Below are 43,738 nucleotides of genomic sequence, written 5' to 3'. Positions count from 1 at the left end.
CCCAGCCGCCGCCTCTCCCCTCCGCCCCCGTTCGCCGGCACCCCCCCGCGCTCGCGGGGTGGCCCAACCCCTCCCGCCCCCTCGGCGCCGCCCCGCCCGGCGCCCCCCCCACCACTGCGACCGGGACGTACGTCACCCGGTGGAGACGTTGGCCACCGTCCACTGCTGGTTGGCCTGCGGTCCGCACGGCCACAGGATCAGCCGGGCGGCGTCGGCGATCGAACCGCCCTCGACGTCCAGGCACTTGCCGCCGGCCCTGGAGACCAGGCGCCGGAAGCCGAGGACGGTGTCGGCCACCGTCCAGATCTGGGCCGTGTCGCCGCCGCACGGTGCGGACCGGACGGGGGTCCCGTCGGCGCTGGATCCGCCGGCCGGGGTCAGGCACTGGCCGGCCTCGCGGTCGACCAGCTTGACCTCACCGCCTCCGACCGGTGTCACGGTGAACTGCTGGCCGGCGGCCACCCCCAGCGTCTGCTGGACGGCGGACCGGGCGGCCCCGGCCCCCTGGAGCCCCACGACCTTGCCGCTCTTGGCACTGACCAGCACCGCGGGCTTGCCGGCCGCCGAGCCGCACCCGTCGAGGGTGCACCCGGGAACCCAGGCCGCCTGCCCCGTCTCGTACGCACCCTGGTCCGGGGCCGCCCCGGAGTGGCCGTCGGTGACACCGGCCACCGGCACACCCGCGTCGACCGCCGGCGAGGAGGGCGTGAGGGTGAAGTCACCGGAGTTGGGGCCGCGGTACTTCGGGTCGGGCAGACCGCCGTCCTTGCTCCGGGTGGTGATCAGGTTGTTGCTCTGGTTGGGAGTTCCGTCGTCGACGTGGTCGTACGGCCTCCCGTCCTTGTGCGAGCCGTCAAGGATGTTGTTCCGCAGGACGTTGTTGGCCACGCGGGACGGCTTGGCGTAGTAGTGGTAGATCGTGGAATTGTCGGCGGACACGATGGTGTTGGCGGTGAAGGCACCCGTCAGGTAGGGCAGGTCCTTGCCCGATTCTTCGAAGCCGCCGAAGGAGACGCCCGTTCCACCGCGCAGGTTCCAGATCACGTTGTGGTCGACGTTCAGGTCGTAGCTGCCGTTGTCGAAGTGGAACCCGTTGCCGATCTGGGCCGGGTCGTGGATCCAGTTGTGGTCGATCCTGGTGCCGGTGTAGGCCGTGTTGCAGCAGGTGTACACGGCACCCAGGTCGTAGTTGATCTTCGCGTAGTCGGTCATCTCGTTGTAGGCGATGCGGATGTTGCGGTAGCCGTCGTTGGGATAGGCGTTGGTGTTCATGTTGATCACGTCACGCCCCGTGCTGCGCATGGTGTTGTGCGTGATCGTCACGTCCTTGCTGCCGACCTCCAGCGCCACCGCCGCGGTGTAGGTGCCCCCGTAGGCGACGTCGCGGATCAGGTTGTTGGTCACGACGTGGCCGCTGCCCCGGATCGAGATGCCGTTGCCCATCGAGAGACGCAGCACGCTGTTGCGGATCACGTTCCCGGTGCCGTGCAGCAGGATGCCGCTGTCGGAGTGGTGGTTGGCGTCGTAGATGCCGGCGTAGGGCAGGCTGCTGTCGAACTGGGTGGTCTGCCAGGTGGAGGTGTACTGGGCGGTGATGCCGTCGAGGACGTTCTGGCTGCTCCTGTCGTCGGTCGTCACCGTGGTGGCGTGCAGCCCGATGTCGCGGACGGTGATGTGGCTTCGTCCGTTGAGGTCGAACCCGTAGTTGCGGCGCTTGGCCGTCACGCCCTCGGGTGCGGCGCCGTTGGGGGCCCAGAGGTAGAGCTGCTGCCCGGCCGGGTCGTAGTACCAGGCGTTCGGGCCCCGCAGCAGGGACTTCTTGCCGACGACGCGGAACTTCGACGTTTTCTCGGCACCCGGCTCGACGTGCTTGTCACTCGCGGGGAACCGCAGCTGGAGCACCTTGTTGCCGCTGTCCAGCGTGCCGCCGGTGACGGACGCCGAGTTCGCCACCCACCCTCCCGCCAGGTAGACCGTCGCCCCGGTCATGTCGCCCAGCGCGGGGAACTGGTCGTACGTCAGCGTGCCCGTCAGCATGGCGGTGCAGGGGGGCGTGGGACAGTGGTCGGGGGATCCGGAGCGGGTGGACTTCCAGCCCCCCGTGATGAAGGACTCCTGCCACGGGTCGCTGGTGGCCGCCGGGTACGCCGCCTCGGGCACCAGGGACCCTGCCGTGAAGACCTGGTTGGCCCAGAGGTCCGCGTTGGCCGGGTACTTGGTGGAGCCGTAGGGCGCGGCGGGGGTGCCGGCGAGCTTCACCGGCGCCCTGTAGATCTGTCCGGTGTCGCGGACCCAGCCGCCGACCGGGTCCGTCCCGTCCACGGTCACCCGGGCGCCGGGGGCCGCCGTGAAGGTGATGGGCGCACCCGCGCTGCCGGACGCCTTCGGGGTGACCGTCTCCCGGTAGGTGCCGGCTCCGATCAGGCAGGTGTCGCCGGCGACCGCGAGGTCGGCGCACCGCTGGATAGTGCGGAACGGCGCTGCCGCCGTACCGGCCGCGTTGTCGTTACCCGTCGTCGCCACGTGGCGGACGGTGGGTGTCGCCGCCGCGGCGGGCACCGGCGCGAGGCCGGCCGTCGCGATCAGCAGCGTGATCAGGGCGGAGACCGCCCGGACGGGCGGACCCGCGGGGCGCCCTCGGGTACGGCGCGGTCTGGTGGACAGGTAGTTCATCGTCGAACTCCTCACGACTCAGGAGGTGGGGGTGGGTGGGGGGGTGGAGCGTGTGGGAGGTGGAGCGTGTGGGGGGTGGGTGGGGAGGTGGAGCGTGTGGGAGGGGGTGTGGGGGCGCCTCAGCCCTTCTCGGACCCGGCGAGCTGCGCCGAGGTGAGGTGGCGCTGGGCGAGGAGGAACATCAGCAGGATCGGCAGCACGGAGAGGACGCCGGCCAGCGCCGCCTCCGGCAGTCCGATGTCGATGTTGGAGAAGTTGGGGTTGCCCGAGACGATGTTCTCCATCGGCAGGACGCTCAGCCCCAGGGGCAGGGGGTAGTCGTCGGTGTCGCCGAGCATCAGGTAGGGCAGCATGAAGTTCGTCCAGGCCGAGACGAAGCCGAAGAAGCCGATCAGCGCGACCAGCGGCCGGGCGAGCGGCAGCGCGACGGAGAAGAAGATCCTCACCTCGGAGGCGCCGTCCACCCGGGCCGCCTCCAGGAGGGAGTCCGGCAGGCTGCTGGAGAAGAAGGTGTAGGCCAGGTAGACACCCCACGGGTAGAAGGCCAGGGGCAGGATCACGGAGAGGGCCGTCCCGGTGAGGTCGACCGCGGCGAGCTCGATGTACAGCGGGAGGACGGTGGCGGAGGTCGGCACGATCATGGCGATCAGCGTCGAGATCAGCAGCGTCTTCCGGCCGACGAACAGGAACTTCGCCATCCCGTAGCCGGCCGTGATGCAGAGCACCAGGCTCAGGGCCACGCCGGTCGACGAGTAGAGCAGCGAGTTGCCGATCCAGCGCAGGACGATGCCGTCGTTGAAGGCGTACAGGTTCTCCCAGGCCCGCCCGATGTTGGCCGGCGAACCGATGGAGAAGGGGAAGCCGTCGCGGATCGACTCCTCGGTCCTGGTCGGGACCAGGACGAGCCAGACGACCGGTGCGAGGAAGACGGCGGCTGCCGCGAGCAGGAGCGCGTCGCGCGTCCAGGCACCGGCCCGTGCGCGCGCCCGGTGCCGCCGCGGGGGTATCGGGATCATGGGACTACCTCCGGGCGTCGGTCTCGTAGAACTTGGTGCGGTAGATGACGATCAGTGCCGCGCCCAGGCCGACGGCCAGGAGCAGGACGGACAGCACGGAGGCCCGGCCGAAGGAGAGTTCACCGCTGGCGTAGACGTAGGCGAGCTGGTTGGGCGACCACGTGGCGCTGATGACTCCCTTCGAGACCAGCGACAGCATCTGCGGCTCGACGAAGAGTTGCGTCCCCCCGGCGAAGCTGGTGATGAGGATGAACGCGAGGTACTTGCGGACGATCGGCAGCTTGATGTGGACGGCCTGCTGCCAGCCGTTGGCGCCGTCCATCCTGGCCGCCTCGATCACCTCGTCCGGGATGGACTGGAGAGCCCCGTAGAGGATCACGATCCAGCCGCCGGCGCCCGCCTCGACCGCGACTGCCGAGAGGACCACCGGGAGCCAGGGCCCGCCGAGGAGTTCCGCGCTGGAGTCGAATCCCAGGGCCCGGAGCAGCGGCGCCGCGGGGCTGTACTGCGGGCTGATCATGAAGATCCACATCATCGCCGCGGCCGACCCCGTCACAGCGCCGGGCAGGTAGTACGCCAGGCGCATCACCCCGGCGAACCGTCCCTTGCGCGCGTGCAGCAGGAGGCTGAGCGAGACGACCGTCAGCAGCAGCAGCGGGAGCCAGATGGCGAGGTAGAGCGCGATGTGTTCGACGGCCGGCCCGAGCCGGTAGTCGGACGCGACCCTGGTCCAGTTGTCGGTCCCGGTGCGCTCCCCGCCGTAGGGGTCGGAGACCACGAAGGTGGTCCACAGGCCGTATCCCACCGGGAGGAGGCCGAAGGCGATCAGGAACAGCAGGTACGGGCCGACGAACAGCGGGCCCGTCCAGCGGCCCCGGCGGCCGGGCCGCACGGGCCGCTTGGTCCTTGCGGTCGGCACGCTCGGCGTGGTCCGCTCGCTCGGCGTGGTCCGCACGGTCGGCTTGGTCCTTGCGGTCGGCGTGGTCCGGCTCAACGGGACACCTTGTAGCCGGCGTTCTCGGCGGCCTGCACCAGCTGCTTCTGCCACACCGGCAGCGCGCCCGCCAGGTCGCCCTTCTTGCTCGCCGTGGCGACGAAGGTCTGCGCGTAGGAGTCGGCGAACTGCCCCTCGAAGCGGATGTAGTCGTAGTTCTCGGCGATCCGTCCGGCCGCGTCGAGCATCGTCGGGCAGGGGTCCGCGGCGTAGAACCGGTCGGCGGCCCGGGCCGCACACCACTTCTGCGCCGTCGGCGTGTGGGCGGGCAGGGCGGACGCGGCCACGATGCCGTCCGCGGCGTCGCTGGTGGTCAGCCAGGTGGCGATCTCGGCGGCGCCCTTGACGTTCGGGCTGTGCCGGGACACCACCCAGAGTCCGCCGCCCATGGCGCCCGTGGTGGCCACGCTGTCACCCGCCCAGGTCGGCACGGGGTGCGCGGCCAGCTGGCCGTCGGGAATCTTGTACGAGCCCTTGAAGCCGTACTCGCCGAACCAGCCGGCCGCCGGGTACATGAGGATCGCGTTCTTCTTGCCGACCTCCTCGGTGAACGTCGGGTCCCAGGGGCTGGTGGCGGTGACGGTCCCGTTCTCGACCAGGGGCTGGAGGAGTTCCGCGACCCGGGTGCACCGCCGGTCCGTGAGGTCGATCCTGATGTCGGCGGGGCCGGTGGTCTCCCGGTCGGGACACCCCGATCCCCCGAAGAACGCGCCGTAGCCCGAGACGTCGTTGATCCCGCCGATCACGTATCCCGGGTGCTCCTTGCCGAGCTTGACCCCGAGTTCCTGGTACTCGGCCCAGGTCTTCGGCACGCTGTAGCCGAACTGCTTCATCAACGTCTCGTTGGTCCAGAGCACCACCGGCGCGGTGTCGTTGGCGAGGCAGAACACCTTCCCTTCGTAGGTGCAGCCCTCCAGCGTCCCCTTGGCGAACTGCTTACGGGTCTGCTCCGGCACCAGTTCGTCGAGCGGCTGGGCGAAGCGCAGCGGGGCGGCCGCCAGCGCCGAGACGTCCGACGGGGAGCCCAGGAACACGACGTCCGGCCACCCCTTCCCGGCCCGGTCGGCGAGGGCGATCTTCTGCGCGACCTCACCGGGCTTGTAGCTGGTGAGCACCACCTTGACCCGCGCCTGCGGGTGGGCCTTGACGTAGGCCTCCACGGCCGGCTGACGCGTGTCGTCCGTCCAGACGGTGAGGGTGGCATCGGCATTCCCGGCACCGCCGCTGCTGCCGGCACCGGTGCACGCGGCAAGGGCCGAGACCGCCGTCACGGCGCTCAGCGCCACGGCGAGCGCACGGGGACGAGGGTTCTTCGGATGCGGACGGTTGGTGAACATGGAGCTGTTCCTCTCTGGACTGCCCGGCCCACGTCACGCGGCGGCAGCCCCGGTGAACGGGGCCGCGCCACGGTCGTGCCGGGAGGATGCGCAAGGGGGGAAGACCGGGCCGCGGCGGGGGTGGAACCGGCGGCCGAATGCGGTGGTGGGCTGAGTGTTACCGGGAACATTTTCACTGTCAACGCTTTGGGCAGAACATGTGGAAGTCACACCGCGGAAACACCTCCGGAACCGAACACAGCCGTTCGGAGAGCGGTGCAGACCTGAACGGCTTCCCTCCCCGACCGATCGGGGCAGCTCCGGGCAACCGACCGACGGACCCGCCGGACGACGGCCGGCCCCGGGTCGATCCACGGTCTACCGAGGCGGGCTTGACGCGCCGAGTGGTACCGGTAACATCCTGGTTCATGTCGGCAGGGTCGCTCCGGCAGGCGTGGACGAGGAGAAAACAGCATGGGGCAGAGCGGACCGGCCGACATCGATCAGCCAGGCGGCGGCGCCGTCATGCGCGATGTCGCCCGGGTAGCGGGCGTGTCGAAACAGACGGTCTCGCGCGTGCTCAACGACAGCCCGGCGGTACGCCCGGAGACCCGGAACCGCGTGCTCGCCGCCGTGGCGGAGCTGGGCTACCTCCCGAACCAGGCCGCCCGGACGCTCACCACCGGCCAGACCCGCAACATCGGTGTGATCGCCTACGACGTGGCCGACTTCGGCCCCGCGAACGTGGTCCAGGGCATCGCCTTCGCCGCGCAGGAGGTCGGATACACGGTGAGCGTCGCACCGATGCGCTCACTGGGGCACATGCCGGTGCGGGACGCCGCGACCCGACTCCTGGAACGCTCGGTCGACGGGCTGATCACCATCGCCCCGCACCGCGACATCGCGAAGGCCCTGCTCGACCTCCCCCGCAAGGTGCCGGTCGTCGCCGTCGACGACTCGCTCGATCCGCTCGTCCCCGTCATCGCGGCGGACCAGGTCGAGGGGTCACGGCGCGCGACCGAGCAGCTCCTGCACCTCGGGCACCGGACCGTCCACCACCTCGCCGGTCCGAGCGGCTGGATCGCCGCCGAACAGCGCCGCGAAGGATGGCTGGCCGCCCTGACCACGGCGGGCGCTCCGATCCCCGCCCCCCTGGTCGGCGACTGGAGCGCGGCGTCCGGCTACGAACTGGGCCGCGTGCTGGCCGCCGACCCGGAGGTCACCGCGGTGCACGCGGCGAACGACCAGATGGCGGTCGGCCTGCTGCGCGCCCTGTACGAGGCCGGCCGCCGGGTACCCGAGCAGGTGAGCGTGATCGGCTTCGACGACATCCCCGAGGCCGCCTACACCATCCCCCCGCTGTCCACCGTCCGGGTGAACTTCGGCGACATCGGGCGGCGGTGCATCAGCGTCCTGGTCGAGCAGCTCCGCAGCGGTACGACGACGGCCCGGCAGCAGCGGCCCTGGCTCCCCACCGAACTGGTGATCCGGGCCAGCACCGGGCGTCCGCCCACCGCCCCGGACCGCCCGTAGCACCCGGCACGGCCCCGGCCTACGCGCTCGGACAGACCGCACGGTCCCCAGCTCCTTCGAGGGCCTGGCGGCTCCGCGGTCCGTACTCGGTACGGTCACGTTCCCTCCCGGCTATGCCCGCCGCACGGTGGAAGTTCCTGAGGAACCGCTCGGTCGCGTCGTCGAAGCCTCCGTCGACGAAGGGCACGTCCTCGGGCACGCAGTTCGCCCTGATGAGCAGGTCCTGCATCCTCGCCACGTCCGGCCCCACGTCTCCGCGGTGCAACGCACGGGCGGCGGGCGTGGGCGTTGGCGTGGGCGCGGGAGTCGCGGCGGGGGACGTCACGGGCGACACGGAGGGAGGGAGCGCGGCGGCCGGTGTACGCGACGGAGTCGCGGCCGGTCCCGGTCCGTGGTCGGTGACGGAGGGCGTCGGCGACGAGGGCTGGAGCGGCCGTCCTGCCGTCGGCGTCGGAGACGGTGTGGCCGGAAGCGGGGACGGCGGAGCTGAGGCCGTGGGTGTGCCCACGGCGGGCGGATCCGGGACCGGGTTGTCCCCCGGTGACGCCAGTGGCAGGGCGAGGACCACCACCGCCAGCCCCGCGCCGGCAACCGCTCCCACGCCCCAGCGCCGTACGGGCGCGGGCAGGCCACCTGCCGGGCCCGCCGCCCCGGTGCCGAGCGGCACGGCGGATGTCCCCGGCCCGGGTGGTGCGGTGACGGCCCCGACGACCGGCGGGTCGAACCGGATCAGCAGCCCCCTCCGCAGGTGGTCGGCGTCCCAGCGGTGCACGGCCGCCAGGTCCGCCAGGACCGTGCCGCACCGGGAACAGCGGGCGAGGTGGCGGGCCACCTCGGCGGGCGCCGGCCCGTCCTCGGCAGCCGTCTCGGCCAACACCACGGCCAGGTGGCGACAGCCCCGCTCCGCCACGGTCGCGACGTGCACCCGCACGCACGCGTCGGCGAGCGCCTGCCGGGCGGCAACAGGCGGGGCCTGAGACCCGGGCGGGGCGGCGAGGCCCCGCCACAGCTGCGCCGCCTGCGGTTCGGGGAGCACCGCGAACGACCGCAGCAGCAGGCTCTCCCCCTCGGCGGCGGACAGGGCGGCCCGGTGGCCGCCGTGCACGGCGGCCCGTTCGTCCAGCCAGTGCAGGAAGCCGGGCGCCACGGTGTCCCGCCGGCCGGCCACTGCCCGTCCTGCGGCGAGGTGGCGGGCTTCGGCGAGGAGTGGGACGAACCAGCTCGGGCCCGGTACCGCGCCGCCCCGGTCGCAGGCGTCGACGGTCCTGGCCAGGGCCTCGGCCGACAGCTCCCGCGCGTCCTCCGCGGTGGCGCCCAGTCCGCGCACACAGGCCAGGATCACGTCACCGTAGCGTCGCGTCAGTTCGTCCACGGCGCTCCTCCCCCGGCTCGCCGGGGCAGCAACGCCTTGAGCCGGGCATCGGTCCATGCCCGGAACGTGGGTGGCATGCGGCTCCTCTCCGGCGGCCCCCCGTGCGGTGACCTCGCACCGCGGAGGTGGCGCCGCCCTGTTCGATCGACGTCGGGCGCCGGCACACGGCCCCGTCCCGAGCTGCGGGCCGCTCCCGAACGAGCGGCTCCTCCCCGGACGGCCGTGTCCCGGCCTTCCGAAGAGGAGTCGTGAGCGGCGCCTTCCGTCCCGCGCCGTTGCCGAACCGTTATGGAGAATCTCCGCGCCGGAGGGGTGCCGGAGCGGGCAGGGCGGCCCGCTCCGACGGGTGCTCCGCGGACGCCGAGGGGTACGTCCGCGGAGCGGGGCGACGCGGCGGCGTCCCGCCCGGCGTCAGCCGGTGCCGGCGAGCTGGACCCGGACGAACCGGCCGTCGGCGCCCACGGGGACGGTCAGCTTGCCCGGCTTCGGCACGCTGCCCGCGATATGGACCGTCCTGACCGCGGGGTCGGCCTTGATCGCGTCGAGGCTGCCCCCGGTGAGGCCGGTGGGCGCGGGCGGTTCTTCTGAACATGGGTGGATGCTCCTTGCCGCGTGTCCTGCGTGAGGGTGGTCGGGCTGTTGCCCGGGGCACGAGAAGGGATGGGGGGATCCGGTGGAACCGCTGCCGCCGACGGTGAGGAGACGTCAGCAGGACTGCGGACCCGGGCGGGGACCTCCTTGTGACCTCCTCCGTTCACACGCCGCCCGGCGCTCCCCGAACCTGGGCCCGTTCGACCGTTCGTCGCACCGCTCACCGCAGAACGCGACCGCTCGCCGCACACTCCGGTGCGATGCCTACCGGCGCGCGCCCGCAGGCGCTGGGATACGCCGCAGGAACGAACCCGCTGGTGGGAGGGGCCCCGACGACGGCCCCGCACCACCCGGCGAGCAGGGCCCGGGACCCTGACGCGCACCCGTGCGACAGCCCCACCCGGCCCCGCTCCTCCACCGCACCCGCTCACCCAGGAGGCACGCGTGGACACTCCACCCACCACCCGGCCGACGGTCCCCGACCGCCCCGAACACCTCGAACAGAGCGAGGAGTTCCGCCGGCTCCGCAGGTCCTTCCGCGGTTTCGCCTTCCCGGTGACCGCGGGCTTCATCCTCTGGTACCTGCTCTACGTCCTGCTCTCCAGTTACGCCCCCGGCCTCATGGGCGCCAAGCTGTTCGGCCACGTCAACGTCGCCCTCGTCCTCGGCCTGCTCCAGTTCGCCAGCACCTTCACCATCGCGGCGTGGTACGCCCGTTACGCCGACCGCCACCTCGACCCGCCCGCCGCCGCCATCCGCGAAGGCCGGACGGCCGAGGCACCCGCCGCCCCCGGGAGGGCCGACTCATGACCACCACCCTGCTCGCCGCCGGCGCCTCCACCGAGCACCGCACCCTCACCATGACCCTGTTCGGCCTGTTCGTCCTGGCCACCCTCGGCATCACCCTCTGGGCCGGCCGGCAGACCAAGGACGCCGCCGACTACTACGCGGGCGGGCGCGGCTTCACCGGCTTCCAGAACGGCCTGGCCATCTCCGGCGACTACATGTCCGCCGCGTCCTTCCTCGGCATCGCCGGCGCCATCGCCCTCTACGGCTACGACGGCTTCCTCTACTCCGTCGGCTTCCTCGTCGCCTGGCTGGTCGCGCTCCTGCTGATCGCCGAACCCCTGCGCAACTCGGGACGCTTCACCATGGCCGACGTCCTGGCCTTCCGGATGCGCCAGCGCCCCGTCCGCACCGCCGCCGGCATCTCCACCATCGTCGTGTCGATCTTCTACCTGCTCGCCCAGATGGTCGGCGCGGGCTCCCTCGTCGCCCTGCTCCTCGGCGTCAGCGGCGACGGCGCCAAGCGCTGGACCATCGTCGCCGTCGGCGCCCTGATGGTCGTCTACGTGGTGATCGGCGGCATGAAGGGCACCACCTGGGTCCAGATCGTCAAAGCCGTCCTGCTCATCGCCGGCGCCGGCCTGATGACCGTCCTGGTCCTCGCCAAGTACGGCTTCAACATCTCCACCATGCTCGGCGCCGCCGCCGACGCCGGCGGCAAGGGCTCCGCGTTCCTCGAACCGGGACTGAAGTACGGCGCCACCGGCACCAGCAAGCTCGACTTCCTCAGCCTCGGCATCGCCCTGGTGCTCGGCACCGCCGGCCTGCCGCACATCCTGGTCCGCTTCTACACCGTCCCCACCGCCAAGGTCGCCCGCAAGTCCGTGCTCTGGGCGATCGGCATCATCGGCGGCTTCTACCTGATGACCCTCGCCCTCGGCTTCGGCGCCGCCGCCCTGCTCGGTCCGAAGACCATCAAGGCCTCCAACGCCGCCGGCAACACCGCCGCACCCCTGCTCGCCGAACACCTGGGCGGAGGCCCCGGCACCACCGGCGGCGCGATCCTCCTCGCGGTGATCTCCGCAGTCGCCTTCGCCACCATCCTCGCCGTGGTCGCCGGACTCACCCTCGCCTCCTCCGCCTCCTTCGCCCACGACCTCTACGCCAACGTCATCCGCCGCGGCAGGGCGAGCGAGAAGGAGGAGGTCCGCTCCGCCAAACTCGCCGCCGTCGCCATCGGCGCCGTCGCCATCGTCCTGTCGCTCTTCGCCGACAAGCTCAACACCGCCGCCCTCGTCGCACTGGCCTTCGCCGTCGCCGCCTCCGCCAACCTGCCCACCCTGCTCTACTCACTCTTCTGGAAGCGCTTCAACACCGCCGGCGCCGTCAGCTCCGTCTACGCCGGACTCATCAGCTCCGTGCTGCTGGTCGCCTTCTCCACCGTCGTCTCCGGCAAGCCGACCTCACTGCTCCCCGACAGCGACTTCCACTGGTTCCCGCTCGAGAACCCCGGCCTGGTCTCCATCCCCATCGGCTTCCTCGCCGGCGTGATCGGCACCCTCCTCTCCAAGGAGAAGGCCGACCCCGCGAAGTACGCCGAACTGGAAGTCCGCTCCCTCACCGGACTCGGCGCCCACTGACCCGACCGAACTCCCCGACCCGAACGAGTCGGTTCCCCGGAGGTGGAAGCTTCCTCCGGTCCCGCGCACTCCGGCCAGGACTGCGCGGGACCGGACGAGGCCCGCCACCCGCGGAGGGTCGAGGAGCTGCGGGCGCAGGTCGGCCGGACCCTCGGCCCGATCGCCAAGCCGAGGACGAACGCCGCCCGATGCGGTCTACACTCCGCAGCATGCTGCGCGTACTGGCCGTCGACGACGAGGCGCCGGCGCTCGAGGAACTGCTGTACCTCCTGCGCGCCGACCCACGGGTCCGGAGCGCCGAGGGCGCCGGCGGCGCCACCGAAGCGCTGCTCCGCCTCAGCCGGGCACTCGACGCGGGACCCGACGGTCCGGAAGCCGTCGACGTCGTCTTCCTCGACATCCACATGCCGGGCCTGACGGGGCTCGACATGGCCAAACTCATCGCCGGGTTCGCCCGGCCTCCGCTGATCGTCTTCGTCACCGCCCACGAGAACTTCGCCGTCGCGGCCTTCGACCTGAAGGCCGTCGACTACGTGCTCAAGCCGGTACGACGGGAGCGGCTGGCCGAGGCGGTCCGGCGGGCGGGCGAACTGGCCGAAGCCGCGCGCGAGGGCGCCCCCGTCCCGGCCGACGTCCCGCCGGAGGCGCCCTCCGTCACGGCGGGGAACGCTCCGCCCGGGGGCCCGGCCGAGTACATCCAGGTGGACCGCGCGGGTGTCTCCCGGCTCGTGCCGCTCGCCGACATCGCCTACGTCGAGGCCCACGGCGACTACGCACGGCTGCACACGGCCGACGGCGACCACCTCGTCCGGATCCCGCTGGCCGTCCTGGAGGAGCGCTGGGCCCCGCACGGCTTCGTCCGCATCCACCGCAGCCACCTCGTCGCCCTCGGTCGCATCGACGAGCTCCGGCTCGACTCCGGGGCGACCACCGTGCGCATCGGGACCACCGTCCTCGCGGTCAGCCGCCGCCACGGGCGCCACCTCCGCGACCTGCTGATCCGTCGCGCCCACGGCTGACACCCGGACGCCGCACCGCACCGCCGCACCGCCCGGGGCCCGTTCCACACCTCCGCCGTCACGCGCCGCAGCACCCCGCCCGGCGTCGGCCTCATCCGCACATGACCTACCTTCCTCCGCCACCGCTCTGTACTCTTCGAGGACCCCGGACGCCCGTCCGGACGGTCCCGCCGGACGATGCCGGAGCCGATGCGATGCCAGCAGAGCACCGACCCCGCCGCGAGGTGGTCACCGGCATACCCAGACGCGCCGGCCGTCCGCCCGGTGACCGCCCGGCGCGCAGCGAGATCGCCGAACGGACACCCCTCGGGGACGTGTACGTGCGCTCCCTGATGCGGAGTCAGCTGCGTGCGGGGCTGTCCGCGCTGGGCCTGCTCCTCCTGCTGGTCGGCACCCTCCCGCTGCTGTTCGCCTCCCCCACCGCCGGCTCCGTCCCGGCCCGCGGTCCGGTCCTCTGGGCCGTGCTCGGCGTGGCCGTCCACCCGGTGATCTGGCTCGTCGCCCGCCGCTACGTGCGCCGCGCCGAACGCAACGAGCGCGACTTCACCGGGCTCGTCGAGGGCCGCTGAGCACGGCGACGGGATCGGACCGGTGAACCAGACCTACGCGGTGACGGCCGTCGCGCTCGTCGTCGTCGCCACCGTCCTGATCGGCGCGCTGGGCCTGCGCGTCTCCCGCACCACCTCCGACTTCTACGTCGCCTCCCGGACCGTCGGCCCCGGACTGAACGCCGCCGCCATCAGCGGCGAGTACCTCTCCGCCGCCTCCTTCCTCGGCATCGCCGGACTGCTCTTCCTCCAGGGCCCGGACATGCTCTGGTACCCGGTCGGCTACACGGCCGGCTTCCTGGTCCTGCTGACCCTGGTCGCCGCCCCGCTGCGCCGCTCCGGCGCGTACACCCTCCCGGACTTCGCCGAGGCCCGGCTCGAATCGCCCGCCGTGCGCCGGCTGGCCGCCCTGTTCGTCGTCGGCATCGGCTGGCTCTACCTGCTGCCGCAGCTGCAGGGCGCCGGCCTCACCCTGGAGATCCTGACCGGCGCCCCCGGATGGCTCGGGGGCGTCGTCGTCGCCCTGGTCGTCACCGGAGTCGTCGCCGCCGGCGGGATGCGCAGCATCACCTTCGTCCAGGCCTTCCAGTACTGGCTGAAGCTCACCGCACTGCTGGTCCCCGCGTTGTTCCTGCTCGCCGCCTGGTTCGGCGACGACACGCCGCGGGCCGGGTTCGACGCGACCGCCGTCCTCCGGCAGCACACCGTGGTGCGGATCGGCGACACCGTCCGGGTCGACCTGGACGAGCCGCTGACCGTGGGGGTCACCGGCTCCGTCGACGGTGCCCGCCACGGCGGGGAGCAGCTCACCCTGGACAGGGGCACCCACCGCATCGTCGCCGGGACGGAGCTGTCCTTCGCCCCCGGCACGGAGGTCCCCCGACGGGTCTCCACCGGGCCCGAGCCGGTCCGGTCCTCGCCGTTCGCGGAGGACGGCGGCCAGGGCCACCGGCTGTACGCGACGTACGGGCTGATCATGGCGACCTTCCTCGGCACGATGGGGCTGCCGCACGTCGCCGTCCGCTTCTACACCAGCCCCGACGGGCGGGCGGCGAGGCGTACCACGCTGGTGGTCCTCGCGCTGGTCGCCGCCTTCTACCTGCTGCCGCCGGTGTACGGCGCGCTGAGCCGCGTCTACGCGCCCGAGCTCGCCCTCACGGGCGCGGCCGACGCCGCGGTGCTCGTCCTGCCGGAGCGCGTGATCGGCGGCGTGACGGGGGACCTGCTGGGTGCGCTGCTGGCCGGCGGCGCCTTCGCGGCCTTCCTGTCCACCGCGTCCGGGCTGACCACGTCCGTCGCCGGAGTGCTGTCCCAGGACGTCCTGCCCTCGGCGGGGGTCCGGTCCTTCCGGCTGGCCGCCGTCATCGCCATGGCCGTGCCCTGTGCGGTGAGCGTCACGGCCTCCCACGTGCCGGCCGCGGACGCGGTCGCCCTTCCCTTCGCCGTGGCGGCGTCCTCCTTCTGTCCGTTGCTCGTTCTCGGGATCTGGTGGCGCCGGCTGACGCCGCCGGGCGCCGCGGCCGGCCTCCTCGCCGGAGGCGGCTCGGCCCTGGTGGCCGTCCTGGTGTCCCGGTCCGGGATCGCCCCCGGGGGCTGGGGCGACGTCCTGCTGGCCTGGCCGGCCGTCTGGTCGGTGCCGCTCGGCTTCCTCACCATGGTGCTGGTGTCGCTCGCGACACCGCGGCACGTACCGGCCGGGGCCGCCGCCGTCCTGGCGCGGCTCCACCTGCCCGAGGACATGGTCGGCCTCCCCCGGCCGGGGCCGGTCCCCGGCCCGGGCGCCGGTGGCGGCGCCGCCCGGCAGCCGGATCCCGCGGGGCGGCCGTGACCGCGGCGACCGTCACCACCCTGTGCACCGCCGTGGCCGTGCTGCTCGCCGTCGGCTTCCTGCTCGGCCGGGCGAGCGTACGGCGCGGGCCGGCACGGGACCTCGATCTCGGGACCCCGGTCGAGCGGGCGACGTTCCAGACCCTGCACACGGCGTCCCTGGCCGCCCCTCCGCTGCGGGCCGGGCTCACCGGGGACACCGCCCGCAGGGCCGCCCGCCAGCTGCGTTCCCTGCTCGGCACCGAGGCCCTGTGCCTCACCGACCGGGAAGCCGTCCTGGCCTGGGACGGCCGGGGCGCCGACCACCATCCGCAGCGGGTGATGGGGCGGATCACGGAGGTCCTCGCGTCGGGGCGCAGCCAGAGCATCCACACCGGCTGCGACGATCCCGCCTGCCCGCTCCGCTGGGCCGTCATCGCCCCACTGACCGGGGAGGAGGGCGTCCTCGGCGCGCTCGTGGCCTACGGGTCGCGCGAGTCCGCGGTGCTGGTGCGAGCCGCGACGGAGGTCGCCCGCTGGGTGTCCGTGCAACTGGAGCTGGCCGAGCTGGACCGCTCGCGGACGCGGATCATCGAGGCGGAGATCCGTGCGCTGCGGGCGCAGATCTCCCCGCACTTCATCTTCAACTCGCTGGCGGCGATCGCGTCCTTCGTCCGGACCGACCCCGAGCGGGCCCGTGAACTCCTTCTGGAGTTCGCGGACTTCACCCGGTACTCGTTCCGCCGTCAGGGCGACTTCACGCACCTCGCCGACGAGTTGCGCTGCATCGAGCAGTATCTGGCGCTGGCGGGCGCCCGGTTCGGCGACCGGTTGAAGGTGACCCTCCAGGTGGCTCCCGAGGTGCTTCCCGTCACCATGCCCTTCCTCTGCCTCCAGCCGCTGGTGGAGAACGCCGTCAAGCACGGTCTGGAGAACTCGGGGGGCGAGTGCCGGATCTCCATCTCCGCCCAGGACGCCGGCGCCGAGGCGGTGGTGACGGTCGAGGACGACGGGGTCGGTATGGACCCTGCGGAGCTGCGGCGTGTCCTGGCCGGGGAGGCGGGCGGGGCGTCGGGCATCGGTCTGTGCAACGTCGACGAACGGCTGCGGAGGGTCTACGGCGACGACCACGGGCTGGTCGTCGAGACGGCCGTGGGGGCGGGGACGAAGGTGACGGTCCGGCTCCCCAAGTTCCGCGCGGGTGTGCACCGGGTGCCCCGCAGCGGCGCCTGACCCGCCCGGACCCGGCCGTGGCCGGGTCCGGGCGAGTCAGGTCCGGGCGGGTCGGGCCGGGCCGGGTCAGGCGGTCTCCAGCTTCCAGTCCTGGCCGGCCGTGCCGCGGACGGGCTGCTGGACGATCCGGGCGCCGTCGGCGGTGGAGCCGGCCTCCACGTCGGCGCAGAGGCCGCTGGAGACGTTGACCAGGTGGACGTGGCCGACGGTCGTGGCGGGGACGATCCGCCACCACTGGTTGGGGCTGCGGGTGTTGGCCCACTGGTCCAGGGCCTGGCCGGGGACGGTGGAGGTGCCGGGGTTGTCCAGGACCTTGCCGCTGTGGAGGTTGACCAGGCGGAAGGAGCCGTCCGCCTCGGGTTCGAGGTCCCACCGCTGGTTGGCCCCGCCGTTCCAGGGCCACTGGACGACGCCTCCGCCGTCGGCGGTGGAGTGGTCGCGGACGTCGAGGACCTTCCCGCCGGCCCGGTTGACCAGGCGGTAGGTGCCTGCGAGCAGGCCGAGGTTGATCTTGGTGCGGGTGCCGGCGGTCAGGGTGACCCTCCTGGCGTGGGCGCCGAGCGGGGAGGCGGCGACCGGGGCCCGGGTGGTGATCGAGGTGATGCCCCGGCGGCAGATCAGGGTGATCTCCTGGGTGAGGTCCGAGGTCACGGTGACCGTGGCGGTGCGGGCCGCGGTGTCCCAGACGAGGCTCTCGACGAGGACCCGGTTGCGGCCGCGGACGCCCTTGACGGTGCCCCTGGCGAGTTGGGCGGGCAGGGCGGGCAGGAGCTCCAGGACGCCCGGGCGGGTGTGGAGCAGGGCTTCGGCGAGGACGGCCGGCAGGGCGTTGGCGGCGTCGGCGTTGTACGTGGTGAGTCCGGGGTTGTGGGAGGTCATCAGGGAGCGGAAGACCATGTCGTTGCCGAGGATCTTCCGGAGGTTCTCGTGGACGCCGGCACCGTCCTTGAGCCGGGCGCGGGCCAGCGCGCGGTGGAGGCTGCCGTGCGCGGAGAGGTTCTCGTCGCCGCGCAGGTCCAGGGCCCGGCCGGCGGCGCGGACCAGGTCGGGGCGCTCCTCGGGGTTGATCTCGTGCAGGGGCCACGCCCCGTACAGGTGGTGGACGTGCCGGTGGTTGTAGCGGTCGGTCAGGCCGGGCCAGGACCATTCCGCGAGCGCGCCGTCGCCGTTGACCGTGTAGTCGGGCAGTTGGGCCAGCAGGGCGGTCCAGCGGGCGACGCCCCGGCCCGGCCCCTGTTCGACGCCGAGGGCGTTCGCGGCGTCGACCGCCGCCCGGAGGGCGTGCCGTCCGGCCGCGATGTCGCCGGTGGCGTTGACCGCCAGCATCTGCCCGGTACTGGCGGGCGCGTTCTCCATCGAGTAGGACGGGACGAAGACCTTCTTCCCTCCGGCGTCGGTGCGGGTCAGGAAGTCCTCGTAGAACAGGGCGAGTTCCATGAGGGCCGGGCCCAGCTTGTCGCGGAGGAACGCGGCGTCGCCGGTGACCTGGTAGTGCTCCAGCAGGGGGTGGAGCAGCCAGTCGGCGCCGCCGGTCCAGCACTGGCCGGGGAAGTCGCCGCCGTTGAAGTGGAGCATGTGGCCGTGCTCGCCGTCGGTGCGGCTGGGGGCGAGGAAGCCGCGGGCGCCGTAGATCCTGGCGGCGTTGTCGCGCCAGTCGGCGAGCTGGCCGAGGACGAGGGTGAAGTAGCCCTGCATCGCGTCGCCGTGGCTGAGGATGTTGCCGCCGGCGACCTGGAGGTTGACGTTGGCGTCCGTGGTGATGTCGTCGGCCCAGGCGCCCGTCCAGCTGCCGGACCAGATGCCGGTGAGCCGCGGCGGGAGGATTCCGCTGGAGCTGACGAACAGGTAGCGCCCGGAGTCGTACATCCGCTCCAGGAGTGCCAGGTCGAGGCTCGACCGGTTGGCGTTCTGGCGGGCGATCAGTTCGCCGGTGGACAGCCGGCGGTCGGCGGCCGGGACGCCGAGGTCGAGACTCGAACCGTCGAACATCGCCCGGTGCAGCGGCCGGTGCCGGCCGAGCAGGGTGCCGTAGTCGGCCGTCAGCGCGGCGAGCGCCTTCTGCAGCGGCTGGGCGTCCCAGGCGTCCGGCGTCTCGTACCGGTCGAGCTTGGTGAGGAGCAGGACCTTGGCGGCCCCGGCGACGACCAGGGTGGAGCCGTGGACGGTGACCGACGCGCGGGCGCCGGTGACGACGACGCGGGTGACGCCCTGGTAGCCGAACGCTCCCTGTCCGGCAGGATAGGTGCCGCGGACGTCGAGGTAGCCGTCCCGTCCGACGGCCGTCGCCGTGGTGCGGAAGGTGACGCTGCTCGGCGTCCCTTCGAGGGCGGTGTGGACGCCGAGCACGGTGGCGACGGTGCGGCCGGTCGCGGGCAGCAGCTCGTGGACGACGACCCGGTCCGCGCGGGAGACGAAGGCACGGCGCCTCCAGGTGCCGGCCGCGTCGGCCCAGGCGTGGGTGACCTCACCGGTGCGGAAGTCGGTCAGCCGTGCGTAGTCGGCGGCGCCGCTCATCTCCGGCGTGCTCAGGTGGAGTTCGTAGCCGGGGTGGTAGGTCTGGGTCCAGCGCAGGGCCCAGTCTCCGGCGAAGGCGCCGGCCGCGCCGGCGTAGTCGCCGGCCAGTGCCTTGTCCTGCACCTCGGGGAGCCGTCCGGCGAGGTCGGGGGGCTGGACCGCGCGGGTGCCGTTGGGCAGGACGAAGCGGTGGTGGTTGACCACGACCTTCTCCAGGGCGGGGGTCCCGTGGAGCAGCGCGCCGTACTCGCCGTTGCCGGTGAGGAAGCCGTCGGTCCAGTCCGCGGCGGGCGTGGTGTCGTGGATCCCGCGCTCCGGGAGGGTGACCCGGGGCGGCACGGCGGCCGCGGCCCGGGGCGGCCGGAACCCGCCGGGCAGGACGACGGCGCCCGCGGTGGCGGCGGCCCCGGCGAGGAAGTGTCGGCGGCGCAGAGGGGGATCGGGCAGGCTCATGGTGGGGCTCCATTGGCCGGGTGGGGGAGGAAGGAGCAAAGGGGGAGGCGCAGAGCGCCTGCGGTGCACACGGGCGGCTCGGCGCCGTGGTCCGGGCCCAATGCTGCACATGGTCACGCCCGGTGGGATGTTAGCGTGAACATCGGGTTGCAGCCGAGTTTCGAGGACGAGTCGGCCCGCGTCAAGGCCTGGGCCCCACAAGCTATTTGGTCTCGACGGCCGGTCGGCCTCGCCCGCGGCCCCCCACCCGGAGCCCCTGGCGGACGCTTGACACCTCCCCCGGTCTTCCGATGTCATGAGAGCCCTCGCCTGTTTGAACGCGTTTAATTTTGTCACCCCCCGTTTGATCCCTCCCCCGTGCCCGTCGGACGGACGGAGCCGGGGGAAACGCGCGGCGAGTCTCGCAACAGGTTCGCGATCCCGCCCGGATCGCAGCCGCCTCACCCCCAGAGGAATCCCATGGCGCAGCCCCGACCCGTTCCCGCGAACGCACCGGCAGTCACCGTGCCGCCTTCGCCTCGACGGTGCTGAGACCGTTCACCTCGATCCCGGCGAAGTGACCCACCCCGAAGTCACCTTGCTCCGGCTCCCCCACATCCCTTTCAGCCGTAAAGGAACTCCCCCCTCATGAACGACCAATCCAGACCCGGTGTCAGTCGGCGCGCCCTCCTCGGCAGCGCGGCCGCCGTGGCCGGCGCGGCCGCGCTGCCGGCCGCGCTGCGCAGGGCGACGGCCGCCCCGGCACCGTCGGGCACCGGCACGATCGCCGACGTCAAGCACGTGGTGATCTTCATGCAGGAGAACCGGGCCTTCGACCACTACTTCGGTTCCCTCAGCGGAGTCCGCGGCTTCGGCGACCGCAACGCGGTGAAGCTCCCGAACGGCGAGCCGGTGTGGCACCAGCCCGCGTCCGGTGGCACCGGCTCCATCCTGCCCTTCCGGATGGACACCACGACCACCTCCGCCACGTGCGCGGAGGCACCCGCCATGAACTGGCCTGTCGACCTCGCCGTCTGGAACGGCGGCCGGTACGACCGCTGGAACACGGCCAGGGACCCGGGTGTCGGGATGGGCTACTTCACCCGCCCGGACCTGGACTTCTACTACCGGCTCGCCGACGAGTTCACCATCTGCGACCACTACTTCCAGTCCACCCTGACCCAGACCAACCCCAACCGGCTGCACGCCTTCACCGGCAGCAACGGCCTCTCGGTGGGTGAGGCCGCGGTCATGGACAACACGTGTCCGGAGCCGGGGTTCGGCTGGACCACCTATGCCGAACGCCTGGAGTCGGCCGGCGTCAGCTGGAAGGTCTACCAGCAGACCGACAACTTCGACGACAACGCGCTCGCCTGGTTCGCGACCTTCAAGCAGTCCGGCCCCGGCCAGGCCCTCCACGACAAGGGGATCGCCACCGTCGCCGACCTCGTCTCGGCCTTCGGCGAGGACGTCGCCCGGGACACGCTGCCTCAGGTCAGCTGGATCGTCGCGCCGGAACACCTGTCCGAGCACGCGAACCACCGCCCCGCCGACGGCGAGAACCTCACGGCGCGGTTACTCGCCGCACTCGCCGCCAACCCGGCCGTCCAGGACAAGACCGTGTTCATCCTCAACTACGACGAGAACGGCGGCTTCTTCGACCACGTGCCACCGCCCATGCCGCCGACCTCCGAGGCCGACGGGCTGTCCACGGTCACCACCGCCGGGGAGATCAGCGGCGGGAAGCCGATCGGGCTGGGCTTCCGCGTGCCGCTGATCGTCGTCTCCCCGTGGACCCGCGGGGGGTACGTCTGTTCCGAGGTCTTCGACCACACCTCCGTCATCCGCTTCTGCTCCGAGGTGTTCGGTGTGGCCGAGCCGAACATCAGCCCCTGGCGCCGGGCGGTCACCGGGGACCTGCGGTCCGCCTTCGACTTCACCTCCCCGCAGAGTGGTTGGCCGGACCTCCCGAACACCGGCGGCTACCCCGGGCAATCCGCCGCACAGTGCCGCGACCTCCCCGCGCCGAGGGTGCCCCGCGTGCAGACCCTCCCGGTGCAGGAGGCCGGGCACCGCAAGGCCCGGGCCCTGCCGTACGCCTTCGAGGCCTCGGGGCGAGTCACCCCGGAGGCCTTCCGGATCGACATGGTGAACAGCGGCACCGCCGGGCAGTGCGTCCACCTCTACGCCAACGCCTTCCGGAAGGACGGGCCCTGGCGACACACGGTGGAGGCGGGCAAGAGCCTGACCGACCACTTCGTCCAGGGCACGCCGGCCGGCTCCTACGACCTCTCCCTCTACGGTCCGAACGGCCTGCACCGACGCTTTCGCGGCAACCGGCTCACCGCCACCACCGCCGGGCACGCCAACCCGGAAGTCACCGCGCAAGCAGACGTCCCGAACGGCCGTCTCACGCTCACCATGACCAACAGCGGCACCGCCCCGTGCACCGTCACGGTCACGGCCGGCGCCTACCGCACGGACGGTCCCTGGACGTTCCACCTGCCCGCCTCCGCGACCGTGCGGAACTCCTGGACGATCACCGACAGCAGCTGGTGGTACGACCTCACCGCCACCGCCGACACGGCCGACGGCTTCCTGCGCCGGTTCGCCGGCCACGTGGAGAACGGAGCCGAGAGCATCACCGATCCGGCCGCCGGCGGCGCCCCCGGGGCCGGCCTCCGGTAGGCCGGGGGTTCGGCGCGCGGGCCCGTACCGGCCCGCGCGCCGTCCTCCCGCCCGGATCCCTCCCCGCGCCGTCACCTCCACCGGATACAGGTCACATGCCCCTTCCCCTGCGCTGCGCATCGGCCCTCTGGTCCCTCTTCCTGCTCGTCGCGGGCCTGATGCTGCTGTACGTGTTCTCCCTCCGGATTCCCGCAGGGCTGGAGCCCGGCGACGTCGTCCTCCCGCTTCCGGCGATCGGCGTGCTGGCCGCGTCGGGCGTCACGGTCCGCCGCGCCGTTCACGGAGGCCGTCGTGCGCGGGGGGTGCTGGACGTCCTCGCCGCCCTCTCGCTGCTGCTGGTCCTCGTGACGGCGGTACTGACGATCGACGCCCCCGGACCTGTGCCCGTCGTCGACCTGGCGATCGTCCTCCTCCCGCCGGCCGCCCAGGTGCTGATGCACCTGCCGTCGGTCCGGCCCGTCTACGGTCGCGGGAGGGCGGGTCCGCACGGCACACCGTGACACCGCCGTGATCCACGTCATGTTCCCGTGGCGTGGATCGCTGGTTATCGTGCTTCCAACGAAGCGACGACGGATTTCCGGCCCACCGCAGTGCGGACCGATTCCGGGTAGCCCGATCCCGCCCGAGGATTGACCGGGATCGGCGGAGACCGGTCGGCCGCCGGGATTTCCACCGTGCATTCGGAGCCGCACAACCGCAGGTCAGGAGCCGTCCCACGACGATTCCCCACCCCGCCGGAAGGAGGTCGCCCCGGTAAGGAATACGGCACCGGTCGGCATTCCGGCGGTCTCGCCCCCGATGATTCGCCCATGCCTCCGGGCTTTCGGACCGGACACGGTCGGCGGTCGCGGAACACCCCGCCGATCCGGCGTCCGTCGCGATCCGCGAAGGGTCGCACGCCCCGGCGGACCGTGCGCCGTCCGGCCCGTCCCCCGGGCCGCGGTTCCCGCTCCGGCCAGTCCCCCTGGAGGTACCCGATGAGCAGCGAAGACCACGGCAGCCGGCCCGAGCAGTGGCTCCATGCACGCAAGCGCGACCGGCGCACGTACGTTCTCGACACCAGCGTGCTCCTGGCGGACCCTCTCGCCATGACCCGCTTCGAGGAGCACGAGGTCGTTCTCCCGGTGGTCGTGGTCACCGAGCTGGAAGCCAAACGGCACCACCCCGAACTGGGCTACTTCGCCCGCCAGGCGCTGCGGCTGCTCGACGACTTCCGGATCCGCTTCGGCCGTCTCGACGAGCCGATCCCGGTCGGCGAGCTCGGCGGCACCATCCGGGTCGAGCTCAACCACTCCGACCCCTCGATCCTCCCGGCCGGCTACCGGATCGGCGGCGGCGAGGCCGACACCCGCATCCTCGCGGTCGCACGCAACCTCCAGGCCGAGGGATACGACGTCACCGTCGTCTCCAAGGACCTCCCGCTGCGGATCAAGGCGTCCTCCGTGGGCCTGCTCGCCGAGGAGTACCGGGCCGAACTCGCGGTCACCTCCGGCTGGACCGGCATGTCCGAACTCCACGTCGCGGCCGACGACGTCGACGCGCTGTTCTCGGCCGGCCACGACACCGCGGTGTCCATCGAAGGCGTCAGCGACCTCCCCGTACACACCGGACTCGTCCTCACCTCCGAACGCGGCCGGGCACTCGGCCGGGTCACCGGCGACGGCCGCGTCCGGCTGGTCCGCGGAGAACGCGAGGCGTTCGGACTGCGCGGCCGAAGCGCCGAGCAGCGGGTCGCACTGGACCTCCTGCTCGACCCGGACATCGGCATCGTCTCCATGGGCGGCCGGGCCGGCACCGGAAAGTCCGCGCTGGCGCTCTGCGCCGGGCTGGAAGCCGTCCTGGAGCGCCAGCAGCACCGCAAGGTCATGGTCTTCCGCCCGCTCTACGCCGTCGGCGGCCAGGAGCTCGGCTACCTGCCCGGCAGCGAGAGCGAGAAGATGAGCCCCTGGGCCCAGGCCGTCTTCGACACCCTCTCCGCCGTCACCACCCCCGACGTCATCGAGGAGATCATCTCCCGGGGCATGCTGGAGGTCCTGCCACTCACCCACATCCGCGGGCGTTCCCTGCACGACGCCTTCGTGATCGTCGACGAGGCACAGTCCCTGGAACGCAACGTCCTGCTCACCGTCCTCTCCCGGATCGGCCAGGGCTCACGCGTCGTCCTCACCCACGACGTCGCCCAACGCGACAACCTCCGGGTCGGCCGCCACGACGGCGTCGTCGCCGTCGTCGAGAAGCTGAAGGGCCACCCACTCTTCGCCCACATCACCCTCACCCGCTCCGAACGCTCCCCCATCGCCGCCCTCGTCACCGAGATGCTGGAGGACGTCCAGGTCTGACCCCGCCGTGGAGCGCCTAACGGCAGACCGCGGCCCGGTCGCCCCCTTCCAGTACCTCACGGGTCGCGGAGCCGTAGGACACCTCGGTGCGTTCGGCGCCGCCGATGCCCGCTCCCCGCTGGAAACGCTCCAGGGCGGCCACGGTGGCCTCGTCGAACCGGCCGCGGACGAACGGCATGCCCCGGTGGTAGCAGCCCGCGCCGGACAGGAGTCGTTGCAGCGTCAGGACACCTTCCCCGCTGTCGCCCCAGTGCAGGGGAGCGGAACGGGCGGAGCCGGTCGGCGACGTTGTGCCGGGCCGGTCCGACGGGGTGGGTCCGGGCGTCGCCGGGCGGCTGCTCCCCGGACCGCCCGCCGTGGCGGCGGAGAGGGTGGGTGCCGGCGCGGCGTCCGGTTCCTCCTCCGGCCGGGTGGGCACGGCACGCCGGTCCCCCGCCCGGTCGGGCGTGGTCAGCACCGGCGTCATGGTGCAGGCCAGCGTCAAGGTGCCGAGTCCGGCCGCCCAGAGGGCCGCCGTCCGGCGCCTGCGGGCGTGCCGTGCCGACCGGCGGCGCCGACGGTGTCCGGGCGTGCGCGGCTCCGCTCCGACCGCTGCGGGCGCCGCACGGTCGGCGGCGTCCCCGGCCGCGGCGTCGGACGGCTCCGGCGGAGCCGGATCCCAGCGGCCGAGCAGTGCGCGCGCCTGCAGTTCGGCGATGTCCCAGTGGTGGACGGCCCGCAGGTCGGCCAGTGCCCCGGCGCAGGGCTCGCACCCGTCCAGGTGGCCGGTCATCTCCGGGTCGGCCGCACGACCGCCGCTCGCGGCATCGGCCAGCCGGATCGCCAGGTGCCGGCACAGCCGCTCGGTCACGAGGGAGTTGCGTTCCCGCAGGTAGGCCATGGCCAGTTCCTGCCGTACCGGGCCGGCCGGGGCCGGGTGCGCCGGCGGGGCACCTGCTCCGGGTACCGGCAGCAAGGTGTGCCACACCTCGGTCGCCGCGGGTTCGGGCAGCCGGTGGAGCGCGCGGAGGAGCGGGCAGCCGCTCTCGGCCGTACGGAGCGCGGCGACGAGCCCGGCCCTGGCGGACCCCTGCTGTCGGTGGTGCAGCCAGCGTCCGAAGGCGGGCGACAGGTGGTCGGGGCGTCCGTCGTCGGCCCACCGGGCGGCCAGTTGACGGGCCCCGTCCACCAGGCAGGACATCCAGGTCAGGGCGGGGACGGGCCCGCGGTCGAAGACGTCCAGGGCCTGGTTGAAGGTCGCCACCGTGAGCGTCTCGGCGCTCCGCCGGTCCCCGCAGAGGACGCCGGCGTAGGCCAGCACCACCTCGCCGTGTCTGCGCATGAGCTCCTCGGCCGCGGCGCGCCGGGTGGGCGCGGCCACCAGCAGGCCGGAGAGTTCGGAGTCGGTGAGGGGGGCGACGGGAGCGGGCATGGAAGTCCTTGCTGGATCGGTCCTCGGCGGACCCGCGCCCTGCCGGGCTCCGGGTCTCCGTCGGCTGTCTCTGGGAGGAGCCGCGAGCCGGCGGCCGCGCCCGCCGTGTTGCGCAACCGTGACCGCCCGACCATGACCGCGCCGGCGCCCGACCGCGCTCCGGTACGCCCGGCGGACCGCCGCCCGGTGGGCGGCGGTCCTGGGGGGAGGTGTCCCTGCGGTCCTGCGGGTGGGTCAGTTCCCGAGGGTGACCGCGGTGTCGTCGATCAGATAGGTCGTCCGGGCCGAGAGGTCCTCCCGGCCCACGAAGCGCACGTCGACGTACTGACCCGCGTACGAGGACAGGTCGACGCTCCGCTCGACGTAACCGGTGGTCGCGTCCAGGTTGGACCAGGTGGCGAGCACCGTGTCGCCGGCCTGGACGGTCAGCTTGTCGTAGGGCACGGTCGTGGTTTCCTCGCCGGTGCTGATGTGCACCCAGAAGGTCAGCACCGCCCGGCAGCCGTACGGAATGTGGACGGTCTGGGACAGGGTGTCGGTGCTGGTGTCGCCGTGCCCGCCCAGCCAGGCCTTCCACGCTCCGCTGCGCGGGAGGGTGTAGGGGTTGCCGGAGTCGACGGTCCGGCCGTTCGACGCGGTCCAGGCGACCGGGCCGTCCTCGAAGCCGGGGTTGGCCAACTGCTGGGTGGTGGCGCACTCCCCCACGGTGTAGGTGATCCAGGAGAACGACACCACGTCTTGGGCCCCGGTGGGGTCGGTGGCCGTGAGCGTGACGGTGCCGGTGGCCTGGGTGGTGGGGGTGCCGGTGATCACACCGCTGGAGGCGTCGATCGTCAGGCCGGCGGGCAGGCCGGTGGCGGTGTAGGTGAGCGGCCCCGCGTTGCTGCTGGTGGCCTCGATCCGGAGGTTCACCTCGGTGCCGGTCCGGGTGACCTGGTCGCCGGGACCGGTCAGGGTGACGCCGGTGGTGATGCGGGATCCGACGTTGACGGCCGCCCACGCGTTGGCGGTGTTGCGGTAGGCGAGGCTGTCGGCGCCGTACAGGTCGGCGGCGGCCTTGAGGGTGGCGGTGCGAGCACCGGCGTAGTCGGTGGAGGAGGTCATGTAGGTGCTCAGCGCCCGGTACCAGATCGCCGCGGCGGCGGCGCGCCCGATCGGGTTGACCGCCTTGCCGTCGGAGGTCGGCGAGTCGTACGCCACGCCGTTGACGAGCTTGGCGCCGCTGCCCTCGGAGGCCAGGTAGAACCAGTGGTTGGCCGGGCCGGAGGAGAAGTGGACGTTGACGGAGCCGATCCCGGCGTACCAGTAGTCCTTGGAGGCGCCGTCCTTGGAGGGCTTGTCCATGTAGCGCAGCGGCGTGCCGTCGCCGTTGATGTTGATCTTCTCGCCGATCAGGTAGTCCCCCGGATCGGTGGAGTTCCCGGCCCAGAACTCGACGGCGGAGGCCATGATGTCGGAGGTCGCCTCGTTGAGGCCGCCGGACTCACCGCTGTAGACCAGGCCCGCGGTGTGGGAGGTGACGCCGTGCGTCATCTCGTGGGCGGCCACGTCGACCGAGGTGAGCGGGTTGACGTCGTAGTCGCCGTCGCCGTACGTCATGCAGAAGCAGACGTCCCACCAGTACGCGTTGGCGTAGCTCGTGCCGTAGTGGACGTGGCTGGTCGCGGCGACGCCGTCGTTCCTGACCCCGTTGCGGCCCTGGACCTCCTTGTAGTAGTCCCAGGTCAGTTGGGCACCGTAGGCGGCGTCGACGCCGGCGGTCTGCACCTGGTCGGGCCGGCCGTTGCCCCAGACGTCGTCGGCGTCGGCGAACAGGGTGCCCTTGGCCCGGTCGTCCTCGGTGTGCTCCAGGTCGTACGTCCGGTGGCCGCCGCGGGTGTCGTCGGTCATCGTGTGGGTGCCGTCGGCCTCCTTGGTGCCGATGGCGACCTCGCCGGAGTACTGGCTGTGGCCGGTACCGTTCTTGACGTTCTGGAAGTCGAACAGGTGGGCGCCGGTGGCGGCGTCGGTGACGACGTGCAGTTCCGCTGGAGTCCCGTCGCCCTGCACCCCGCCGACGACGCTCTCCCAGGCCCGCACCGGCCGGCCGGTCGCGGCCCACACGACCTCGCGGACGGACGCGACCGCCGCGCCGCTCACCCCCTCGGCCCCGGCGCGCTCCAGCGCCCGGGCGTTGGCGGTCCCGGCGGTGACGGCCGCCAGGGAGGGGCTGACCGCGAGGGTGACGCCGGTGGCCTTGTCGACGTCCTTGACCGTGCCGTCGGCGGCCGTGTGGACCACCAGGTCGCCGCCGAGGACCGGGAGTCCGGCGAGGGTGCGGTCGTACCGGGTGTGCAGCGATCCGTCCGTGTCCTTGCTGACGGACTTCGGCACCAACTCCTCCTCGGGGCCGAGACCGAGGGCTTCGGCGGTGGCCGAGCGGCGGGTCCGGGCGTCGGCCGTCAGCGCGGCCTGCTCCTCCTGGTCCAGCGCCGCGGGCGCGGCGCCCGCCCGGGGGGCGGGGATGCCGGGGACGCCGGGGCCGACGCGCTCGGCGGCGGTCACGGTGGAGCCGGAGGTGACCGGTCCGGCCGAGGCGGCACCGGGCGGCAGCACGGCGCTGATGAGGGAGACGCCGAGCGCGAGCGCGCACGCTGCGGCTGTCCTGCGGGTGTGAGGTGTCAAGGAAAACTCCTCGGGGGGTGGCCGGCGTCGGGCCCGGCCTCGGGGACCCGGATGCGCCGGACAACGTTGTCCGGTCGCCGTCCGGGCGACGGCGTACAGGCAACTGCCGCTCTCCACTGACCACTTGAAGAGCTCGGCAGGCTCGACGAAGCCTGACATGTTTGCGCGAACATGTCACCAGGTCCGGTGCGAACCGGCCTGATGCGGCAAGCCCCGGCGCGGCCCGCGCTCCCACCGGCGGATCTTCCGCAGGGCCCCGCTCCGGGGCGGACGCCGGGTCCGAGGACTGGTCGGAGGACTGGTCAGGGCCTGCGCGACGACGACCTGCGCGCCCCGGCGGCGGGGCGCGTCGACGCCCCGGACCCGTGGAGAGGGTCCGGGGCGACAGTGGCCTCAATGGCCGGATGCGATCGGAGCCGGGTCGGCGCGTCGGGCGAACGGTCATCGGGCCGGACGGACGGTCAGCCCTCCAGATCGCCCCACTGACCGAGCAGGTCGTCCTCCGAGAGCTCCTCGGCCGGCCCGTCCTCCCCGATGAGCGACTGGGAGGTCCAGATGGTCTTGCCCCGCGCCGAGTAGCGGGTGCCCCAGCGCTCGGCGTAGCGGGCGACGAGGAACAGACCGCGTCCGCCCTCGTCGGTGTCCGCGGCCCGGCGGATGTGCGGCGCGGTGCTGTTCCCGTCGGAGACCTCGCAGACCAGGGTCTCGGTGAGGAGCAGCCGGACGTGGACGGGTTCCCGGCCGTACCGCACGGCGTTGGTGATCAATTCGCTGAGGATGAGCTCGGTGCCGAAGGAGAGCCGCTCCAGCCCCCAGTCGGCCAGCCTGCGGACGCAGTCCCGGCGCACCGGACCCACCGCCTCGGGGGCGCTGGGCACGTCCCATGCGGCGACCCGGTCCCGGGCCAGGAGCCTGGTCCGGGCCACCACGAGGGCGACGTCGTCGGTCGGCCGGGTGCGCAGCATCGCCCCGATCACGCTCTCGCAAGCCTCCTCGGGAGACCGGGCCGGGCCGGCGAGTGCCTCCGCCAGAGCGTCCAGGGCGAAGTCCACGTCCCGGTCGCGGGCCTTGAGCAGGCCGTCGGTGCAGAGCACCAGCCGGGAGCCCTCGGGCACGGCAAGTTCGACGGCCTCGACGGGCATGCCGGCGCCGAGACCCAGCGGAGGGGAGACGGGCGGCTGCACGAACTCGACGGTGCCGTCGGGGCGGACCAGGGCCATCGGGAGGTGGCCCGCACTGGCGGCGGCGACCCGGCCGGCGACCGCGTCGTAGACGGCGTAGAAGCAGGTGGCTCCCGTCATCATCCGGGCGCTGTCCGGGCCCTCGCCCTCCTGGTCGTCGATGCGGGCGACCAGGTCGTCGAGGTGGCCGAGCAGTTCGTCCGGGGGGAGATCGAGGGCGGAGAAGTTGTGGACGGCGATCCGCAGGCGGCCCATGGTGACGGCGGCGTGCAGGCCGTGGCCGACCACGTCGCCGACGACGAGGGCGACCCGGGCGCCGGGCAGCGGGATGACGTCGAACCAGTCGCCGCCCACCCCGGCCTGGGCGGGCAGGTAGCGGTGGGCCACGTCCAGGGCCTCCTGGGCCGGCAGCTCCCGGGGCAGCAGGCTGCGCTGGAGGGTCTCCGCCATGGCGTGCTCCCGGCTGTAGCGCCAGGCGTTGTCGATGCAGACCGCGGCACGGCTGCCGACCTCCTTGGCGAAGGCGAGGTCCTCCTCGTCGAACGGCGGGGAGTCGTGGGCGCGCCAGAAGTTCACCAGCCCCAGGGTCAGGCCGCGCGCCTGGAGCGGGACGACCATCAGCGAGTGGATGCCGTGGTCGAGGATCCGCTGGGCGCGTTCGAGGTCCTGGCTCCGCCAGCCCGTGGAGGCCCCGAGGTCGGCCTCGACGACGGCCCGGCCTTCGCGCACGCTCGCCGCCATGGGTGTGCCCGGCACGAAGTCGATCAGCCGCCCGACCGGGTAGAGCGGGTGGTCCTCCGCGAGGCCCGCGACGGCGCTGCGGCGCAGCACCGTGGAGGCCCCGGCCGGGGCGTCGCCGTGCAGCACCGGGTCCTGCAGCTCGACGCTGGCGATGTCGGCGAAGCCCGGGACGGCCGCCTGCACCAGTTCCTCCGCGGTCCGCACCACGTTCAGCGTCGATCCGATCCGCATCCCGGCGTCGTAGAGCAACCGCAGCCGCGCCCTGGCCAGCTTCGCGCGGCCGGCCAGCACCCGCAGCTCGGTGGTGTCGCGCAGGGTCACCACGCTGGTGCCGTGCACTCCGGTGGGAGAGGTGGGCCGCTTGTTGAGGGAGAGCAGCCGCTCCCCGGCGCGGTGGACCTCGTCGTCGGCGGTGCGGCCGGAGGCAAGCAGCTCGGCGGTGTCGGTGTCGAGCCCGAGGGAGTCGACGCGGCGCCCCTCCGCGTCGGCGGGGAGGTCGAGGAGGCGGCGGGCCTCGTCGTTGGCCAGGAGCAGGCGGCCGCCGTCGTCGGTGATCAGGACGCCCTCGCGCACCGAGTGCAGGACGGCGTCGTGGTGTTCGTACATCCGGGTCATCGCGGCCGGGCCCAGGCCCCGCGTCTGGCGTCGCAGCCGGCGGCTCACCAGGGCGGCGCAGCCGGCCGCGAGGGCGGTGGCGGCGGCGGCTCCGACCAGGAAGAGGGGCAGCTCGTGGTGGACCGACTTGTGGATGGCTTCGAGGGTGACGGGGGCGGCGACGATGGCGACCACCGCACCGGTCGCGTCCTTGACGGGGACGGCCGACACCACCGAGCGGCCCAGCGCACCGTCGAAGGTCCTGGTGACGGCCCTGCCCTCGGCGGCCTCCGCGTAGGGACCGATGACGTGCTTGCCGAGCTGCGAGGTGTCGCTGTGCGTGAGCACGGTCCCGTCGAGCCGGTACACGATGAGCGCGTCGATCCCGGCGGCCGTCCGGACCTCCTCGGCCAGCGGTTGGAGGGTCGCGGTGGGGTCGGCGCCGTCCAGAGCGGCGACGAGTCCGGGCGCGTGGGCGAACGACTCGGCGGCGGCGAGGGTGCGGTGCCGGGCGTCGGTGGTGGTGGAGCGCTGTTGCTGCACCACGAGGGCCACCACGGCGCCGACCACCAGGAGGACGACCATCACCAGTTGGAGGAGGAAGACCTCGCGGGCGAAGCTGCGCCCGGCCGTCCCGCCCGGTGGCCGGGGCGGCGACGCCGGTGGCGGCGGGTCGCCGTGCGGACCACCGCCGTCCTTCCCGGGGGGTCGGCGACCCGCTCCGGGCCTCGGCGCGCCGGCGCCGAGGCCGGCCCGGGGGCCGGCCGGACGGTGCACGTCGCTTCCACCCGGGCGAGGGTCCATAGTCACTGTTTATCCTGCTTTGCCCGAGTCCAGGCAACAAGCGGCCGTCCCGTACCTCCGGACGGGCCCGGCCGGACTTCCGGCCTGGGCGGCCGCGGAGCGCCCCGCGCTCCGTCCTCGGCCGCCGCGGCGACGCCTGGCCGGCAGCAATGACGGACCCCCCCGGCCGCGAGGGCAAGGGCCGCGTCGAGGAGCATCCACGGGAGGTCGAGGAGGCCGACGGAGCCGGTGGCGCCGAGACCGCTCACGGTCACCGTGACCGTCACCTCACACGGAGGGCCGGGAGGGAAGCCTGGTGACCTTCACCGACAGCTACGAGCGTGCGGGTGCCGTGCGCAAGGCGTTCCACCGGCTGCCGGGGGAACCCGCCCGCTCCGTGGACGCCGGCGAGGTGGACGTCCACTACGTCCCGCCGAAGCTCGTCGCCCGCGCCACTTCCCCGCCGCGCTCTTCGACGACGTCAGTGGCGCCCTCGTCAGGACGCCGTACCGGCTGGCCAACGGGCACGGCTTCTACAACCGGCCGGAGCGCCGCGAGGGCCTCTACTACCCCAAGCGCGACGGCGCCGACACTGTCGTGCAGTGGAACAAGACCTGGATCGCGGACAACGACACCACGTCCAAGGTCTTCCTCTCCTTCGACGGCCGCCGCTTCATCGACCAGATGGACCTCACCTGGGCCGAGGGCGGGAAGGGCTGACCCGCCCGCCCCACCCGCCCGACCGACCCGCCTGACCCGCCCGACCCGTACGGCGACCGTCCGCTCGACGCACCGCGCATCCCGGCCGGCGTCGGTCCGGCCCGTGGTCCGGACACCTCGTACCCGACGTCAAACAGCTCGCAACCAGGCCGAACGAGGCCGCCCACCCCCGGCGGGTGTCAGCCGAGGAAGCGGCCGTCCCGGGCGACCACGCGGCCGGCGTGGACGACGACGTCGCGCGGGGGCAGGTCGACCACGATCTGCGGGAGGCACTCACCGGGGAGCAGCATGAAGTCGGCCGGGGAGCCCGGCCGGAGGGTGACGCGCGGGAGGTCGAGCAGGTCGGCGCCGCCGTCGGCGGCCAGGGCGAAGCAGTCGCTCAGCTCCTCGTCGGTGCGGGCCCCGGTGGTCCAGCCGAGCAGGTGGGCGCGGTGCAGCATGTCGGCGTTGCCGTACGGGCTCCAGGAGTCGCGCACGCCGTCGGACCCCAGGCCGACGCGCACGCCGTGCGACTGCAGCTCGCGGAACGGCAGCACCTGGTGGGCCGAGGGGGCGACGGTGGTGAGGCCGACGCCGGCCTCCGCCAGCTCGTCGGCGAGGTCGGTGAGCCGCTCGTCGGCGAGCTCCGGGACGCAGAAGGCGTGGCTGACCACGACCCGGCCGGCCAGGCCCGCGGCCCGGGTGCGCGCGAGGATGTCACGCAGCGGGCCGAGGCCCCGCTCGCCACGGTCGTGCAGGTGGACGTCCAACTGCAGGCCGTGGCGTTCGGCCAGGTCGAAGACCAGGTCGAGCTGGGCAGGACCCTCGCCGTCCGGTCCTCCGTCGAAGCCGGCGGGGTCGATCCCGCCGACCGCGTCGATCAGTCCGCTCGCCGCCGCCTCGGCCAGCAGCTCCGCCGCGCCGGGGGTGCGGCGGACGCCGTGCTGCGGGAAGGCCACCAGCTGGACGTCCAGCGCCGGGGCCAACCGCTCGCGTGCCTCGGCCAGCCCGGTCACCCCGTCCAGCCCGTAGGCGGGGGCGACGTCCACGTGGGCCCGGACCGCGCGCGTGCCGCACGCCACGGCGTGGGCCAGCAGCCGCTGGGCGCGCGCGGCGAGGGGGGTGCGCTGACGGCGGTAGAGGTCGACGTCGCCACCGACGTACTCGGGGAGCGAGCCGGCCGGGCGCCGGCCGTACCAGGGCTCGCCCCAGGCCGTCTTGTCCGGGTGAATGTGCGCGTCCACCAGCGTGGGCAGGGCGATCCGCCCCTCGCCCTCCACGACGAGCGGGTCCGCGCCGGCCGGCAGGCGCTCGACCAGCAGACCGTCGGCGGCGAACAGGTCGACGGCGCGATCGGCGCCGTACGGACGGACGTTGCGGAAGACGGTGGCGGTGGTTGCGGTCACGGGGGTCAACCCTTCCTCGGTGCGGTCGCGTCGGCGGGCGGTGGGCTGCTCCCTGCTGCCGGTGCGGACACCGATCCGGCCGCGGACTGCCCGACGGACAGCCCGCCGACGAAACATCCCACCATTTCCTGCAACAGTCTGTTTATCATCGCCGGGCCCCCGTTCCCCACCCGGCGCCGCCCGGCGCCGCCCGGCGCCGCCGCGCACCCCTCACGCGCCCACGGTCTTCGAGGCGGCCCACCGCCCGGCTATGGTTGTTCCGCATGACTCACAGCGAGATCGAGGTCACTGCGGAACTGGTCCGGGACCTGCTGCGCGACCAGCACCCCGACCTGGCCGATCGTCCGGTGAAGCTCGGCGCACGCGGCTGGGACAACCAGCTGTGGCGGCTCGGCGACGACCTCGCCGTGCGGCTGCCGTGGGCTACACAGTCCGCCGATGCGCTGCTGCGCAAGGAACACGCCTGGCTGCCCGGCCTCGCCCCGCACCTTCCGCTGCGGGTCCCCGTCCCGCAGCGCCTCGGTGAGCCCTCCGACCGATTTCCGCGGCCCTGGATCGTCACCACCTGGGTGCCGGGCGAGCCCGCCGACCGCGCCCCCGCCACACGTGCCGCAGAGGCGGCCGACGCCTTGGCCGCCTTCCTGACGGCCCTTCACCGACCCGCTCCCGACGGGGCGCCGACCGGTCGGGACCGCGGGGGGCCACTGGCCGACCATGCCGAGGGGTTCGCCAGGATGCTCGCCTCGGCCACCGAGCTCGGACTGATCCCCGCCCCGGACGGCGTCCGCGCGCTCTGGGAGGACGCCGTGGCCGCGTCCGCCTGGACGGGCCCGGCACTGTGGCTCCACGGCGATCTGCACCCGGCCAACGTCCTCACCGCGAACGGCACGTTCTGCGGAGTAGTCGATTTCGGCGACCTCTTCGCGGGTGATCCGGCCTTCGACCTCGCCGCGGCGTGGATCCTGCTGCCGGACGGCGCCGTCGACAGGTTCGTTGCCGCGTACCGGCCGGCCCCGGACGCCGCGACCCTGCGTCGCGCCCGCGGCTGGGCGGTGTGGCGCGCACTCGCCTGCCTCCTCATCGGGGAGGCCGGCGTCCACGGCCGCCCCGGCGGCAAGGCCACCTGGGGCCCACCGGCCCGCGCCGCACTGCGACGACTCCTCGCACCGGTCCCCCGGCCCGGCGGACGATGCCACCGGCGCGCGTCGCCCGGCGTGAGCAGACCGGCTGTCCCGTCAGCGGTCGAGCAGACTCCCGGAGGCGGCCAGGGCCTCCGAGGCCGCCCCGGCGTCGTCGCCACGGGCACGGGCCCGAGCCTCGATGAGCTCGGTGAAGGCCGGCACCGGCACCGGGGTCAGCCGATCGGTTGACCCCGTCGTCCACCGACCGGCGGCGTCGGACGGGCCGGGCTGCCGATCCCCCGCCGGCGCCCGAGGGGCAGGCTGGAGGGCACCGCGGCCCATCGGCGCCGACCGCCGGCCCCTTCGTGGAGGAACCCTCGATGACCGACCGCCCCCCTGTCACCGGCCGACCGGGCCGGCGGTTCCGTCGAGGATCGGAGGTGGCCGTTCGGGCCGCCCTGGCCCGGGCCGCCGCGGGCGCGGCGACGGCCCTCGTACTGCTCGCCGCCTGCGGACAGACCCCACCCGCACCGCCCGCCGCCGACCCGAGCCCGAACCCGGGCCCGAGCGCGAGCGCGACCGCAGCGGCGCCCACCGCCGCCGAGCCCTCCGGCTCACCGGACCGGCCGACCCCCCTGCTCCTGGTCACCGACTTCGGTGCGGACACCGTCACGTTCGTCGACCCGTCCCGCACCGACCGCAGAGCGGACCTGGGATCCGTCCGGGTCGGCACCGGCCCCTACGCCCTCGCCGTCGCACCCGACGGCACCGCCTGGGTGGCCACCGCCGAGGGCGTCGCCGCCGTCGACACCCGGGCCCGCACGCGAACCGCGCTGATCCCGTACAGGACCCGGACCGGCCCCGTGGCCACCGGCGAGTACCGGGGCGGCGGCATGGGCCTCGCCCTCTCCCCGGACGGCAGCCGGCTCTACGTCGGTGTCAACGTGCCCGGGGGGAACGGCACCCTGGAGGTCGTCGACACGGCCACCCGCGCCGTCGTCCAGGTCGTCCCGGTCGGCCGCCGCCCCTTCGACGTGGACGTCTCCGCCGACGGCCGCCAGGTCTACGTCACCGGCCACGACTCCTTCGACGTGACGACGGTCGACACCGCCACCTGGGACACCCGCCGCATCGAGGTCGCCCCGTACGGCACCGAGGGCGGCCTCGGCTCCTGGCTCAAGCCCCACTACGCCGCCGTCCGCCCGACCGACGGCGCGTTGCTGCTTCCCTTCGAGGGCGAGCGCCTCGCCGTCGTCGACCCGTCCACCGGCCGCACCACCGTCGAACCGATGACCGCCAACACCCACCAGCACGGCGCCAGCATCGCCCCCGACGGCACCCTCTACGTCGTCGGCACCGGGCCGATCGACCCCGCCACGGACGCCGGCCCCTCCCTCACCATCCGCTCCCCGGACGGCACGGAACGCGTCCTCCCCCTCGACGGCCCGCACGAGACCGTCACCCTCTCGCCGGACGGTCGCACCGCGTACGTCGCCGGCGGCTTCACCCGCGAGGGCGGCTGGAACGGCCTCACCCTCGTCGACACCGCCACCGGCCGGACCACCCGCCTCCCGGTCGGCCACCTTCCGCTCTCCGTCGCCGTCCTCCCTGAACAGGCCGGCGGTTGACGCCCGGGGCGACAAGAGCCGCGTCCCGACAACCACCGCGTGACGGCGGGGCCCCGGGTCGTTCCGGTTCCGGCTCGCGGCGTACGGGTGGGGGCGTACGGGTGGGGACGTGGGCGTTGAGCTCCGCCCCCAACGGTCGGCGCCCGCCCGACAGACGGGCGGTCCTGGCGGACCACCGTGGGGACACGGTGCGGGGCCGGCACCGCGTACCCGGTGCCGGCCCCGCATTCCGACGGACGTCCGACCGGCGGTGGGTCACCTCACCTACGGCGGCGGCGCACGGTGACGATCACGGCCGTGGCGAGCAAGGCACCCCCTACCGCGGCGAGCACCGGGCCGCTGTACCGGAAGTCCTTCAGGGCCCGTCCGCGGGTCGAGGTCTCCGAGAGCCGTTCGAACACCTCGCCGGCCGAGTCCGTGAGACCTACGGTGTGCTCCTTCACCTGCACGCCCCCGGCGCGCAGACTGTCGGCAACCTCGCCGATCTGCTCCACCACGGCGTGCAGGGCCTGGTCGGCCGTGTGGCCGATGCTCTCCCTGGCATGTACGGCGGCGTCCCGTGCCCGGGCACCCACGTCCGCCTTCGCCACCACGACGTCGACGACGTCGGTGAGCCGCTCGCGGGTGTCGGCCATCCGGGTCGAGAGGTCCGCCGCAGTGGGGAGGACCGTCTTCTCGTTGCTGTGCTCGCGGGTCATCGGTGCGCACACTCCTTGATCGCGTCGGTATCGGTCCCGGCGGTCGCCGTCGCCTGCTCGGGGACGGGCCGCCCCGTCGGTCGGAAGCCCGTCGTGCGGCCCCCGTTCACACCGGTCTTCATTGCCGATTCCCTCCGTCGTTCCGCGGGTCCTCCGTCCGTCTGACCGGATGTGAGCCCGGCAAACGCGCCGCGGGCCGACCAATCGATCCGGGTGCGAGCGGCCCCCGGAGGGCGCGGGCCGACTCTCAGTCGGGCCAGGTTCCGGTCAGCCGGCGGATGCCCACGGCTCCTCCGCGGTCGACCGCCGCCTTCACGAGTGCGAAGACCGCGCCCTGCAACGCGGCCGCGGTCAGCACCCCGCGCCAGCTCCGGTCCTCGTCCGTGGGGCTGGGCGCGTCGTCCTCGCCCCCGACCAGCTTCCAGAGCCGTCGAAAGAGGGCACCGGCCAGAACCCCTCCCAGAGCGCCGGCGAGCAGGCCGAACGGCTTGTAGAGAATTATGATCATCACACTCTCCTCGATCGTGCCGCCCGGGCTGCACGTGGCTGCGTCGGACCGGCGTTTGCGCCCATCGGGCCGAGCGCGGTGGAACGGGGCCGGGCATACGGCACCCTCCCCCGCCCTGCCGTCCCCGCGCCCGGGAAGGAGCGCCGTGCGCAGGCGTCTTTCCCTCCTCGTGCCTCCCAACCCTCCGATATCCGGTCCGCCCGCCTCCGACCGAAGGCGCACCCCGGCGACTCACCACCACCCCGCCGCCACACCCCGGCCGCGTGTAGCCGCGCGGATCACGGGCACCCGCAGTCCATGACGACGATGCTCACCAACGCGTCCGCAGCGGGCCCCGCCGTGTCCGGAATCCTGCTGGTCCTGGTGGTCCTGGCCATCGGCGGCGCCCTGGTCGGCTCCGTCCTGCTGGGCGTCCGCAGGCAGAAACGGCGCAGGCCGCCGCCCTACACCGGCCGGGCCTCCCGGGGACCGGGCCGGCACTCCGGCCGGCGCAGGCCCCGGGACGGGCAGGCGTAGGCCCGACGACACCGAATTCCGACCCCTGAACCGGAGGAGACCATGACCCGCACCACCAGAGCACTCGCGATCGTGACCGACTACGGCGTCGAGCAGGACGAACTCCTCGTACCCGTCCGGCACTTGCGCGAGAGCGGTATCCAGACCGACATCGCCGCCGTCTCCCGGGACGGCATCCGCACCCTGATCGGGGACAAGGATCCCGGCGAGACCGTGCAACCCACCCACACCCTCGCCGACGCGAACGCCGACGACTACGACCTGCTGGTCGTCCCCGGCGGGACGATCAACGCCGACACGCTCCGGCTGGAGAAGGAGGCCGTCAACCTGGTCCGCGCCTTCGCCGGCTCCGGCCGTCCGATCGCCGCGATCTGCCACGGCCCCTGGTTGCTCGCCGAGGCCGGTGTGGCCGACGGCAAGACCCTCACCTCGTACCCGTCGCTGCGCACCGACCTCGGCAACGCGGGCGCGACCTGGACCGACCGGCCGCTCGTCGAGGACGACTCCGGCGGCTGGCGACTGGTGACTTCCCGCACCCCCGACGACCTCGACGCGTTCCTGCGCGGCATCGACGCCGCGCTGGAGACCGCACAGCACTGACGGGCCCGCGCCCGAACTGCACGCCGTCCGTCCGGGGCCGTCCGATGTCGAAAACGGATACGATAAGTCCGAAACTCGTCAGCAAAGCTCCCCCGAGAGGGCCACTGCTTCATGGCGTCGAAGGTCAAGCCGGTCCCGGGTAGTCCCGCCTGGTGGGCGGGCCGGGCGCCGGCCCCGGAATACCGGCGCGGTCGTCCCCCGATGGAGGTCGGGCAGTTCGTCGACGCGGCCCTGAGGCTGATCGACAAGGTCGGGATCCAGGCCCTGACGCTGCGCATGGTCGCCGATTCGCTCGGCTCCGGCACGGCGACGCTCTACCGGCACTTCAGCGGCAAGGACGAGCTCCTCGCCCTCGTCGCGGACAGGATCCTGGGCGAGGTCCGCGTCCCGCCCGGCGACCTCGCCGACCTGCCGTGGCAGGAAGCCGCCGCCGTCTCGGCCGAGGCCCTGTACGGCACGCTGTGCCGGCACCCCGACGCGTTGCCCCTGCTGGCGGCCCGGGTCCCCGTCGGTCCCAACGGTCTCCGTGCCAGGGAGGGCCTCATCACGTTGTTCCTGGGCCACGGGTTCCCGGTCGGTCTGGCAGCCCGCGCCTTCACGGCGATCGGCCACTACGTGATCGGCTTCGCCATCCAGCAGCACGGCCCCGGGGCTCCCGGCGCCGACGACCGGTCTCACCTGCGGGAGTACTACGACTCGCTCGACCCGGAGGACTATCCGGCCACGACGGCTGCGGCCGAGGAGCTGACCTCCGTCCCGCTCCACGAGGAGTTCCGGTTCGGTCTGGACCTGCTCCTCGTCGGGCTGGAACGGGCCAGGCTCGACTCGTCGCAGGAGCCGGAACCTGCGCCGGAGCCGGAGCCGGAGCCGGGCAAAGCCTCGGGGTGGCACTGACGCGCGCCGCCTACGGTCGTGCTGACGGCCGTGTCGACGGCCGTTCCGCCGGTCGGCTCCGGCCGATCCGGTCGGCCACGGCGCGACCCATGACGAGTTCGAGGTCACGGCCCCGCAGCCAGGGCAGTTCCTCGGTGAACACCGTCACCGCCTCCCGCCACGAGCACCGCAGACGCGTGATGTCGGTACCCCAGAACATCCGCTCGGCACCGAACGCGTCGAAGACCTGCCGGCCGGCAGGTACGGAGGCATCACCATGATCCCCACGGCCATGCCACGACCGTCGGCGGCCTCCCACAGCCAGTCGAGCGTGCCCGACGCCAGGCGTCCGACCGTCTCCGGCGCCGCCATCACGAAGCGCAGCCCCACCATGCCGGGCTTGTCAAGCCACGCGTCGACGAGGGACTCGTCCGCGGCGTCGTCGAGGGGGAACCGGCCGAGAGTCGCGAACCGCTCGGGGTACCGCTCGGCCGTCTCCACCGCGTAGTCGTTGGCGCCCGCGTCCCAGATCGCCGGGCAGTTGACGGCGCGGTCCACACCGGCCTCGTCCATGTCGCGCAGGGCGTTCTCGACGGTGTACGGCGCGCGCCAGTGGTGCGGTGGCGCGCTCGCGCCGGCCCAGAGGTGGATCTGTGCGTCGATGATCTGCATGGGTGTGCTTCCTCGTCTCAGGACACGACGGCGGGGCTCGGGGTGCCGCACAGGCGGGCCCGCGTCCAGTCGGCGACGAGCGTGTCGCGGTCGTGCCGGTGGTGGTAGACGCAGTGGTCACCGTCGGAGAAGACGACCACCTGCTTGTCGTCCGTGGGCGCGCCGTCCAGCAGGGTCTGCGCCAGCTCCATCGAGATCATGAGGTCCCCGCCGCCCGGGAGGACCAGGAGCGGATAGCCGGCGTCGGGCCCTCGCTCACGCGGGCGCGCAGTTCGACGGCATCGGCGTGGTCGACGCCGTAGCCGGTGATGCGCTCCGGGGAGAACTGGCGCAGCGCGGCCCGGGATTCGGCGGAGAGCCTCGCCGTGGCCTCCTCCGCCCCGGTGCGGTGGCCGACGAACGTCAGGGTCACGACCGGGGCCGGGCGGCCCTCGGTGGCCTGCTGTGGTGCTGACATTCCTGAGCTCCTCCTGTTCGACCTAGTCGGGCGGCACGCCGGGGACCGTCCGGCCGGTGGCGGCGGGGCGGAACGCGCGTCCTCGTCGGCGTGCGGAACGACCGCGGGCGCCCCGGCCACGTCGTGGGGCACCGGACGGCCCGGCCGGGTCATCGCGGGGTGTAGGCCGCGGTCGCGGTGGCGAAGGAGGCCGGCCAGTCGGACTTGATGACTGCGGCGATGTACCCGTCCGGCCGGACGAGGATCAGCGCGTCACCGTCGACGCCGTAGATGCCGGACAGCCGGCCGGTGGCGTCGGTGAGGTGGCCACGGTCGATCCCGCGCCCGTCGCGGACGGCGTAGCGGTGCAGTTCGGCCCCCTCGGACGGCCAGGTCAGGCCGGGCAGGGCCGCGGTGGCGCCGGGGCCGAAGGCCAGCAGTGTGAAGTGCGGTCCCCGGAGGACGTCGAACAGGCGCGTGGTGCCGGGGGCGGTGCACGGCGCGTCGGGCGCCCGGTCGCCCGCGTGCAGGGTCCTGGTGGCCGGGGCGTCGCCGGGAGCGAGCGGGCCGCCGGCGTAGGTGAGTCCGAGCTGCCGCTCCTCGTCTCCGCGTTTCAGGCCCGCGACACGGTGCCTGCCGAGGCTCCTGTAGAGCTCGCTGGACTTGCCGAGGACGCCTGCGGCGATCGGGAGCCGTTCGGCCTCGTAGCTGTCGAGCAGGTCGTCCGGCGAGCCGGCGATCACCTGCCCGAGCTTCCAGCCCAGGTTGTAGGCGTCCTGCACACCCGTGTTGAGGCCCTGGGCGCCGGCGGGCGTGTGCACGTGGGCGGCGTCGCCCGCCAGGAGGACCCGGCCCGCGCGGTAGCGCTCGACGAGCCGGACGTTGGGCCGGAACACCGAGGTCCAGGTGATGTCGTGGAGCGTGAGGCGGGTGAGGGCGTGGAACCGGCGGGTCAGGGCGGCGTGGTCGAGATCCGGCGCCTCGCCCGGCTTCAGTCGGATCATCACCTGGAACTGGTCGGAGTGCGGCAGCGGGCACGCTCCGGCGGACGCGCCGGGCCACATGTGCCACCGGTCGCGGGACAGTCCGTCGATCGTGCCGTCGATGATGAGGGTCTTGTCGGAGTCGTCGGTCTCCCCGACGAAACCGAGACCGGTCGCCGCACGGACGGCGCTCGCGCCGCCGTCGGCGCCGACGAGGTACCGGGTGCGCACCCGCTCGCCGGTGGAGAGCGTCGCCGTCACGCCGTCGGCGTCCTGCTCGAAGGTCTCCAGGGCGGCCCCGTATTCGATGCGCAGCCCGTGGCGTTCGAGCAGACGGTGCAGGATGGCGTCGGTGCGGTGCTGCGGCAGCAGGAGGATGTTCGGGTACGGCACGTCCGGGGTCGGCCTGTTCCGCTGCTGCATCCGCCACGGCGCGGTGAAGGGTCCGAGGTGGAGTCCTGCGAGCGGGTAGGGGCCGCCTTCGGCGTGTGCCTCGTGAAGGACGCCGAGGTCCTCGAACACTTCCTGGGTGCGGGGCTGGATCCCCTTGGCGCGGGAGCCCTGGAAGGCCCGTGTCGCTTTGTCGACGACGCGGACGCGGACGCCGCGCCGCAGCAGGTCGGCCGCCAGGGTGGAGCCGGTGGGTCCGGCCCCGGCGACGAGGACATCGGTGTCGTGGGGTTCTGTCATGGTGATCGGCCTCAAGTTGATCTTGCCGGGAAGGGCGACGGGATTCGGCGCCGGGGTCCGTCGAAGGTCCGCCGAAACGGACCGCGCGCTCGCCGGACGGACGTCCGGGAGCCCGGTCGCCGGCTATCGGCTACGGCAGTACCGAAAAGCATTTTGGATACAACGTAGCCATTTACGGAGGGCGGGGCAAGACCGGCGCTCGAAGCGCCCGCTCCAGCGACCGCCTCCCCCTCCGCGGATGCGGGAGCAGGAGGGCGGTGACCGGGCTCCGGTCGGCAGCCGGCTCGCGAGCAACGTCCTCCGGGCAGCCGAGCCCCCGCACGGGTTGTCGCGCGTCCCGCGCCGGCAGGAGGCAGGGTGGTGGGATCCGTGCGACGCACGGAGCTTCGACACTGAAAGGTGATCGCCATGTCCGACACCGCCAGCGGAACGCCACGAGCCCTGGGCCGGTCCCTCCGCCTCGACCACCCGGTCGCATGACCACCCTGACAGGCGCCACCGCCGCCTACCTGGTGAGCCTGCGGGACCCGGCCGGCGCGGTCCGCTGCGCCGTCGTGACGGCGAGCGCCAGGACCGGACCGGCGGGGCACCGCGTCTACATCGACGGCGACGGCGGCCTGGAGGTCGAGATCACCTGCGGCGGCGACCACCGCGTGCTCCGGTGCTCGCCCGGTCTGCGGATCACCTCACTGGCCGGCCTGTCCTGAGGACGCCTGCCGCCCCGGCCTCGCCCACGTCCCTCCCGCTGCCGGGCAGGAACGGCAGGGTTTTGGCCTTCACCCCTTGCCGGAGGGTCTGCTGATTGGCAGGGTCGGCGTAGAGGACAGCGATCAGCGCCCGGAGCCGGTCGTCGGCCGGCTCGGGCAGATGCAGCAGCTGCTCGGGCGCCGCGGTGAGCTCGTCGACGACGACCGCGTGCAGCCGGTCGACCGCCTCCGGCGCCCGCACACCGGTGTCCGCCTCCTCGGCCGTGAGGGCGAGCAGGGCTTCGCGGGCGAGCCCCGAGACGGTGAGCACCGCAGGATGCGCGGGCA

Annotated in this window: 33 protein-coding genes and 1 pseudogene (1 of these 34 running past the window's edge); 17 read left to right on the top strand and 17 right to left on the bottom strand. The window is 73.3% G+C overall.

Annotated elements, in window-relative coordinates:
* Window positions 1-132: 132 nt before the first annotated feature.
* From ACFWIC_RS15480 to ACFWIC_RS15465, 4 genes are all read right to left on the bottom strand, one after another.
* Window positions 133-2,673, bottom strand: a complete 2,541-nt coding sequence (locus ACFWIC_RS15480) for an RICIN domain-containing protein (protein WP_380518848.1) — start codon at window positions 2,671-2,673, stop codon at window positions 133-135.
* A 119-nt stretch (window positions 2,674-2,792) separates the two neighbouring features.
* On the bottom strand, window positions 2,793-3,689 hold the full coding sequence (locus tag ACFWIC_RS15475) for a carbohydrate ABC transporter permease (RefSeq protein WP_380361787.1): 897 nt from the start codon (window positions 3,687-3,689) through the stop codon (window positions 2,793-2,795).
* A 4-nt stretch (window positions 3,690-3,693) separates the two neighbouring features.
* The gene (locus ACFWIC_RS15470) at window positions 3,694-4,683 is read right to left on the bottom strand and encodes a carbohydrate ABC transporter permease (RefSeq protein WP_380361785.1); all 990 of its coding nucleotides are present in this window, start codon (window positions 4,681-4,683) and stop codon (window positions 3,694-3,696) included.
* On the bottom strand, window positions 4,680-6,020 hold the full coding sequence (locus tag ACFWIC_RS15465) for an ABC transporter substrate-binding protein (RefSeq protein ID WP_380518845.1): 1,341 nt from the start codon (window positions 6,018-6,020) through the stop codon (window positions 4,680-4,682). The genes ACFWIC_RS15470 and ACFWIC_RS15465 overlap by 4 nt, the downstream gene beginning before the upstream one ends.
* A 453-nt stretch (window positions 6,021-6,473) precedes the next feature.
* Here ACFWIC_RS15465 and ACFWIC_RS15460 point away from each other — a divergent pair, with 453 nt between their 5' ends.
* Window positions 6,474-7,532 carry a LacI family DNA-binding transcriptional regulator gene (locus ACFWIC_RS15460; RefSeq protein ID WP_380518842.1) on the top strand — a complete coding sequence of 353 codons (1,059 nt, stop codon included), beginning with the start codon at window positions 6,474-6,476 and terminating at the stop codon, window positions 7,530-7,532.
* Between the two features lie 19 nt (window positions 7,533-7,551).
* Here ACFWIC_RS15460 and ACFWIC_RS15455 read toward each other — a convergent pair whose 3' ends face one another.
* Window positions 7,552-8,904, bottom strand: coding sequence for a hypothetical protein (locus ACFWIC_RS15455; RefSeq protein ID WP_380518840.1), 1,353 nt, complete (start codon window positions 8,902-8,904; stop codon window positions 7,552-7,554).
* A gap of 1,035 nt (window positions 8,905-9,939) precedes the next feature.
* Between ACFWIC_RS15455 and ACFWIC_RS15450 the strand changes: the two genes are divergently transcribed.
* The 6 genes from ACFWIC_RS15450 to ACFWIC_RS15425 all read left to right on the top strand — a co-directional run bounded on the left by ACFWIC_RS15450 (window position 9,940) and on the right by ACFWIC_RS15425 (window position 16,527).
* Window positions 9,940-10,305: a DUF485 domain-containing protein gene (locus ACFWIC_RS15450; protein ID WP_266308911.1), complete on the top strand. Its 366-nt coding sequence runs from the start codon at window positions 9,940-9,942 to the stop codon at window positions 10,303-10,305.
* Entirely contained in the window at window positions 10,302-11,921 is a 1,620-nt protein-coding gene (locus ACFWIC_RS15445; RefSeq protein ID WP_380518836.1) for a cation acetate symporter, read from the top strand. Before ACFWIC_RS15450 ends, ACFWIC_RS15445 begins: the two co-directional genes overlap by 4 nt.
* A 209-nt stretch (window positions 11,922-12,130) precedes the next feature.
* On the top strand, window positions 12,131-12,940 hold the full coding sequence (locus tag ACFWIC_RS15440; protein WP_266308913.1) for a LytTR family DNA-binding domain-containing protein: 810 nt from the start codon (window positions 12,131-12,133) through the stop codon (window positions 12,938-12,940).
* Window positions 12,941-13,134: 194 nt separating this feature from the next.
* Window positions 13,135-13,509 carry a hypothetical protein gene (locus ACFWIC_RS15435; protein WP_266308914.1) on the top strand — a complete coding sequence of 125 codons (375 nt, stop codon included), beginning with the start codon at window positions 13,135-13,137 and terminating at the stop codon, window positions 13,507-13,509.
* A 22-nt stretch (window positions 13,510-13,531) separates the two neighbouring features.
* Window positions 13,532-15,316 (top strand): cation acetate symporter, encoded by a 1,785-nt coding sequence (locus ACFWIC_RS15430; protein WP_380518833.1) that lies wholly within the window; start codon window positions 13,532-13,534, stop codon window positions 15,314-15,316.
* Window positions 15,313-16,527, top strand: coding sequence for a sensor histidine kinase (locus ACFWIC_RS15425; RefSeq protein WP_380518831.1), 1,215 nt, complete (start codon window positions 15,313-15,315; stop codon window positions 16,525-16,527). Before ACFWIC_RS15430 ends, ACFWIC_RS15425 begins: the two co-directional genes overlap by 4 nt.
* A gap of 66 nt (window positions 16,528-16,593) precedes the next feature.
* Here the strand turns inward: ACFWIC_RS15425 and ACFWIC_RS15420 are convergent, their stop codons facing one another.
* Window positions 16,594-19,494, bottom strand: a complete 2,901-nt coding sequence (locus tag ACFWIC_RS15420; RefSeq protein ID WP_380518828.1) for an RICIN domain-containing protein — start codon at window positions 19,492-19,494, stop codon at window positions 16,594-16,596.
* 627 nt (window positions 19,495-20,121) lie between these two features.
* Between ACFWIC_RS15420 and ACFWIC_RS15415 the strand changes: the two genes are divergently transcribed.
* The 3 genes from ACFWIC_RS15415 to ACFWIC_RS15405 all read left to right on the top strand — a co-directional run bounded on the left by ACFWIC_RS15415 (window position 20,122) and on the right by ACFWIC_RS15405 (window position 24,500).
* Window positions 20,122-22,161, top strand: a complete 2,040-nt coding sequence (locus ACFWIC_RS15415) for a phosphocholine-specific phospholipase C (protein ID WP_380364363.1) — start codon at window positions 20,122-20,124, stop codon at window positions 22,159-22,161.
* Between the two features lie 95 nt (window positions 22,162-22,256).
* A complete protein-coding gene (locus ACFWIC_RS15410; RefSeq protein WP_380364830.1) occupies window positions 22,257-22,661 on the top strand; it encodes a hypothetical protein in 405 nt (134 codons plus the stop codon).
* Window positions 22,662-23,138: 477 nt separating this feature from the next.
* Entirely contained in the window at window positions 23,139-24,500 is a 1,362-nt protein-coding gene (locus ACFWIC_RS15405) for a PhoH family protein (RefSeq protein ID WP_380518825.1), read from the top strand.
* A gap of 16 nt (window positions 24,501-24,516) precedes the next feature.
* Here ACFWIC_RS15405 and ACFWIC_RS15400 read toward each other — a convergent pair whose 3' ends face one another.
* The 3 genes from ACFWIC_RS15400 to ACFWIC_RS15390 all read right to left on the bottom strand — a co-directional run bounded on the left by ACFWIC_RS15400 (window position 24,517) and on the right by ACFWIC_RS15390 (window position 31,895).
* Window positions 24,517-25,911, bottom strand: a complete 1,395-nt coding sequence (locus ACFWIC_RS15400; protein ID WP_380518822.1) for a peptidoglycan-binding protein — start codon at window positions 25,909-25,911, stop codon at window positions 24,517-24,519.
* Window positions 25,912-26,145: 234 nt separating this feature from the next.
* A complete protein-coding gene (locus tag ACFWIC_RS15395) occupies window positions 26,146-28,575 on the bottom strand; it encodes a M4 family metallopeptidase (protein WP_380518820.1) in 2,430 nt (809 codons plus the stop codon).
* Window positions 28,576-29,036: 461 nt separating this feature from the next.
* Entirely contained in the window at window positions 29,037-31,895 is a 2,859-nt protein-coding gene (locus tag ACFWIC_RS15390) for a SpoIIE family protein phosphatase (RefSeq protein WP_380518817.1), read from the bottom strand.
* Window positions 31,896-32,471: 576 nt separating this feature from the next.
* Between ACFWIC_RS15390 and ACFWIC_RS15385 the strand changes: the two genes are divergently transcribed.
* Entirely contained in the window at window positions 32,472-32,594 is a 123-nt protein-coding gene (locus ACFWIC_RS15385; RefSeq protein ID WP_380518815.1) for a hypothetical protein, read from the top strand.
* A gap of 179 nt (window positions 32,595-32,773) precedes the next feature.
* Here ACFWIC_RS15385 and ACFWIC_RS15380 read toward each other — a convergent pair whose 3' ends face one another.
* Window positions 32,774-33,979 (bottom strand): amidohydrolase, encoded by a 1,206-nt coding sequence (locus tag ACFWIC_RS15380; RefSeq protein ID WP_380518812.1) that lies wholly within the window; start codon window positions 33,977-33,979, stop codon window positions 32,774-32,776.
* A 263-nt stretch (window positions 33,980-34,242) separates the two neighbouring features.
* Between ACFWIC_RS15380 and ACFWIC_RS15375 the strand changes: the two are divergent.
* Window positions 34,243-35,145, top strand: a pseudogene (locus ACFWIC_RS15375) (aminoglycoside phosphotransferase family protein); the annotation flags it as partial.
* 395 nt (window positions 35,146-35,540) lie between these two features.
* Window positions 35,541-36,728 carry a hypothetical protein gene (locus tag ACFWIC_RS15370; protein ID WP_380518810.1) on the top strand — a complete coding sequence of 396 codons (1,188 nt, stop codon included), beginning with the start codon at window positions 35,541-35,543 and terminating at the stop codon, window positions 36,726-36,728.
* A 260-nt stretch (window positions 36,729-36,988) separates the two neighbouring features.
* Here the strand turns inward: ACFWIC_RS15370 and ACFWIC_RS15365 are convergent, their stop codons facing one another.
* Entirely contained in the window at window positions 36,989-37,426 is a 438-nt protein-coding gene (locus tag ACFWIC_RS15365; protein WP_380362546.1) for a hypothetical protein, read from the bottom strand.
* A gap of 247 nt (window positions 37,427-37,673) precedes the next feature.
* Complete coding sequence (locus ACFWIC_RS15360) at window positions 37,674-37,934, bottom strand: DUF4235 domain-containing protein (RefSeq protein WP_380518807.1); 261 nt, start codon at window positions 37,932-37,934, stop codon at window positions 37,674-37,676.
* Window positions 37,935-38,231: 297 nt separating this feature from the next.
* Between ACFWIC_RS15360 and ACFWIC_RS15355 the strand changes: the two genes are divergently transcribed.
* From ACFWIC_RS15355 to ACFWIC_RS15345, 3 genes are all read left to right on the top strand, one after another.
* Window positions 38,232-38,450 carry a DUF6479 family protein gene (locus ACFWIC_RS15355; protein ID WP_380518806.1) on the top strand — a complete coding sequence of 73 codons (219 nt, stop codon included), beginning with the start codon at window positions 38,232-38,234 and terminating at the stop codon, window positions 38,448-38,450.
* Between the two features lie 42 nt (window positions 38,451-38,492).
* Window positions 38,493-39,050 (top strand): type 1 glutamine amidotransferase domain-containing protein, encoded by a 558-nt coding sequence (locus ACFWIC_RS15350; protein WP_380518803.1) that lies wholly within the window; start codon window positions 38,493-38,495, stop codon window positions 39,048-39,050.
* 201 nt (window positions 39,051-39,251) lie between these two features.
* On the top strand, window positions 39,252-39,944 hold the full coding sequence (locus ACFWIC_RS15345; RefSeq protein WP_380518801.1) for a TetR/AcrR family transcriptional regulator: 693 nt from the start codon (window positions 39,252-39,254) through the stop codon (window positions 39,942-39,944).
* 144 nt (window positions 39,945-40,088) lie between these two features.
* Here the strand turns inward: ACFWIC_RS15345 and ACFWIC_RS15340 are convergent, their stop codons facing one another.
* From ACFWIC_RS15340 to ACFWIC_RS15325, 4 genes are all read right to left on the bottom strand, one after another.
* Window positions 40,089-40,595 (bottom strand): amidohydrolase family protein, encoded by a 507-nt coding sequence (locus tag ACFWIC_RS15340; RefSeq protein ID WP_380518798.1) that lies wholly within the window; start codon window positions 40,593-40,595, stop codon window positions 40,089-40,091.
* A 17-nt stretch (window positions 40,596-40,612) separates the two neighbouring features.
* The gene (locus ACFWIC_RS15335; RefSeq protein WP_380362556.1) at window positions 40,613-40,795 is read right to left on the bottom strand and encodes a hypothetical protein; all 183 of its coding nucleotides are present in this window, start codon (window positions 40,793-40,795) and stop codon (window positions 40,613-40,615) included.
* A complete protein-coding gene (locus ACFWIC_RS15330; protein WP_380518795.1) occupies window positions 40,792-41,052 on the bottom strand; it encodes a hypothetical protein in 261 nt (86 codons plus the stop codon). Before ACFWIC_RS15330 ends, ACFWIC_RS15335 begins: the two co-directional genes overlap by 4 nt.
* 149 nt (window positions 41,053-41,201) lie before the next feature.
* The gene (locus ACFWIC_RS15325; RefSeq protein ID WP_380518792.1) at window positions 41,202-42,704 is read right to left on the bottom strand and encodes an FAD-dependent monooxygenase; all 1,503 of its coding nucleotides are present in this window, start codon (window positions 42,702-42,704) and stop codon (window positions 41,202-41,204) included.
* A 476-nt stretch (window positions 42,705-43,180) separates the two neighbouring features.
* Between ACFWIC_RS15325 and ACFWIC_RS15320 the strand changes: the two genes are divergently transcribed.
* Window positions 43,181-43,411, top strand: a complete 231-nt coding sequence (locus ACFWIC_RS15320; protein ID WP_380362562.1) for a DUF6296 family protein — start codon at window positions 43,181-43,183, stop codon at window positions 43,409-43,411.
* On the opposite strand, the gene ACFWIC_RS15315 is transcribed toward ACFWIC_RS15320, so the two are convergent.
* Window positions 43,386-43,738 carry the 3' portion of an AraC family transcriptional regulator gene (locus tag ACFWIC_RS15315; protein ID WP_380518789.1) on the bottom strand. The gene runs 265 nt beyond the window's last position, so the window shows 353 of its 618 coding nt (coding positions 266-618); its start codon lies off the right edge, out of view — the gene reads right to left on this strand; the stop codon is at window positions 43,386-43,388. The genes ACFWIC_RS15320 and ACFWIC_RS15315 overlap by 26 nt on opposite strands.

The organism is Kitasatospora sp. NPDC127035 (genome assembly GCF_042726075.1).
GTDB lineage: Bacteria > Actinomycetota > Actinomycetes > Streptomycetales > Streptomycetaceae > Kitasatospora.
This window is presented reverse-complemented; position numbering and strand designations above follow the sequence as displayed.

Bases quoted from the DNA above. Each gene is read 5' to 3' on its own strand.
- ACFWIC_RS15415 (WP_380364363.1), top strand. From the start codon at position 20,122: ATGAACGACCAATCCAGACCCGGTGTCAGTCGGCGCGCCCTCCTCGGC.
- ACFWIC_RS15350 (WP_380518803.1), top strand. From the start codon at position 38,493: ATGACCCGCACCACCAGAGCACTCGCGATCGTGACCGACTACGGCGTC.
- ACFWIC_RS15330 (WP_380518795.1), bottom strand. From the start codon at position 41,052: ATGTCAGCACCACAGCAGGCCACCGAGGGCCGCCCGGCCCCGGTCGTG.
- ACFWIC_RS15445 (WP_380518836.1), top strand. From the start codon at position 10,302: ATGACCACCACCCTGCTCGCCGCCGGCGCCTCCACCGAGCACCGCACC.
- ACFWIC_RS15325 (WP_380518792.1), bottom strand. From the start codon at position 42,704: ATGACAGAACCCCACGACACCGATGTCCTCGTCGCCGGGGCCGGACCC.
- ACFWIC_RS15365 (WP_380362546.1), bottom strand. From the start codon at position 37,426: ATGACCCGCGAGCACAGCAACGAGAAGACGGTCCTCCCCACTGCGGCG.
- ACFWIC_RS15320 (WP_380362562.1), top strand. From the start codon at position 43,181: ATGACCACCCTGACAGGCGCCACCGCCGCCTACCTGGTGAGCCTGCGG.
- ACFWIC_RS15435 (WP_266308914.1), top strand. From the start codon at position 13,135: ATGCCAGCAGAGCACCGACCCCGCCGCGAGGTGGTCACCGGCATACCC.
- ACFWIC_RS15475 (WP_380361787.1), bottom strand. From the start codon at position 3,689: ATGATCCCGATACCCCCGCGGCGGCACCGGGCGCGCGCACGGGCCGGT.
- ACFWIC_RS15440 (WP_266308913.1), top strand. From the start codon at position 12,131: ATGCTGCGCGTACTGGCCGTCGACGACGAGGCGCCGGCGCTCGAGGAA.
- ACFWIC_RS15420 (WP_380518828.1), bottom strand. From the start codon at position 19,494: ATGAGCCTGCCCGATCCCCCTCTGCGCCGCCGACACTTCCTCGCCGGG.
- ACFWIC_RS15355 (WP_380518806.1), top strand. From the start codon at position 38,232: ATGACGACGATGCTCACCAACGCGTCCGCAGCGGGCCCCGCCGTGTCC.
- ACFWIC_RS15460 (WP_380518842.1), top strand. From the start codon at position 6,474: ATGGGGCAGAGCGGACCGGCCGACATCGATCAGCCAGGCGGCGGCGCC.
- ACFWIC_RS15335 (WP_380362556.1), bottom strand. From the start codon at position 40,795: ATGATCTCGATGGAGCTGGCGCAGACCCTGCTGGACGGCGCGCCCACG.
- ACFWIC_RS15360 (WP_380518807.1), bottom strand. From the start codon at position 37,934: ATGATCATAATTCTCTACAAGCCGTTCGGCCTGCTCGCCGGCGCTCTG.
- ACFWIC_RS15390 (WP_380518817.1), bottom strand. From the start codon at position 31,895: ATGGACCCTCGCCCGGGTGGAAGCGACGTGCACCGTCCGGCCGGCCCC.
- ACFWIC_RS15480 (WP_380518848.1), bottom strand. From the start codon at position 2,673: ATGAACTACCTGTCCACCAGACCGCGCCGTACCCGAGGGCGCCCCGCG.
- ACFWIC_RS15410 (WP_380364830.1), top strand. From the start codon at position 22,257: ATGCCCCTTCCCCTGCGCTGCGCATCGGCCCTCTGGTCCCTCTTCCTG.
- ACFWIC_RS15340 (WP_380518798.1), bottom strand. From the start codon at position 40,595: ATGCAGATCATCGACGCACAGATCCACCTCTGGGCCGGCGCGAGCGCG.
- ACFWIC_RS15465 (WP_380518845.1), bottom strand. From the start codon at position 6,020: ATGTTCACCAACCGTCCGCATCCGAAGAACCCTCGTCCCCGTGCGCTC.
- ACFWIC_RS15345 (WP_380518801.1), top strand. From the start codon at position 39,252: ATGGAGGTCGGGCAGTTCGTCGACGCGGCCCTGAGGCTGATCGACAAG.
- ACFWIC_RS15400 (WP_380518822.1), bottom strand. From the start codon at position 25,911: ATGCCCGCTCCCGTCGCCCCCCTCACCGACTCCGAACTCTCCGGCCTG.
- ACFWIC_RS15405 (WP_380518825.1), top strand. From the start codon at position 23,139: ATGAGCAGCGAAGACCACGGCAGCCGGCCCGAGCAGTGGCTCCATGCA.